The following is a 57671-nucleotide window of genomic DNA, read 5'->3' on the forward strand; positions in this document are numbered from 1 at the left end:
TCTAGGCTGCTGTTAATAGCAACCGTTTTTGGCGTTCTCATTGGACACTCCTCCCTACGTAGCCCGCCGGCTTAATTGTTATTTGAGAGGGGGCAAGATGCCCCCACATGTGTCACTTAAACAACAGAACACCGACTATTACGCAACTGACGAGGGCGCCAGCAATCATGATGATTAGGGTGGCAAGCTCGATCTTTTTCATCGTATCCCTCCGTTTATGATATACTTGAGTCGGACGACCGGGTCACTACCCGCCCCGAAGGGCGAGTAGCTTTCTTAGTCATTTATCCCTGATAAGGATGAATACTAAGGTGATGATGGCGGCTAGGAGTTGGACAAGGGCTGTCGTGAGCACAACCAACTCCTTAGTCGATACCCGGTCGTCTTTTTGCTGTGGTTCTGGCTGCGGCGACCTATGGTTTTTCTTTTTGGCCATGTTGTTCACCTCCTTTCTATACTCTAATTATATACTATGCATAGTATATGGTCAACACTTTTTTGTACTGTGCACAGTATAATTTTTGTGGTATCATGTATCATAAGATGGGGTGATCAGAATGGAAGAGAAGAAAAGAAACGCCGCTACTCGCGCAAAACAGAAGTACAACAACGCAAATTACGATCAAGTAAGGGTTTGGGTTCGTAAGGGAGAAAAAGGCCGGATCGATGCTGCCGCAGCCAAGCTCGGCAAGAGTCGTAACGCCTTTGTGGTGGAAGCGATCGACGAAAAAATTGAGCGCGAAGGGTTGGAAAGCCCGTCTGAAAATGATGAGCAAGACAAAGAGCCCCAGGAGTAGTCCTGGGGCTCTTTTACTTGTTATTTAAATTTAAAGGGAATTACTTTTGCCGATTCATTTTGAATCAAGTATCCATTATCAAGATTGGCGAACGCTTCGATTTCTTCTCTAGGTAGTGCGATCTCAGTGACAATGTCTTGCCTTATAATTATTTTATTCTCCACTAGCGCTTCAAATGCTTGCTTTAAAAGCACGGGGTCTTCAAAAGTTAACTCATCGTCCAATGGTTCTTTTGTTAGCCAATTATTCTTGGCCATCTTCTTTCTCATATAAATATATTGGTCGTCCGTTAAGATCCCCAGGCTTTTTGCTCTATACGACATTGCAGCGATAGAGACTTTCCAACGCTTCTTGAGAGCAATGAAATGTTCTATTGAAGAAGAAACAATTTCCGAACAAAAGCTAGGAGATGGCAGAAGAAAAGAACCAGCGAAACGATGAGCCTCTTTCTCTATCCGTGAATAATTTTCTCTTTTGTTAAATTCATTAGGCTTGATTTTTGAATGTAAAACCAAATGTGCAAGTTCATGTGCAATATCAAATCTTGAACGGGATGCTGTTTTATCGCTACTCAATAAAATGTAAGGTCTCTCCATATTATGCCAACTGGAGCAAGCGTCTATTGAGTAATTAGAAAAAGAAGCCCTCGCAATAATAGCTCCCATTTTTTCAAGCAATAAAGTTACATTGCTTATAGGGCCATTCCCTAATCCCCATTGTTTTCTAACTTCAATCGCCATTTCATCAATTAATGAGAAATCAGTTGGAAAATAATTTTCTCGTGTGATCAAACGAGGTATGTTCAAACTTGGATATTCTATGAACTGCTCTGTATACTTATGAATTTCTTTTACACGGTTTAGTTTATTTGCATGTACTTTCTTTGACCTAACTGTTGAATTTGACTTACTTCTAAAATAGATAACAGAGTCACTTGGTGCTTCCATGGGCTTATAAAAATAATTTACTGGTACTGACAAAATTGAAGAAATCTTCTCCAAGATTTCGAAACTTGGTGTAGCTTTTCCTTTTTCGTATTTAGATATCGCTTGGTGTGAAACATCTAGAAGTTCTGCTAAATCCGTTAATGTGTATCCTGTAACTTCTCGTGCCTCGATAAGTCGCTCAGGAACAAACTTGGAAAAGCGACTATTTGCCTCCAAGGCCCTCCACCTCTTTTGTAAAATTTCTAAAATCAATTAGAGTCCCTGATGTAATGGTCTCCTCAGGTTCTTTGTCGTCAATCTTCTCTTGATGAATAACATGTAGATCATGTAGAAGATTGATGCGTTCTCTCCACTGATGAGGGAATCCAATGTTAACAAATTCGGGAGTACTCCCACCACTACTATAGGTTAAAAGTAAATAGTAATTTTCATTATGAAGAAAATTCCCGACATCTATATCAGGGAAATAAAGCATCCCCTGGTTGGCCAATTGTAACTTGTCCCTAAAATAAGCAGGACGTGCAATATTATATGTAGTCTTAACTTGGCTGAATGTCATAACTACTTGATTGTATGAGAGTACAAGGTACTTATGACTACGGTTACGATTGTATTCATAAGAATATGATAATGGAAGTTCCTTTAAATCAATTTGCTTTTGAAAGAGATAACCGATAGCAAGGTTTCTTAAATATCCCTCATGGAGCTTACCCAGTTCCCAGTTAAGAATAGAAGTGTGCTTAATCGATTCCCTTGTTAATGTATATGCTTGTTCTACTACGGAGAGTATTTTTCCCCTAATATTTATCGGAAATTCCGATTTGATTATTTCTTTTGTGTCTGTATGTAATATTGCTGGCTGCATTTTCATCATCACCCCTTGACAAATCCTTGTTGCAACTATCGTACCAAAAACAACGTTTTTTTGCAACCAAATCTGAATAAGGTCTTTGATATGTTAGATAAGCTTTGCACAGCATTAAAATGAAAACTGGACGATATCATTGAGTACGTAGATGACAAAGAGCCCCAGGAGTAGTCCTGGGGTTCTTGTTGTGTAGAGACTAAAAGAGTTGAGAAAGAATCCGACGACTCTATTGAATGGGTGCAGTAAAAAACAGTATGAGAAATAAAGCTTTTGTTTCCAAAAGTTAGGACATGATGTATACTGGAGATAAGAATAAGCTTAGAAGTGTGAAATTATTGGGACTAATTTCCTAGACTAAATTAAGAATTTAATATTTTCAATTACTTTTTAGGAGAAAGAGTAATGTTACATGTATCCTATATTTTTGTTGCAGAAGAAGCATATTTCAGTGATGGGAAAATAAGCGCAGTAAATATTTTCGATGAAATGCCGGTGAAAGTTATCCCTTCGTTATTGGAGAAAAACATCCATTTTATTATTGGCATCACCGCCGAAGAAGCGGATGATGAACAAGAATTTAACATTAGGATAAGGGGAAAAGGGTTTAAGGTTGATTCACAACCATTAAAAGTTCAATTTACAGAGTATGATAAAATTTGTGTTTACAACTTGTTTATCGACAAATTCCCTATTTTATCTGAGGGGACTGTATACTTTGAGGCTGTCTATAAAGACAAAGTGATAGGTAAATACCCTGTAAAGATTTTTGGGGAGGAGGATTAACATGGCATACGTACAATCGCTATCCCTACACCTTGATATTCAATCTAAAAAAAACACGATATTTTTTACGGGTTGTTCAGTAGGCTACACGGAAACTGAAAAGATTATCGCAAGCAATCTTTCGCAAATGGTGCATGACGAAGAATTCTACCGGAAACATAATCTAATTAAAGTAAACTTTGATGTGAAAGTGAAAAGGAGGAATAAAATTGAGATTAGAAGCATCTATTTAATAAAGGATACTGGTCACGTAATCAAGCGTCCACTTGAGGCCGTAATCTTATTAGACGGTGAAGATGATACTGCAACCCAAAAAAGGGATGGTGTTGTTAGTATGCCTGCTAATGACCGTACATATAACGTTATTTTTAAGAGTTCGTTGTCGATATTCATACTGTCTTTTATCTTTTTTGCAATTAGTGTTGTAACAAAAATAATTCCTTTGGAAGTATCAATTACAGGAACAGTAATGTCGCTAACTATTTCATTGGCGACTGTGGGACTCGACTTCCTTTTCAGGAGGAATTTTGAATGACCACATCAGCAGGTGACTTTGTTTTACCTGGTTTCAAAGAACTGGCATTGAAAGTTTGGACACCAATCATGTCCTTTGTATTATTTTTGTTTTCCATGATTGCGGTTGTAATCTTTAAGGCGAAAGATGTCTCGGAAACGTTTAGTTTTGATTTTGCTATTTGGGTATGGATTTTTTTTGCAATAGCTTTTACTCCTCTATGTGGATATATTATGTGGCATCAAACTGTCAAAATAATGACTGGCCAGGCAAAACCTAAAAAAATAAAGACTAAAAAAAAGAAAGAAATAGAAGCGACAGAAGTATCATAAAGCCCATAGGGTCTGTAAATAATTTTGTACATTGCGGCTGGGCAAGATTCTGGAGCCAGCTAATGCCCCATACTGAAAAACACAAGCCCCGGATCGCTCCGGAGCCATGGTAACTTATGCTCATCACGCATAAATAAGATAAACCACGAAGAGCCTCGGGAGTAGTCCCGGGGCTCTTGCTAATCCACTCGTGACCATATTTTGACCATATTCGCACCTGAAAGTATCCGAAATTATCCGAACTTAATTTCTCAAAAGGCTGATTACCCTAAGAAATCCTATATTATAGGAAGCGAAATTATACGGAGATGATCTTTCCACTGATAGAGGACGCGCTCCTGCGTGGCGGCCGGGCGCTGGTGGCGACGCCGCGGCGGGATGTGGTGTTGGAGTTGATGCCGCGGATAAAGGAGGCGTTCCCGAACGAACGGGTCGTGACGCTGTATGGCGGAAGCCCCGATCGTTGGGGAGAGGGCGGAATTACGCTGGCGACGACCCATCAATTGCTGCGGTTCGACCGGGCATTCGATCTCGTTATTATTGATGAACTGGATGCGTATCCTTATCATCATGATCCGGTGCTCCATCGCGCGGCAGAGCGTGTCTGTCGCCGAGGGGGCGTTTTTGTGTTCCTATCGGCTACGCCGCCGGAAGAGATGCAGCGCCAGGTTCGGCGCGGGACGCTGCGGTACGCGCGGGTGCCGGTACGATATCATCGGCATCCGCTGCCGGTTCCGGCACGGGTCGCGATGCCGGTCGTCGCTTCGTGTTTGACGCGCGGGTCGCTCCCTGGGGCACTGCTCCGCCGAATGGAGGAATCGGTTGGCAGGGGAGCGCAAGTATTTGTCTTCATCACCCGTATCCTACAGATAGAAGGTGTCGTAAGGCTGTTGCAGCGGCAATTTCCGCAGATTCGGGTGGAGGGGACCTCGGCAGCGGATGCGCAGCGCGTAGATCGGGTGCTCCGCTTCCGGGAGCGGGACATTCGGATGCTGGTTACGACGACGATATTGGAGCGAGGCGTAACGGTGCCGAAGAGCGACGTGTATATTCTCGATGCGGATGACAACCTATTCGATGAAGCGTCGCTCGTCCAGATGGCAGGCCGCGCTGGACGATCGAAGGATGATCCGGCAGGCAAGGTCATATTCGGTTCCCGGCAATGGAATCGGGCACAGCGTAGGGCGGTGCGGCAGATTCACGAGATGAACCGGCTGGCGCGGCGGCGTGGTTATCTGCTGCCCGCTTACAAGGGAAGGAGATGGCGTATTGGCTGAACCGGCAGCACAGGGGCATTGGATTGAACGGGGGCTGCAGCGGTTGCTGCGGCCACAGGCGGTTCCGTGTAATATATGCGGTCAGGCGCTGGGCGCATTGGCAGCCGCCTATTATAAGGAGATAAGAGAAGGATCATTAACGAATGAACTATGTGGCAGATGCTTGAGGGATATCCCTTGGATTGAATGGATCGGATGCAGGTCATGCGGCAGGGGCATTCGCTGTCCCGATTGTGCACGCGCTCCGTTAGCTTCGCACGGCTTGTCCGCCAATCGGAGCGTGGTTCAATATAATGAGACGATGAAGCAATGGTTGGCGGAATATAAGTTCCGGGGAAATATCCGGTACGAGTCGGTTATAGCCGCTATGATGCTGGCATCTTTTTCGATGCTATTCCATTCTGTCTATCCTGCAAAGGATGAAGAAGATAATCGGTCAGTGCCAAGGCTCAGGAAGTGGTTGTGGGGAACTCCATTGGTGGAGGTGCTGCCCGACCTCGTAACTTATGTGCCGTCGACGGCGCCCCGGCTGCAAGCGCGCGGGTTCAACCAGGCGGAACGGCTGGCCCAGATGTTGGGACAAGCTTGGAACCGTCCGGTCGTGGCGCTGCTTGACCGGAAGCGGGATGGGGAGAAGCAGAGCAAGCAAGAGCGCCGAGGACGGGAGCGGAGTGCAGCCGCAGCCTTTGCGTTGAACAGACATGCGCCGGCCGTTGCCGCCCGCGGCTTGTCTTCAGCTTTGGTCGGAACGATTAAGCGGCGGGGGCAAATCCGGATTCTCATCATTGATGACGTGTATACGACAGGCAGCACGCTCCGCGCCTGTGCCCGCCAGATTACGCGGCTGAACGACGCCTTTCACATCCCGGTAAATACAACCAGCTACACCTGGGCGAGAGCCTAAATGTTAGCGGTTGTACAAAGTCTGCTTCTAATCACGAAATGAGGCGCTGAACGGCCTCTTTTGAACGCGGAGATGTATTAAAAATCCTCTCGTTTTCTGTCGATGAATAAGTTATGATAAATTACAGCGGCATGAAAGGGGGCATGAAGATGGAGTTAAGCAATTGTCCGCGCTGCGGAAAACTGTTCGCAAAGGCATTCAGGGATATTTGCCCTGCATGTCTGAAGGAGATTGAGCAGGAGTATGAACGATGCGTGGCCTGTTTGCGCGAGAAGCGCCAAATCAGTATGGATGAGCTAAGTGAAGAGACGAAAGTCAACCGGTCCCAGATTACGCAGTTTATCCGGGAAGGACGTATTTCCATATACCAAGCTCCGAATTTGGCATATGATTGTGAAGTATGCGGCAACCCGATTCGGGAAGGACATATGTGCGAGTCATGCCGGACAAGGCTGGTTCGGCAAATACAGGAAGCAGGCAATGCGAAGGAACCGGAGAAAAAAAACACGGCCTCTGGAACGGGGGCGTACCGGGCTTTTGAATCGTCCCGTAACAAATAGGCCGTGGCATCCAACTTCTTTGGGTTAGAACTACATTTTCCATGACACGGAACCGATAATCATAGTAAAGGTTATCGGTTTTGTTTTATGTACAGATATGCCTATAATAGAATGCAACAAGTTGGAATGAGGGCGGGATGCGAGCCGGATGAACGGCCGTCTGCCGTGTGAAATGAGGTGGAACGATGAAGATTAATGAAAGCCAGCGCGCCGGAGCAATCCAATATTATCAGAAGCAGCAATCGGCCGAAAAGATCTCTCAGAAGTCAACCCGCAAGGATGAACTGACGATATCGACCGAAGCGAAGGAAATGCTGGATGCGCAAAACCGGGTGAGCAATCCGGCCCGCCAGGAGCACATTGCCGAACTGAAGCAGGCCGTTCAGACAGGGACGTATCATGTCGCTGCCGATAAGATTGCGGAGAAGCTGCTTCCCCTGTTGCGCAAAGAAACTGAATGAGCGGAGGAACAAATGTGAGCGCAGCGCCAATTGTGGAAGTATTGAGCCGCATGGAGGATATGTATTCAGAGCTCGTCCGTATCGGGGAAGCCAAGACCCAGGTGATTATTCAGAACGACATCGATAGCCTGGTCAAGCTGTCCCAGCAGGAATCGAAATGCTTGAAGCAGCTTGCTTCCCTGGAGCAGGAGCGGGGAGAGGCCGTACGGTCGTTCCTGCAATCGAAGGGGATTAAATCGCAGTTGAAGCTTACGGTAACCGAGATAACGAAGCTGATTTTCGACGCGAATGAGCGGCAGGAGATGCTGGCCGTGCAAGAACGTATCCGGGTGGTGCTGGAAAAGTTGAAGTTCATCAATGACCATAACCAGACGCTCATTCAGCAGTCCATTCATTTTGTCGAATATCAGCTTAATTTGCATATTGATTATTCCGATCAAGACATGCTGTACCGCCGTCCGGAGCAAGCTGCCCCTCAATTCAGCAGACCCGGCATGATGGATACACGTGCATAGACGGAGGAAAGAAGGGAAGGAATAAAGATGGTATCAACCTTTCACGGACTGGAGACAAGCAAGCGCTCCTTGTTCGTCCAGACGACCATGATGCAGACTTTGGGACATAACATTGCCAATGCTTCAACGGACGGTTATACGCGACAGCGAGTGGACGCCTCTGCGACCCGGCCGTTGGCGATGCCGGGCATGTATAACAGCGTAGCTCCGGGGCAACTGGGCACCGGTGTGCAGCACGACAGTATTACCCGGATCCGTGATAGCTTCCTCGATGTCCAATTTCGCAGAGAGAATCAGTCTCTCGGTTCATGGAGCATCATCGATAATACGATCCGCTCGATCGAGACTTTCTTCAACGAACCGTCGGATAATGGCTTGCAGAGCGTCATGGATAAGTTCTGGAACTCTTGGGAAGTCCTCAATCGCGACCCCTCCCTGCTCAGTGCGCGCGTTGAAGTGGTCGGCGCGGCAACCAACTTCACCGATATAATGAGGAAACTTGATGAGTCCTTGACCAAGCTGGAGAATGATATTCAATCCAGCATCAATAGCAAAGTGAACGAGGCGAACGGTTTGATCGCGAATATCGCGGCCTTGACGGGCGACATTAAGCGAGTTGAACCGGAGAACAATGCCAACGATCTCCGGGATCAGCGTGACTTGTTGATTGATAAGCTCTCTACCATTATTGACGTGCAAGTGACCGAAGGAGAGGCAGGCGATATCACCATCCTGTCCGGGGGAATTACGGTTGTTGGGAACGGAGAGGCGACGGAGATCGCTGCGGATGTAGAAGCTGCGTCAGGACAGCTTCATGGCTACTCGCAATCGCTTGCCGAAGTAGCTCAAGTGCGGAACCAGATGAATGCGATGGTCAGAACGATGGTAACCGGAACGGTGGATGTCGAGCTGGCGGCAGGCTATGTGGCAGCTTCGGATCTCGTTGCCAAGAGTGCCGTGGAGCTGGAGAACGGGACGACGATCCCGGCAGGCGGCACGATTCCAGCCGGTTCGCGCCTGAAAGGACCCGCCACGGTGGAAGTAAACGGATTTAACGGGCTGCATAGTCTTGGTTATACGTTGACAGACCCTGCCAAGTCCGGCATTCCGTTCTTCACGACGAAGGATGGCGGTGAATTCTCGATCAGCAACATCCAGGTCAATGTCGATATCGTGAATAACGTCAGCAATATTGCGGCTTCCGGCCGCTATGATACCGAGAACGGGCAGAACGTAACGGTCAAGGGAAACAGTGTCATCGCGCATGCGTTGGCCTCCCTTCGCGATAAATCATTCAACTACCCGGCTGATTTGACGTCGTTGTCTACGGGTTCCATAGACGATTATTACCGGGCGGTTATGGGAGATCTGGGAACGCGGGCGATGAACGCGAAGCGGTATGTCCTAGTGCAGAGCGATATGGTCGATTCCGTTAAGTACCGCCGAGAATCGGTGAGCGGCGTATCATTGGACGAAGAGACGGCAGACATGATTCGCTTCCAGCATGCTTATAATGCGGCGGCGCGAAATATGACGGCGGTGGATGAAATGCTGGATCGGATCATTAACCAGATGGGTGTTGTTGGTCGTTAATTTAAAATAGCTAGTAGCTAGCTAACGGGAATAGGAGGATGGAACATGCGTGTAACGAGTGCAATGCAGAACACCCAATTTCTTCGCAATTTGCGACATATTAACAGCAACACCCTTGACCTGAATAATAAGTTATCTTCCGGTCAACGCATTCATCGGCCGGGCGACGATCCAGTCGGCATCGGCTATCAGATGAGGTATGACAGCGAGCTGAACCGAAATGATGAATTTACTGCCAATGCAGAGATGGGTTCAGGCATGCTGCGTACAATGGATTCCTTGCTGCAGCAGGCAAGCGATGTGCTGAAGCGGGTGCGCACGCTGGTGCAGCAAGGAGCGACAGGTACAACGCCGGATGATGCGCGCGAGGCGAATGCGGCCGAGCTGAAGCAGCTCAAGGAGCAGCTTGTCATGATCGGGAACAGCTCCTACAACGGCCGCTATCTGTTCAACGGCCAGAAGACGGATATACCCCCTTATACGACGGAGGGGGCGGCGACGGAGAAGACAGACGAAGGCGTTTACAGACTGAATGTAAGTCCTGCGGTCACCGTTCCGGTAAGTATTACGGGCGAATTGATATTTGGCGAGGCCGTCGATACAACGCTACCGATCGATAAAGATAACGATAATATCTTTCAAATGATGAATGATATGATCAATGCGGCAGAGAATAATGACATCGACGGACTATTGAATGGATTGGAGCGAATTGACGCCGCCTCCGACCGGATTAATACGCAATGGGCAGAGATTGGGGCGCGTATGAACCGCTTCGAGCTGATGGAGAACCGCCTGGCAGATGATAAAGTCAACTTACAGGGGGAACGCGCCCAAGTCGCCGATGTCGATATGCCGGAAGCGATTATCGCCTTGAAGACACAGGAAAACGTGATGCAGGCAGCCTTGGCAACCGGAGCAAAGATTATGCAGGTATCGCTGATCGACTTTATTCGTTAGTCGGAGAAGGGTTGAATTCCAATGAAGATATCGGATACCCTTAGGCAGATTCAATCGCATTCCTTCCGGTATGAGCCGGCGGAGTTAACGATTCATCGGCGTCCCGCCGAGCTAGAGGCCGATTGGCAGCCGGTCTGGGACGAGCTGGGGCTGGAGCGTCCCTCGCTCTTTGCCCGTGAGCAGGCGAATTCTGCAATGCAGATTGCCATGAAGGGAACGGCGCAGAAAGCGCAAGAGGGCGATCGACTTGGCAATATTGCCAAGTCGAAGACGACATTCGGTCAGATCGCATTCGAACGTTATATGCAAAAAGGCGAAAAGGAAGTGCGGCTCTACGCGCTGCCTTCCCAAAGCGTAGCCATCGATATACGGGTTTATCCGCCGGAAATTGAAGTGCAAACGAAAGGTGTTGTTCGGGAATGACAGTAACCAATGGTACAGTCGCATCACATGTTACGATCCATAGTTCCAATTATGGGGCTCTCCATCCTGAACCTCATCAGATCTACGAGTTTGTCAAAGGCATGATCGGATTTCAATCCATTGCCCGATACGCCTTATTGCCATATGATGACTCCGTCTTCTACATTCTCCATGCGGTGGATGAGGAACGAAGCTTTATCTTAATTCCGGCGGAATATGTTCAGAACTACAGCTTTCCTATTGACCGGAATACCGTGGAAGCGTTAGAGGTTGAAGCGCCTGAGGACGTCGTCACCATGCTTGTCGTTAATATTATTAACGATGGGATGAGCGTGAACTTGCGAGCTCCCGTCCTCTTCTCGCCGACAACACAGAAGGGCTGTCAGTATATCATCATGGACTCCAATCTTCCCGTCCGACATTTTATCCAAGGAAGGGAAGAATAGGATGCTGGTGCTGAAGCGAAAAAACGGCGAGACGGTGATGATCGGCGACGAGATTGAAGTGCATGTGCTTGGCGTAGAAGGCGATTATGTCAAGCTTGGCTTTGTTGCTCCGAAAAATGTGCAAATTATGCGGAAAGAATTGCATGAGAGCATTATGCAAGAAAATACTTTCGCCGTGGAGACCACGAAGGGAGCCAACGAAAACCAAGCTATCCATAGGATTGAAATGTTGAAGAAGTTTAAAAAATGAAAGATGTGCCCACAGGAAAGCCCGCATAAGGAAAATTGCCATGCAGTGAGGTGGATCTAGATGAGCGGCATTCATCGTACATACACCGCGAGTATAGACTTACAGCTTCATCGGTCAGCGATACAATCCTTGAAAAATATGTTTGGCAATAAATTACCGGGGGAAGCTACTTCTTCACAACCTGGATCTACCTTGGCTTACATCAATATGAGCATCGAAGACAAGCAGGATCTGCAAAAAAAGCTGGAGGAGTTGAATGAGTCGATTGCCGACGCCGGCAAAGAGTTACATTTTAAATACCACGATGACGCCGAAGAACTCTATGTCGAGGTTATCGATAAGAAGACGAGGGAAGTGATAGCCACCTTGCCTCCGGAATATTTAATAGATTTGTCGGTCAAGATGAAAGAGCTTATTGGCTTTTTTTTAGATAAAAAAGTGTAAAGAAAGGTGGTAGTAACCATGGCAATTACCGGGATTAGTAATAGCAGTTACTCGTCGATGATTGAACAATTAATGCAGTTGGAGAAAATCCCCTATACTAATCTTGAGCAAAAGAAACAAAGTCTTTCAGTATTTCAATCCTACTTTCGTAATTTGAATACAAAACTATCTACATTTCGCGATAAAGCCGCTGATTTAACGTTGAACGCCAACTTTAAGCTGACATCGACTCAAAGTTCGGATGAGCAGGTAGTAAAAGCTATCGGCTCTGATAAGGCTATAACCGGAAACTACCAGGTAACTGTAGAGCAGTTGGCAAAATCGCACGTCATTCAAGCGAATGAATTCAGTTCACAGGCTGATTCCTCATCTCTTGAAAACGAGACGATTACGTTCGGCCAGTCAGACGGGACGGAAGTAACCGTTACGCTGAAAGGAAAAACCTATGGAGAGATGCTTGAAAACCTCAAAAATGATATTAATAGTAATAGTAAAACCGTATCCGCCTCGTTGGTGGAGACATCCCCAGGAAATAAAACCCTAGTATTCACGTCGGTGAAAGCAGGTGAAGAAAATGGGTTCCATCAAGGGAACGGGAGTTCATCCGGAATCGGGATCACAGGAAGCGGCAGTGTTTTGAGTGACCTGGGGCTATTATCCGATGGTAGTTTACATGAGGTTCAAGCTGCACAGAATGCAAAACTGACGGTAAATGGGTTGAATGTTGAGAGTGCTTCTAACGAGGTTAAAGATGTCATTGATGGTGTAACCTTGCAGCTACAAAAAGAAGGATCTTCGGCTATGATCACCGTTGGACAAGACTCCGATAAGGTTCTCGAGAAGGTCAAAGAATTTGTTGATGCATTTAATGAAGTTCGCAAGCTGATTCGGGAAGGTTTGGCCAAGCCAGAAGAAACAACAGATAGTACATCCTACAAGAAAAAAACGCTTCAAGGTGATTCGACATTACGTCAATTGGATATGATGCTAGGAAGTTGGATGTCCGGCAATATTGCTGGCCTAGGCACGTTGGCCGACCTTGGGATTGAAATCGATAAAGATAAAAAAGGATCCGAGATGACAGGGGAGATCGTCTTTGATGAAACGAAGTTTAAAGAAGCCCTGGAACGTGATCCAGAAAAAGTGATAGCGATGTTTAATGCAGATGAAACCGACAGTTCGGGCAACCAACAGCAGGGAATTGCAACCCTCTTAAGTGAAGAACTTCGTACGTGGACAAGCAAGGCGAACGGACTTTTACAATCCCGCGTGAGTGGCTATGATGCTGAAATCTCTTTTGTTACGGAATCCATGAGTAAAATGGAAGTGCGTCTTCAATTGAAAGAAGAGCAATTAAAAAGACAATTTACAGCGTTGGAAGTGGCTCTAGCCAAAATGGATAACGATATGTCTTATTTGACCAGTCAAATCAATAGTTTGTCTAAGCAAAGCTAGCAGGTTAAGGGGATGAATAGATGTATAGAAATAGGACCGCCGGTTATCAAGCATACCAAAAAAATAAATATGAAACAGCATCCCCTCATAAATTGATCCTGATGCTGTATTACGGGGCGCTAAAGTATACGAATCAGGCGGAAACTGCGCTGGCAGAAGGAAATTCCTTGTTGGCTCACCAATATATTCTGAAGGTGCAGGATATCATCTATGAGTTGATTGCTAGCTTGAACGAACAAGAAGGCGGGGAAATTGCACAAAATCTCAAAAGTTTGTATCTGTATGTTATCGATCAATTAGTTCAAGCCAATGTCCAAAAATCAGCACAGCCGCTAGCGGAAGCCAAAGCCGTGATTCAATCCATCAAAGACGCCTGGGAAGCGATCGGAAAAGAAGTTACAGCAGGTCGAAATTATGCATAAGATCCGGACAAGAATGGATATCTACGATGAGATGATCGACATATGCGAACAATATCTTCTTGAGGTAAAGAATAGTGAATGGCAAGAATCAACTTTTTTTAATTTTTCAGTAAAGTGGGATCGGCTCAAGGAATTGATCCCGTCTAACGAGATAGGAGCACGGTCTGACAAGGAAAGAGAACAAGAAGTTATCCGCTGTCAAACCCTGATGAATCTCTACCAGTCTATTATGGATCAAATGGAAATACAATTAAGTCGATTGGGTTCCGAAATGAAAGGCGCCCGCCAAAGCAAGAGGATTATAAATGCTTATCAAGGCATGGGAAGAATCGATCAGATCGCTTTCTATTTTGATGAAAAGAAATAAACCGTTTTTATCAAGCAATATGAGAGCTTCTGCTTTGGGATTAGGTGGTTTGAAAATTTCTTCTCAAACAAATGTTTCGCCGCAAAGCTACAGAAACACATGGATAACATTTTACTCCTTACACTTCCATCCCATCAAGGTTGGAAGTGTTTTTTTTGCAAAAATATTTCGCATAAGGGAAAACTTATTTATATTGATGATGGTTCAATGAAATCTGGATTTCACATCCTCATCTTATAGGCCTTCGAAATTTTTAATTTAATTCAAGAAATTTTACATTTGGTATAAAAAAAGCATATCTACTGTTCGATAAATAGAATAGGCCGCAAGGAAGTGGCCATAATTACCATCACGGAGGATGATAAAGTATGTCAATGTTTATTAACACGAACGTGGGCGCAATCAATGCTCACCGCAACCTAGGTATGAACAACACAGCCATGGGCAAGACAATGGAAAAGTTGTCTTCCGGCTACCGCATTAACCGTGCGGCAGACGATGCGGCAGGTCTCGCTATCTCTGAAAAAATGCGTTTCCAAACGGGTGGCATGAAGCAAGCCATGCGCAATGCGCAAGACGGTATCTCCCTGCTTCAAACGGCTGAGGGTGCTTTGACGGAAGTACACTCCATGCTGCAACGCTTGAATACGTTGGCTAACCAAGCGGCTACGGGTACTTATGATGCGAAAGACCGTGTGAATACACAAAAAGAAGTGGATGCATTGCTCGCGGAAATTACCAGCATTGCGAAGTCCACTTCCTTCAATGGCACCAAATTGCTAAGTGCAGCCGGCAGCGTTACATTCCAAATCGGTGTTGATAAAACGAACAAGCTTACTACAAAATTTGCTGCAATGGGAAGTACCTCATTGGGACTGAATAATTTAAGAATCACTTCTCAAGCAGGTGCAGCTTCCGCGCTTGCTAAAATTGCCAGCGCAATTAATAAGGTGTCTACGCAACGCGCAGATTTTGGTGCGGTGCAAAACCGGTTGGAACATACCATCAACAACCTGGGTGTAACCGCAGAGAACCTGCATGCTTCCGAGACCCGGATTCGCGAAGCAGACATGGCGAAAGAAATGACCGATCTCACTCGCAACCAAATCCTGGTTCAAGCAAGCACAGCTATGCTGGCACAAGCAAACTCTGCGCCACAAAGCGTACTGAAACTTCTTGGATAATAATCAGCTTCATGACATTTCCGGCCCTGATGGGCTGGAAATGTCAGATTGAAGATAAACTCCCGCGAAATACTTGGTCAATGACTTTGGGGATACCCCCTTTGATACAAAGAACTTACCTAATACTGTAACCCGAGAGATGGACACGTTAAAAATGTCCTCTCTCGGGTTATTTCATTTTAAAAAAGCATATGTATTTTTTAAATTGCTATAAAAAAATCATATGTATGATTCGATATATATAATAGGCCGAAAGGAAGTGGCCGCATAAGAAATGAAATCATGGAGGATGATGAAGAATGTCAATGTTTATTAACACGAACGTGGGCGCAATCAATGCTCACCGCAACCTGGGTGCGAGCAACACAGCAATGGGCAAGACAATGGAAAAATTGTCTTCCGGCTTCCGCATTAACCGTGCGGCCGACGATGCGGCAGGTCTCGCTATCTCGGAAAAAATGCGTTTCCAAATTGGCGGCATGAATCAAGCTATGCGCAATGCGCAAGACGGTATCTCCCTGATTCAAACGGCTGAGGGTGCTTTGACGGAAGTCAACTCCATGTTGCAGCGGATGAATACGTTGGCTAACCAAGCGGCTACGGGTACTTACGATGATAAAGACCGTGAGAATACGCAAAAAGAGATGAATGCGCTGGTAGCGGAAATTAAAAACATTGCTGAGTCCACGAACTTCAATGGTATCGACCTGCTGAAAGCAACCGGCAAGGTTACATTCCAAATCGGTGTTGATAATACGAACACGCTTACTGCAAACCTAGCTAATATGGGAGCTACTGCTTTGGGATTGGCCGGGTTGTCAATTTCTTCTCAAGCAGGCGCAACTTCCGCGCTTGCTAAAATTGCCAGCGCAATTAATACGGTGTCTACGCAACGCGCAGATTTTGGTGCGGTGCAAAACCGTTTGGAACACACCATCAACAACCTGGGTGTAACGGCAGAGAATCTGTCTGCTTCCGAGTCCCGGATTCGCGAAGCGGATATGGCCAAAGAAATGACCGATTTCACACGGAACCAAATCCTGGTTCAAGCCGGCACATCGATGTTGGCACAAGCGAACTCTGCACCGCAAAACGTACTGAAGTTGTTAGGGTAAGTTCTTTGTATCAAAGGGGGTGTCCCAAATGTCATTGAAAATGACGGGGGACACCCCCTTTTCTATTAAAATAGAGCGAAGGAATGCATAGAGGCTCTGATGCTAGATTTTACATTGGACACAGAGAACCGAGAATGCGACAATAACAGCATAACTACGCAAGGAAAGCAAACGCCGCAAGGTCGCAAGAAAGTCCTATTTAAGAAATGACCGGGAATGGCCGATATAAAGCGTAGTAGTTATAAACACAAGGGTGTGATGTTTTGAAGATTAGTGTTGATGGAGCTTGGGAGGAGCAGGAGTTTCATTCTGCGCAAGAAGTCAATGATTTTTGGGAAACAAGAACGAAACCGATAGTAGAAGCGGATCGTCTCATTTATTATGTTCAAATTGATGGCCATCCGTATTATAGCGATTATGAATCGATCCTACTGGACAATTATTATCGTATTCATGAAATACATATCGTTACCCATACAAAACAAGAATGTTTTACGATTACACTGGAGGATTTGAAAACCTATTTGCCGAGAGTGGTTAATGAAATCCCCGGTATTGCGGAGAAATTATATGCAGAAGAAATAAATGATATAGGCGCGCTGATTACTCCGATCATCGATTCTTTACAATGGATGGTGAGCGCCTTGGAGTTTGCTTATGCAATCAGTGAAAAAGTAAAGGATACCAGCGGAATACGGCAATCTCTTGAGCATTTGTATAAAAATATTGAATCCTTTGTGGAGAAATTCCATGACCAATTGAGTTGGAATAATTACGTTGGTGTATCGGACCTTCTCCAATACGAGCTAGTTCCTATACTGGAAGATTGGATTCATGAAGTAGGTAAGGAGTGAGCGATATTGGATTTTTTATTATCAAATACAAAGGTCCTAAAGAAACACTTTCCGCAAGTCGCAGAATTGCTTGAAGCAAGCCCGGTAGATAGCAGCAGATATCGTACGATTACCTCTCGTGACGGCAGCCCCAATATGGAAATGCAAAAGGATGACAGGGTTGTCGCTGTACATAGCTTGTATCATCCGGAAAGGGAAGCCGCAGGCTGGCTCAAGTCTATCGAAGCGAGGCTGGAACATTGTAGTCACGTATTAGTTGTCGGACTAGGGCTAGGCTATCATGTACAGGTTCTGCTACATAAATATCCGATGAAGAAATATTATATTTATGAACCGGATATTCAAATACTGCATCAGGCATTAAAACTTCGCGATGTAACCGATATAGTATGCCATCCCAGTATGGTCACATTGGCAGTTGGAGAAGACGATTATGTACGGGCTCAACTTTTTAACGCTATTTCAAGTTCAGTGACAGATAAGTTTGAAGAAGTGACGATCCCCATTTATAAGCAATTATTTGGCGAGACGCTCGACAAACTTCATACGATGTCAAAGCAAATCTTGCTGCAATATCGAGCGAATTATGTAACGCAACATTGGTTTGAAAAAACATGGTTCCAAAATAGTATCTATAATATCGATAAAGTGTTGGCATCTAAGCCGATCGGTTCACTTGAAAAATGTTGCAGTGACATCCCTGCGATTATCATTGGTTCGGGCCCCTCATTGAGGGAGGATATTGAATATATCAAAATGCTGGGGAACAAGGCCCTGATAATCGCTGCGGGATCGAGTGTGCAAGCTTTAGTACATTATGGTATTGAACCACATCTCGTCATTTCGATGGATGGAGGAGAACCGAACCTAAAGGTATTTGAAAATGTAGATACGACGCATATTCCATTGTTATTTGCCACGATGATACATCATGGTATCGTTGAGCAGAATCATAGATGGAGATTATCTACAAGACTTAATCTTGATCAAGTAACTCCCTATCTATTCTCTAACAGCGAAAATATCGGGCCTTCCTTTATCTCCACGGGATCCGTTACAGGGACGTGCATTCAATTTGCGGCTTTTATCGGCTGCAAACAGATTTATTTGGCGGGTCAAGACCTTTCTTATCCTAATGATGAGTACTATTCGGATGGCGTGAACCATCTTGCAGCAGAAGCAAAGAAAAGTACCATTGAAGCAGCAAGTGAATGGATAGAAAACGTTCATGGCGGACAGAACCGCACGACAGAAAAAATGCTAGTGACATTAAAAGATATCGAAATCTTGCTATCGGCATTCACGGATATTGAATTTATTAATACGTCGAGCAAGGGGGCGGCCATTCAGCATACGGTTTTTAGACCGATGAAAGAGTGTGTGGAGGATGTATTGAGCCTTCCGGATCGGGAGAAGGATTGGTTTAAGCAACTTATTGATGATATGCCTGCTTATAGCGAACAACAAATTGGCACCGTTGCAGCAAAGCTGCAAAGCGAGCTGCAGTCACTGAAGCAATTAAATCATAAGATAAACAATATCATCGAACAGATCTCCGAACTTGAGCACTTGAATCCGGGTCAAAAAGAGAAACGGAGTAAATTATTACGGAAATTAAATAAACAATGGGGTCAAGTGACGGGCAGCGGCAGTTTTCAATCCTATATTTCATTTGCATTGGAAACTCCTTTGTCGCAATATATGCGTTATGTACCTGACATCGTTAATGAAGGCAATGAATTCAGAAAAGCGAAACTTATTGTCGAGCATCTCGGAAAATTGGCTGTACGTATTTTGGAATTCATTCCGTTTGCAGAGCAATGCATAAATGAAGCGGCAAAACGGGTAGACAAGCTAGTGAATGGAGCAGAGAGCGCGTATGCATAATTTTTTTTGCGGCAAAAAGATTTTGATTATCGGCGGAACAGGAACGATAGGCACAGGGCTTTTGGATCACTTGTTGGCATGCCGTCCGGCTGTCATTCGCGTGTTTAGCCGGGATGAATATAAACAGTTCAAATTACAACAACAATATAGAGAATATAGCAATATTCGTTATCTGATCGGAGATGTAAGGGATTATCAACGAATGGTCCGAGCGATGGAAGATGTCGACTATGTATTCCATGTCGCGGCGATGAAGCATGTTCCTGCTTGCGAGTACAACCCTTTTGAGGCCGTGCAGACCAATATTATGGGCACCCAACATGTCATTCAGGCATCCTTGGAGTGCGGAGTCCAGAAAACGATTTTTACGAGCACGGATAAAGCCATCGCTCCAACGAATACATATGGAGCATCAAAATTAATGGCAGAACGGCTCATTGCGGCTGCCCAATATCAAGCGGGCACCAAAAAAACAGTGTTCGCTGCGGTCCGTTTTGGCAATGTGATGGGTTCAAGAGGTTCTGTTATCCCTTTGTTCAGGCAACAAATTGCCGAGAATCGCAGGATAACGGTCACATGCAAAGAAATGACCCGCTTTATGATGACCCAACAGCAGGCAACCGAATTAACCTTAAAAGCAATGATGCTGGCGATTGGCGGTGAAGTGTTTGTCCTTAAAATGCCGGTTATTCGTCTTCAGGATCTTGCTGGCCAAATCATTGAACAAGAGGTGCGCAAAGGAATTTCTCCAGAGTCCGTTCATATCGAAGAAATCGGCTTGCGCCCCGGGGAAAAAATGTACGAGGAACTGATGACGATTGAGGAGTCCAAACATGCGCTTGAAACGGAAGACATGTTCATTATTCCGAACGCCTTCATAAAGTCACAGCCCTATGAAGGAGCTAGACCCGCCCAAGCAAGAAATTATAGTTCTGCAGATGTGGAGCCTGTGACTGCGACACAGCTTGAACAATTACTATTGCAGAGCGGCATGATCGAGGAGGGTGGCAAAGGTTTGTGAGACTGGTTACCATTATACAAGCAAGAATGGGATCGACGAGGCTCCCGGGGAAAGTAATGTTGCCATTGGGAGATACCATTGTTCTGGACTATGTTGTAAACCGATGCCGTCGGATCAAAGGGGTAGATGAGGTCGTCGTAGCCACTTCAACGGAGCGGGCTGACGACAAAATCGAGCAGTGGTGCAAGGAACATCATATTCCCTGCTCGCGCGGCCCGCAAGACGATGTTTTGGCAAGGTACTATCAATGCGCTCAAGAATGGGAAGCCGATACTATTTTTCGAGTGACATCCGACTGCCCATTTGTAGACTATAACATGGCGTCACATATTGTCGATGAGATGCAACGGTCGGCATATGATATCATCAAAGTGGAAGGTCAATTACCGAGAGGGTTGGTTGCAGAACTATTTTCGTTCCGGACCCTGGATTATATGAACAAGCATGGTGTGGAGGCGCGACATCGGGAGCATGTAACCTATTATGCGTATGAACATCCTGATCAATTTCATACGGGGTATTTTTTTGCTGATAAAAACCTTCAGCACCCGCAGCTTCGAATGACGTTAGATACTGCGGAAGACTACAAATTGTGCCAATGGATAGCTCAACATTTTACGTCTGACTTAGTAACACCTTCAAGTGAGGTCATCTCTTATTTGCTAGAACATCCAGAGATTGCTGCAATAAATGCACACGTTGAACAGAAGAGAGTCATCTGATTCATGACAGGAGGGCCACAATGAATATTTTATTAACTGGTGGAGCAGGTTTTATTGGCAGATGGGTCGCTAAAAAGCTTCTTGCAGATGGGCATCGCGTATGGGTGTTGGATGACTTATCGAATGGAAGCGAAGGCAATCTAGACGAATTCCGAAGCCATGAATATTTTATGGGCTTAATAAAAGGAACAATCTTGGATGAACAATTGTTGCGTTCCCTGTTTGAAGAGCATCAATTTCAACTATGCTATCATTTGGGTGCTTCGATTAACGTCCAGGATTCAATTGACGATCCAAGAACGACATTTAACAACGATACGGTAGGTACCTTTTATGTGCTGGAGCAGTGCCGAAAATATAATACGAAAGTGGTCTTCATGAGTACGTGCATGGTGTATGATGCCTGCACAGATCAGATTGGAATTACCGAATTGCATCCTACGAAGCCGGCATCTCCGTATGCGGGAGCCAAAATTTCGGCGGAGAACATGGTCCTTTCCTATTTCTATGCATACGGTTTGCCTGCTGTTGTTGTCAGACCGTTTAATACCTATGGGCCATTCCAGAAAACAGGCGGAGAGGGCGGAGTTGTCGCTATTTTCATCAAAAACAAACTGGATGGAAAACATTTGAGTATATACGGAGAAGGATCCCAAACGAGAGATTTATTATATGTAGAAGATTGTGCGCGGTTTGTCGTTGAAGCTGGGTATAGTGATAAAGTAAATGGTCATATTATGAATGCCGGGCTTGGAAGGGACATATCGATGAATGATTTGGCTTTATTAGTCGTTGGAGATCCTTCCCGGATTACACATGTGCCACATATCCATCCGCAGAGTGAAATACAGAAGCTGCTGTGCAATAACACTAAGGCCGAAAAATTGCTTGGTTGGAAGCCTTTCGTGACGCTTGAAGAGGGAATTGGGCGAACAGAGGAATGGATTAAACATTCAAGAATGATTTGATGTGCCGCAGGAGATGAAGAAAATCATGAACTCGCATAGATTTGGTGAGAACAATCCAGTCAGAAGGAATATGTTGCCATACGGTCGCCAGTGGTTAGATGAAGAAGACATCGAAGCAGTTATTGACGTGTTAAAGAGTGATTTTATAACGCAAGGCCCTAAAATCACAGAATTTGAACAGTCTATTGCATCTAAAGTAAGTGCAAAGTATGCCGTAGCCTTCTCGAACGGCACGGCGGCATTACATGGAGCGTGTTATGCTGCTGGCATTACGGAGGGTGACGAAGTTATAACATCACCAATTACATTTGCAGCAAGTAGCAACTGTGTACTTTATCAGCGAGGGACTCCAGTTTTCTCAGATATAGACTTAACCTCATATAACTTAGACCCTGATGGAGCAGAGAGCAGGATCACCAATCGAACAAAGGCCATTATTCCTGTGGATTTCGCAGGCCAACCTGCAGAAATGGACCGCTTTATAGAAATCGCTGAAAAACATAACCTGGTCCTAATACAAGATGCTGCACATTCCCTTGGAGCTGCATACAAAGGAAACAAAGTTGGTTCAATCGCGGATATGACCATGTTCAGCTTTCATCCTGTAAAAGCAATAACAACCGGTGAGGGGGGAGTTATTGTTACTGATTCCGAAGATTACTATCAAAAGCTGCTGTTATTCCGTAGTCACGGAATAACGAAAGATCCTAAACTTTTTGAGGATAACAAGGGTCCGTGGCATTATGAGATGCATGATCTTGGTTATAATTACAGAATGACAGATATACAAGCTGCGCTAGGGCTTTCTCAATTGCAACGGCTAGAGCACTTCTTAGCTAGAAGAAAAGACATAGCAGAAAAATACACAGATGCATTTGCTGATATGGAAGGAATTGTAACCCCATACCAGGTACCCTATGCAGATTCTGCATGGCATTTATATGTTACTCGGTGGTTACCTGAGTGTTTTCAAGCGGATAGGAGAACGTTGTTCGATGCATTGAGAAACGAAGGGATTGGTGTGCAGGTTCATTATCTCCCCGTCTATCAACATCCATACTATAAAAAATTGGGATACAGCTCATTATGCACAAAAGCCGAGACATTTTATAGCACTTCGATTTCACTGCCGATATATCCCAAAATGAGTGATGAAGATGTATCCGATGTCATTAAAGCTGTAAAAAAAGTCTACGATATTTTTGCTAAGAACATTAGATGAATAATATTATTAATGTTATCTTACGTCTCTAATTGAAGAGGGAGCAGAAATGAAGGTTCTTGCGATTGGCGCCGGGAAGGAGCAGGCTTAGGAAGCGTATGTTTGTTGCAACGTAAGGATGCCTAGTTTTGCAGCAATAGTTTATGCAGCAAAAGTAACTGGTTTTGTATGGAGAGATGGGCATGATAGGCTTACTGGCCACTGCGAAGCCACCTGTGGCTTCGCAGTGAATCATGCCCATAGAGGCTCCATGTCAAACCTCCAAGGTTATCTTTATAACCTGCGGTATAAGATCATTTTCTTGAAGGTGTTTTGATTAGTATCTCAAACGGGGGGCAGTCCTACATAGTTCCCATGGCTCTGATTCGACTTATTTTACTGTGTATTCATTTACTTCAAACGTTAAAATCTTGTCGTATATCACGTAGTCCTTACGGCTGCTGAACGGGCCCTTGTTATTGTTGTGCTTATCTATGGCATATAATGCGGTTCCTGTGCCGGCTTGTTTGTTTTCGTACCAAGCGATAAAGGTACTGACTTCATCCATGCTGAGATCAAATTCTTTTTCCAAGCCTGTGGTCATTGTTACGACAAGAATTGCTCTCTCGCCTTTAGGTTGTTCTGGTTGTTCAGGATTAGGGCTAGATTCAGGCTCTAGTTCCGGTTCTGGATTTGGAATATCTGGCCCAATTGGATTGAAAGGCCTTAACTCTTCAGTTCCGTCTAAGTCAATAGCCTTTAAGTGTAAATACTCCTTAGTATTATTGATAATCTCAATTGAATGTTCTTTGTCGTCTAAACCTGTTTTTTCATACATGATTTTCGGTAAATTATCAGCACTGCCATATAGACTAAACGGTTCTACCTCTAAACCATCTATTATGACCTTAATGCTATTTGAACTGGTGTCCCATGTGTTGGATATGTATCTTAATTTAGTTCCAGTAAAATTGAATTTTATTGCTGCTCCGCCAGTTTGCCATTTTGAGGTATAACAACTAGAATTGTAGCATTGATCCCATGGCTCTCCTTCATAAGTGAAATACTTATGATCATAGTTAAATCTTGTCCAGCCAGCTTCCGGTTCTGGTAGTGAATCACCTAATCCTACTGCAAAAGCCGAACTGATAGGGATCATTAAAAATAGAAATATTGAAGCTAAAACTGTTGATACAACTTGCTTCTTCATGAACCACACCTCACAAGAATTTGTATAATTCATATATACAGTGAAGCAAGATATTTGTCTAACCAATTAATTTTATAAAAAAGAAATTATGTAAATTAATTTCAATTTAATTTTTATTGCAGGTTATTCCCAAATGATAATCGAACGTTTATTTGCATATAGGTTGTGAAGGGAGTAAAAATATAATCTCAGAGCCAGCCTATCGATGGGTTTGCGTATGTCTTTTGAGCCGCAAGCCAGATTGAAAATTCCCCACCTAACAACCGATAAATGATTTATCTACGCAATGATAAAATCGAAAGGACTCCATGGACAAAGGCGATGATCCCGAATCGACTTCTATGGACACCGACAGCGATAGATCAGGGGTATACACTCGATGCAGGCAATAAGTAGGATACACAGTGCTGATTGAAGAGGAACGCAAAGAGAAGAGGGAGTAAGAATGAATTCTGATTCATCAGGAATATTGTTTGAAATGAATGATTATTTTTCATGTCAAATATCTGAATGGGACAGCAAGTATTTTGGTGTTGCGTGTGCTCGAGTTGAATTGTATCGTGATCTGGAACAAAACATACAGAATCAACTGCTGAAATGGATAAAACCCTTTGGCTTTGTTACGCTGTTGAATGGAAAAGGGAATGTTTGTAATACCCATTGGTTACATACTCAGACAACGGCGGTGTTAACCGATGTAAGAGTTCAACTGCACTTGGACTTAGCAAAACAGATATGTCCTGCCGGTAGTGAGATATACAACGTATGCAATAACGTTGAACATAATCATGATGTAGTCAATATTGCATCAAATGCCTTTATCTACTCCAGATTTATAAATGACAAGAATATTACAACAACACAGGCTAAGGGTGTTTATACAAATTGGGTCGAAAATGCATTCAATAAGCGAGATAAGTTTTTTTGTATCGCATATAATGAAGGAATTGCCGCTGGATTTATTTTGTTCTCAATAAAGAATCAACACGAGCTAATAATAGAACTAGTTGGTTTGGACACGACGATGCAAGGAATGGGCGTCGGCAGCAAGTTAATGCATTCCGTGCTACACTATGCCAAGGTACACCATATTGATTCGGTACAGGTAGCTACCCAAGTCGAAAATGTATCAGCCATTAACTATTATATGAAGAATGGATTTAAAGGTACGGATATAAAATATATTTATCATTTTTGGAATAAGTGATGAAGCGCTAAGGAGGACAAAGGATGAATGGATTTACTATATTGGACAGGGTCATAGGACAGAACGCACGTCCCTTTATTATCGCAGAAATGTCTGGCAACCATAATCAATCCTTGGAGCGAGCGTTGCAGATTGTCGATGCGGCTGCGGAAGCTGGAGTTGACGCGCTGAAGCTTCAAACCTATACAGCAGATACGATGACGCTGGACATCCATGAAAAAGAATTTTTTATTGATGATGCTAAAAATCTATGGCAAGGAAATTCTCTTTATCAATTATATCAACAAGCATATACGCCTTGGGAATGGCACAAGCCGATTTTTGATCGCTGCCAAGAGAAAGGACTGCTGGCGTTCAGCACGCCATTTGATGAAACGGCTGTTGATTTTTTGGAATCTCTACACGTCCCAGCTTATAAAATCGCATCTTTCGAAAATACGGATTTACCGCTGATCCGTAAAGTGGCTGCGACGGGAAAACCGATGATTATTTCAACCGGTATGGCCACTTTGGCGGAAATTGACGATATGGTGAGGACTGCACGTAATGCGGGTTGCGAACAGCTCGTTCTGCTGAAATGTACGAGCACCTACCCGGCAACGCCTGAACATACGAACCTGCGTACGTTGCCAAACCTGCGCTCGGCATTTGGTTGTGAAGTGGGCCTGTCGGATCATACGATGGGGGTTGGGGTTGCAGTAGCGAGCATTGCGTTTGGAGCTACCGTAATTGAAAAGCATTTTACACTTTCACGCGCTGACGGGGGAGTAGACTCTGCTTTCTCACTAGAGCCTCATGAAATGAATTCGCTGGTCATCGAATCGGAGCGGGCATGGCAAGCGTTGGGGAATGTTTCTTATGGACCCAAAGGCAGTGAAATCGATTCCGTTAAACTTCGGCGTTCGTTATATATTTCAACCGACGTTAAAGCAGGTGAAGTGCTTACGAAGGACAATGTACGTTCCATTCGTCCAGGATTGGGACTCTCGCCAAAGTATTATGACCAAGTGTTAGGAAGAACGGTTCGTGTAGATGTTCCGAAAGGAACTCCCGTGTCATGGGAATGGCTGTGATGCATATTGTTTTTCGCGCAGATGCATCTGTGTCCTTAGGGACAGGTCACGTCATGCGGTGCCTCGTCTTGGCCGATATGGTAAGCCATGAGAGCATCAGTATCCATTTTGTAAGCCGAAGCATGCCGAATCCATTGCAAGAACAGATGAAAAGCAAACATATATCCCTATATTTGACTGGAGAAACGGTAGAAGAAATTGATCTTGATTGGAAGAGCGATGCGGACTTATTTATAAACTATGTAGACAATAATATTCCCGGTAAGCCAATTTTGATTGTTGATCACTACGGCCTGGATTCCAAGTGGGAGAAGGCCGTGCGACCTTGGGTAAATAAAATTATCGTCATTGACGATCTCGCCAACAGAAGGCATGACTGTGACAGTTTGCTGGATCAAAATTATTATCGGAATGCACATAGCAGGTATGCGGAACTCGTCCCGCCTCACGCCAAGCTATGGTTGGGACCCGCCTATTCCTTAGTAAGGGAACAGTTTCGAGAAGAGTCTCCCTATGCTACTGTCCGCAATCGTGTGCAACGGGTTCTTGTTACGTACGGCGGTTCAGACCCTACCGGAGAAACGATAAAAGCGCTTCTTGCTGCGCAAAACGGTTCTTTTGCTCCTATTACGTTTGATATTGTTGTTGGCGGCTCCTATCCGGAGCCTGATAAAATACGAACAATTTGTGAAAACATGCATAATGTAAACTATCATTTTAATGTTAGCAATATGGCTAAGCTAATGGTACAAGCAGATGTTGCGCTCGGTGCGGGAGGAAGTACACAATGGGAAAGGTGTCGATTAGGGGTACCAACCATTTTGACGGTTGTTGCAGATAACCAAAGGGAATGTGCAGGGGAACTCCATGAGGCAGGGGTGGTCAATAACTTAGGGTGGCATGACAATGTAACTCCCGAAAAAATAAAGCTCGCATTATTGGAATTAATGAACAGCCCGGACTTATTACGCGGTATGAGTACATCGAGTTTCCATATTTCATATAGAAGCCGAGCGGATACGGTTCATCCATTCGTAACAGAGATTCATAAATTGAACAGAGAAGAATAAAAAACGCTACATAATTTTATTGACAACGCTTCCAGCCAGTGATATAGTCGGAATTGTGAAGGACAAATCTTCACGGCATTTGAAGATGAAGGGAATGTTATCGACATGCAAGGTAAAGTAAAATGGTTTAACGCTGAAAAGGGCTATGGCTTTATCGAGACGGTAGAAGGCAACGACGTGTTCGTTCACTTCTCCGCTATCCAATCGGAAGGCTTCAAGACCTTGGAAGAAGGTCAAGAAGTTGAGTTCGACATCGTGGAAGGCGCTCGCGGTCCACAAGCGGCTAACGTAATCAGACTGTAATCATACCGACGTGAGTCGAATTATATATGATTCCGATTAGCTCTACCCAAGGTAACCTGCTGAGTTTTTTACTCAGCAGGTTTTCTTGTTATTGACTAAGGATCAAGGTAGAATGGGGAAATATGAAAATGGGATGGAATTTTTATATAATTAATGATTTTCAAAAAATGATACGATAATTGTATTATGGAGCTAAAAAGCGTTGACTGTAGATACCTGTGATAAGGAGAACATGCAATGAATTACTTGGAAAGAAAAGAAGAAATACGAAGCTTATTAGTAGCAGGTAACTTACAACAAGTTGAAAATCGGCTCAAAGAATACGAGGATGTAATGCCATATGATGTAGACTTGTGTTCACTTAAGGCGAACTATTATTTTTTGCGGGGGCAATATGAAGATGCAGAACAGATTTTGACAAAGGCAATCGTGAAAAGGGCAGTAAACTTTGATCTTCATTACAATCTCGCCATGGTGTACCAAGCGCAACAAAAAAAGGCGCTGGCGTGGGAATATTTTACTATCGCAAATACGCTGACAGAAAGTGATTTTCAAAGAAATGCGGTGCAAGAAGCTATGGATGTTGTGATCCAACAAACAAAGGAGGAATGTGTTGAGATTGAAGAGTTGAAACGTCAACTTGAAGCATACAAAGAAATCAGCAACGCCATTGAACAAGAAGCAATGAATGCTTACACGAATTTCCCTGCTCGAGGGGAGAGTCTAATCATTGGCGAGGAATTAGCAGGATATTATATCGGATTGTATGACGGTATGAAAATAGAAAGAGACGGAATAAATTTGATCCCGCATCCGTCATTTACGAAAGTAGAGATGGTAAAAATCGGGGGGGAGCAGGGCCAAAGTGCTACAGCAGAATATATTCTGCCTGTTGCGACCAAAGGCATACATGGTGAATTGCATGTAACACATGGGGATAGCAAAAATATTTTTGATCTGAAGTTTCCGAAGCGATGGTATTATTTTCGGCTCACCCCTATGATGGAAATTGGTAAAGATGAAAACTTGGTTTTAGGAGAACCTATCCGTTTGGAAAAAGACAATCGCAAGGAAGATCTAGTGCTAACCCTATTTGTGGACGGATTATCCCAAACGGTCTTGGAGCAATATGGATTGGAACATCTCATGCCGAATACACACCGATTTTTTCAAGATGGAATGTGGTGCAAAAATGTATACGTATCGGGTGAATGGACGTATGTGAACATGGCGAGTTTTTATTCTGGAAACTATACGGCTAACCATAATATGTTCCATCCCCACAAAAATGCGACCTTACCTAAAGGCAACAAAATATTATCAGAGCATTTTAAAGATGCAGGCTACACGACGGCCAAGATCGATGGTGATTGGCGCAGCACGCCGATGTATGGATACTACAGAGGATTTGACCGCATTGTTTATCAACCCTCCCTCAGAGGGATGGATGCACCTGATGCAATTTATGAAGTGATAGAACATCTGGAAGCGTTCAAAGGAACGAACCAATTTGTATGGACTTGTTTGCCTGATTTACATGATGTTGCTGACGGATATCAGGGTGCGATGTCGATGCAAGTCAAGGAAACGATGGAAGAGAAACCTCATAATCAACGGCATTTACAAGGTAAGACCAGTGTTAGACAAGACTATAGCACGGTGAAAACCACCCGCTATACGAAGCAAATTCAAAGAATCGACCGTTATTTGGGAATGCTGTATAGCTATTTGGAACAAAATTTTGATATGGATCGGGTTACGGTCGCTCTTATTTCTGATCACGGGCAAGGCTATCTCGTGCCTACCGGAGAACATATGCTATGTGGAGAGAGAGTTAAGGTTCCTTTTCTGTTTAGAGGGCGCAATGTAAAGGCTGGAGTAACGGATGAACTTATACAAGGCTTGGATTTAATGCGTATACTGTGCAAGCTGGCTAATGTTGAAGCTGATGCTACGGATACCGATATGAATCTGCCAACATGCTTTGGCGGACAACAAGAGAGAGACTTTACATACAGTGAATCTATTTTCCCGGGAGACGCTTATAAAGCCAGCATTCATACGAAAGATACGGTTTTCTATTATGAGACCGAGGCAAAGGTATTGGAAGACGGCAGTGTCAATATGGAAAAATTCACTATAAAACTTGTTGACAAGCATACCCGACAACGGATTACAGATCATGCCCTTGAAGAAAAATGTATCGAGATCATCCATAAACATATGAAGTACCGAAGGATCTATGTATAGAACGGCCAGGGTGAAACATGGGGAAACAAATAAGGAAATGGATTCTAGGATGCATGATCATACTCTGCATAGCAGGATTAGCTGGTATAGGCAAAGTGAACGATGGGGTAGTCATCTATTCTTCCCTTGAAGAGTATCGAAATGAAAAACTAAGGGAAATGTTGGAGGAATACTTACCCGACATCAATGTAACCATTCAATATATTTCAACGAATAAGGGTGCCGCCAAAATTAAGTTGGAAAAGAGCGGAACTGACGCAGATATTTTATTAGCTTTTGACGTACAGAGTATGGAATTAATCAAGGATGAACTACATGATCTGACGAGATACGAGACACGCCACTATTTGGACGGTTTGAATCCAGAGCATAATAAATATAGAGTGTGGGAGAGATTTGCAGGCGCTATCATTGTGAATAAAACACGGTTGGATACCATGAATTTGCCGATTCCCGAGCGTTATGAAGATTTAATCAATCCTTTATACAGAGACATGATAGCGATGCCGGATCCTAAATCGTCTGGAGCAGGTTACTTTTTTCTCAAGCATATCGTTAATGAATGGGGCGAGGAGAAAGCCTTTGACTATTTTGATAAGTTATATCCTAATATTAAGCAATTTACAACGTCTGGTTCGGGCCCGATTAAATTATTGTTGCATAACGAGATCGCGATTGGCTTGGGGATGACATTTCAAGCTGTAGGGGAAGCCAATAAAGGCGCCGATTTGCATATCATTTATCCGCCAGAAGGTTCTCCCTATTCTCTTTCGGGCATCGCCATGATCCAAGGCCGGGCAGATAGACCTGAAGTAGCGCGGGTATTTGAGTTTTTATATCGTCATTTTACGTTCTACGATAAAGAGAACTATTCTCCAGAACTTGTGTTTAAGACACAATCGATTACGATACCGAACTATCCAAAACATATTAAGTATGGGAATATGAAGGGATTAACATCGGCTGCGATAAAGCAGGACTTACTAAGGAAGTGGAAATATTGAGCGCATTGCCTAAATTAGCCGTTCATCAATTAAATAAAGATATTGATGGAAAACGGATATTAAAGGATCTTGATTTTACAATTCAAGAAGGGGAATTTTTGAGCATATTGGGGGACTCCGGGAGCGGAAAGTCGACATTGCTTAAAATTCTAATCGGCATTGAGGAGCTAAGCAGCGGTGAAATCAGGAAAGACGGCAACAAAATAGACAAACTGCCGCCTCATGAACGAGGGATCGGAATGGTGTTTCAGAACTATGCCTTGTTCCCGCATATGAGTGCAATGGAGAACATCATGTATCCCTTGATTGCAAACAAAAAAAAAGAAAAAGAGGCGAAACGAACCGCTTTCGACTTATTGGCTAAGATGGGCATGATCGAGCATAAGGAGAAGCTGCCCAGCCAGCTTTCCGGTGGCCAGAAGCAGCGAGTAGCGATTGCGCGTACATTGGCGCTCGAACCGGACATCCTATTGTTTGACGAAGCGTTGGCTGCATTAGATGCAAGCAATCGAATGAAGCTTAGCGCAGAGTTCAAAGAGATTCAAAAAGCATTCCAGGTAACGATACTGTATGTGACTCACGATCAAGAAGAAGCGCTCGGCATGTCAGACCGGGTGTTGATCTTGAACCAAGGGAAAATGGAACAGTTGGATACACCGTTTAATATATGCAAGAAGCCTAAAAGCAAATATGTAGAAGAGTTCGTTACTGTAAATTTGTACAAACGATTTCATAGCATGAAGCAACTGGTTGGAGATGATGGTGAAAAAAAATAGGCCCTTGCTGTTCAGTTCCCACGTTATCGTTCTTATTGTAAGTTTTTTTTTCATTAGCGTCCTCTTGCCGGTAGGGTATACGTTCCTCTGTGTCGATTGGACTACCGTAATCGAGGTATTCAGCGCGCCCTTATTTCTGGAGAGTCTGTTGAATTCGATGATTGCAGCCGCATGCGCTACGGTGATCAGTGTGATTTTAGCTTTTGGGTTAGCCTATATCATTACTAGAAGCCATATCAAAGGCAAAGAAGTTTGGCGGACTCTATTTATTGTTCCGATGCTTGTGCCTTCCATAGCGCATGGATTTGGCCTCATCAATTTATTTGGAGATAATGGGTTTATTACGCTGGCGTGTGGCATTAACATTCAATTGTATGGCATGAAAGGGATCGTTTTCGGAAGCGTTATTTATGCAATGCCGATTGCCTTCTTCATGTTTTCGGATATTTTAAGGTACGTGGATGCGGGAGTGTATGATGCTTGCAGGACATTGGGAATTCCGAAGGCACATGTTTTTTTTGATATCACCTTGGGAGTGATGAAAAAACAGTGCTTGATCGTTTCTTCAACCATTTTTACGATGGTATTCACCGATTATGGCGTTGCTTTGGCTATAGGCGGGAAAGTGAGTACGTTGCCTGTACTTTTATACCGCGAAGTCATCGGACTGTTGGACTTTTCCAAGGGTGGATTTATAGCGATTTTGCTCTTCATACCCGCAATCCTAACTTTTATGCTGGGCCGCAAGACAAACCAGGTAGAATTAGATCAAGTGAATGGACCCGGATATACGGCAACAACAAATAAAGCAAGAGATATATTGTATACCATTCTCTGTGCAGTAACCGCTTTTATTATGCTAATGCCCGTGATCTCATATACCATTATGGGAATTGTTGAACAATATCCTAATAATATGACGTTCACATGGAAACATATACAAGCCGTCATCACTGGCGGGGCAGGAAAGACAATCTACAATTCGCTTGTCATCTCGTTAGCAACAGCCCTACTAGGCACTACAGCAGCATATTTGATCGCATATGTCAGTATTCGATTGCCCAATCGGTCTATGGCGAGGATAATCCATTCATTGGCCGTGTTTCCACTAGTTATTCCAGGAATCGTGCTTGGGTTGGGTTATATTCAATTTTTTAGCTTCACCCCGATATATGGAACAGCATTCATCCTTATATTGGTGAATATGGTGCATTTCTTTTCGGCCCCCTACTTATTGGCTTACAATAGCCAGATTAAGATTCCCAAGGAGTTGGAACAGGCAGCTAGTTCAATGGGAATCAAGCAAATGGCGTATATCAGAGATATCCTGGTGCCTGCTACCGGTGTTACCATCCTAGAGATGTTTAGCTTTTTCTTTATTCATTCCATGGTTACGATATCGGCGGTCGCATTTTTAAGCAACACAAAAAATATGACGATCGCCTTACTCATTAACCAGTACGAGGCACAAATGTTGTTTAAAGAAGCAGCCGTCGTTGTTCTGCTCCTACTATGCATTCATTTGGCCTTTACATTGCTCGTTTCGCAGTTGAAAAAGTATTTATTTTAACTTCATCTAACAAGAAAAGAGAGATACCATGCTGACGAAAGAACAATTCGATATCCTGGTACAGTTGGAACAACATCGAGATGCGGGACTTGCTACACACAAAATTGCCCATAGACTGTTCAATCAACTTGCTTCTGAAGAATGGGTAAGCATGGAGGGCAACGACCACATTTTGATTACGGACAAAGGCTTGAATGCATTGGAAATCTATAAAGTGAAGCGTGCTGTATTTATTGTTGCTGGAATGGGAACAAGACTTTATCCATTTACAAAAGATAGACCTAAATCCTTAGTGGAAGTCAATGGGAAAAGCATGATAGAAGGCATATTAGAGACGATTCACAATATTGGTATTCGGGAAATCGTGGTCGTCAGGGGATACCTCAAGGAGAAATTCGACTTCCTGCTGGAGAAGTATCCTGATCTCATTTTTATCGATAATGACAAGTATGAACAATATAACAATATTTATTCCGCTTATCTGGCGAAAGATTATTTGCAAAATGCCTATATTTTAGAGGGAGACCTATTAGTAACAAATAAAAATATTATTCAAAAATACCAATATCAGTGCAATTATGTTGGTGTTTATCAAAATGAAACGACGGATTGGTGTTTAGAAATAGAAAACGGAAGAGTTGCCGCCATGAAATTGGGCGGGCAACATTGTTACTTGATGTATGGCATCTCCTATTGGGACGAGCAAGCCGGCAAGCAATTGAAAGAGGATATTAGCAAGGAGATTCAATTAGAGGGTGCCAAACAGCGATATTGGGATGAAGTCCCTACGAACCTATGTAACAAAAACTATCATATTCATGTAAGACCGTTTGCAGAAGGAGACATTATTGAGATTGATTCAGCAGATGATTTGCATGCTGCGGAAGAATGGTTGAAGCGGAGAGATTTGGATTCGTGTTTGAAGGCATAGAAGGCCTCGCTACCTAACCAGACAAGCACAGCGCCGCTAAAGGGTGTTGGGCTTGTTTTTTGTTAATAAAAAATTTCCAACCGGGAATACTCCAATTACAGTATCCCTTGGAAGGAGGCTGGACATGAGTGGGAAGGATGAACGTTCGGAGTACTCCGCGCTGGATAACGAACCGTTAGCTGCGACCTTGGAGAAGAATATACAACAGGTGAAAGAGACGTTGGGCAGCAGCACGGATCTCGTTGTCAGAGAAGTATGGGTGGGGGGGAGATCCGATCTTAAAGCAGCTATTCTGTACATCGATGGATTGGCCGATACGACGGTAGTGCAAGATTTTATCGTAAGGGCGGTTACGAGCAGCGAGATCATTTCGGAGGAGCATGCGCCTACGGCAGATCCCGATTGGTTCACCATATTCAAAGAATATGCTGTGTCGGTATCCCAACTTGAAGAAGTGGCCGATTATCACAAGCTGTTCAGCCACCTGATGAGCGGGGATACGATGGTTTTGCTCGAACGATGTGCTCGCGGGCTGGCTGCCGCAACGGCAGGCTGGGAGGATCGGGGGGTGCAGACACCCGAAGATCAGACGGTCGTAAGAGGTCCGCGCGATGCATTCACCGAAAATTTGAGGACGAACACGGCGCTCGTTCGCCGGAAAATCAAAAACCCGAAGCTATGGCTTCAGACCAAAACGATCGGGACGCTATCGCAAACGAGTGTAGCCGTCATGTACATGAAGGGAGCGGCAGACGAGCAGGTGGTGGAGGAAGTTCATCGAAGATTGGACATGCTGGAGTTGGCAGGCATATTGGAAAGCGGCATGATCGAGGAGCTCATAGAGGATCGAACGTATACCCCTTTTCCAACAATGTATAATACGGAAAGACCTGACGTGGTAGCTTCAGGGCTGATGGAAGGGCGTGTAGCGATATTGGTCGACGGAACGCCCTTCGTGTTGTTGGTGCCTGCGCTGTTTATTCAATATTTCCAGGCTGCCGAAGATTACTATCAGCGCTCCGATTTCGGGTTGATTCGAATGTTGAGAATGTTAGCCTTCTTTATTGCGCTACTGGGCCCGTCACTTTATATCGCCATTACGACGTTCCACGAAGAGATGCTCCCCACTGCATTAATGATCAGTATCGCCGCCGGGCGGGAAGGCATTCCCTTCCCTGCTTTTGTGGAAGCCTTGATTATGGAGACGATATTTGAAATTTTAAGGGAAGCGGGCGTTCGAATGCCGCGGGCGATCGGGCAGGCTGTATCCATTGTCGGCGCCCTTGTCATTGGCCAGGCGGCGGTAGAGGCCGGACTGGTATCGCCAGGGATGGTCATTGTCGTTGCATTAACCGCAATCTCCAACTTCTCGATTCCTGCCTATAGCATGGGGATTGCCGTTAGAATTTTAAGGTATCCGCTAATGGGGTTGGCGGCAATGGCGGGGTTGTATGGCATTTTTATCGGGATCGGGATGATTATGGTGCACTTGTGCAGCCTGAGATCGTTCGGCGTGCCGTACATGGCCCCGTTCTCCCCGTTCAATCTGCATGAGCAGGAAGACAGTCTCCTCCGACTGCCGAAGGTGAGCCTTGCCCAACGCATACACCCCATCAATACGAAGAAGAAGCGATGATGGGAGAGATAATCGTGGTACATGCGGCATATATAATGCGCATCGTGGCAATCTGGCTTATGGTGGCCCTGGCCTTGGCCGGGTGTTGGGACAGGAGAGAAGTCAATGATTTGGTTATCGCCGTAGCGATGGGGGTGGATCGATCCGAAGAGGGGTATACCGTCAGTGTTCAGGTCGTCGACCCGGCAGAAATCGCTTCGAAGAAGGGGAGCGGGCGTGCTTCGGTTACGGTCTATAAGGAGCAGGGGAAGACGGTATTCGAGGCCGTCAGGAGGATGACGACAACGTCTGCACGAAAAATTTACTTTTCCCATCTGAGAATGTTCCTGATTAGCGAAGAAGTAGCCGGAAAGGGGATCGGCCACGCGATCGAATTCATTTCCCGTGATCATGAATTTCGAACCGACTTTTATATCGCTATCGCCAGGGGGAGCAGGGCAGAGGAGATTTTGAAGGCCTACCCGGCTATCGAAAAAATTCCTGCAGAAAAAATGTTCTCCTCGCTGGAAATGTCAAGCAAATCGTGGGCGGCGACCGGGACGGTGAAGCTGGATGAACTGATCTCCGATATGATGACGGCCGGAAAGACGCCGGCCATTACCGGCATTCGGTACCTTGGCGATATCAAGGAAGGGGAAACAAAAAAAAACGTAGAGGCGACGGAAACGCCGGCAAAATTGAAATATGAAGGCATGGCGGTATTCCGGAAAGACAGGCTGGCAGGTTGGCTTAATGAAGAGGAGAGCAAAGGCTACAACTACATAAAGGGGAGCGTAAGGAGCACCGTGGGCGTGATCTCTTGTCCCGACGAAGCAGGACAGCTTACGATAGAAAGTATAAGAACAAACAGCCGAATTCATGTAAATAGAGGCAGCCGTACGCCGAAAATCGATATCCATATCAAGGCGACCGCCAATATCGGAGAAACGCAGTGCAAGGATAATCTGGCGGATACGACGGTCATTCAGGAGTTGGAGAAAATTACTAATAGGAAGCTGGCATTGATTTTAGAGAAGACGCTGAAAAAAGCGCATGACATGAAGCTTGACTTTATTGGCCTGGGGGCGGCCATTCATCGTTCCGCTCCCGGGGCATGGGCACGACTGAAATCGAATTGGCCAGAACGTATGGATTCGGTGCCCGTACATTTTCATGTCGATGTGAAGCTAAGAACTTCCGGTAAAACGAAAGGGACATTTCTTGAAAAATTGAAAGAATGAGCGGTTGTACCAAATGGGGGCGAATTCTCAGTGAAGCCTATGAAAATCAATCTGCGTCAATTTAAAATATTGGTCATTCTCTTCACTGTCGGGACGACAATTCTGGTTACACCCGCCGGATTAGCCGCAGAAATCGGACAAGATGCCTGGATGGCTCCCATCGCGGCAATAGTGCCAGGGTTGTTACTCGTTCTACTCTATATTGGGGTGAACCGTGCCGCTCCCGGAATGACCATCGCTGAAATAAGCGAGTCGCTGTTCGGTACATGGATTGGCAAGGGATTGGCGCTGCTGTTTATCCTGTTCGCCTTCTTGGGAGCCTCATTGGTGTTGTTCGATATTGGCAAATTCACGACTACGGTGCTGCTCCCGGAAACACCGCTGTTGTTTGTCAATGCGTTGCCTGCTCTTGTTCTCCTGTATGCGCTTGAGAGCGGCTTCAATACATTGGCCAGAATGGCGGAATTACTGTTCCCGTGGTTTGCGCTGCTGTTTCTATTTATGGTGGCGCTGCTGATTCCGCAAATTGATGTTCGGAATGTCCAGCCGTTCCTGGAAGCAGGACCGAAGGAACTGGCCCATTCGGTGCTGATGGTGTTGAGCCTGTCCTACATGCCTCTCGTCGTCTTCCTGATGGTTCAGCCCGTCGAACGGACAGAAGGCAACATAGGCCCTCAAGCTTTCATCGGGGCTGCATTGCTTGGCGGGGGGCTATTTTGTGTCGTCGCGGCGTTAACCATCCTTGTGCTTGGCGCGAACGTCACTTCTTTGCAAGAATATCCGGTCTATTCCTTAGCGCAGAGAATAAGCATCGGCAGATTTCTGGAACGGGTTGAAGCGATTGCGGCAGGTCTGTGGTTAATAACGACGTTTGTGAAAATGTCCCTTTACTTCTACGCAACGGTATCAGGGCTTGTTCGCCTTGCCCGCCTTCCGAGCTATCGAACCATATTGCTGCCAATGGTCGTGCTGTTAGTCGTTGTCTCGGTATTGATTTTTCCGAATTCGGCTGCAGCGCATCAATTCCTCTCTACAATCTGGATCACCATCGTATTTACGATGGGAGTGGTTATTCCCCTTCTCTTTTTCATAGGGTTGCTGTTCAAGCGGCGGATTCATAGGGGAGGGCAATAACCTCACAGCGTTCCCGACATCATCCTGTCACTCTCGATGTGCGTGCAATCATGAGCTGTTCGAAGGGACCGTGTTATGCTGAAAGCAAATATGAGAACTATTCTGGCGCATGATGACGATTCCACGAGGAGCCAAGGCCAGAGGAATGAATATAGAATACATTATTGCTGCATTCGAACGTGAAGGTTATCACGTCATCGGCAAGGAGGGAACATGCAATGAGTGAGATGATTCGCAATCACGGGCAACAGAATCAGAATACCAGTCGGGAGAGAAGCGAATGTATTCCGGATTATCATAGGTTCATGGGTGTGGCCGTTTCCCAGCATCAGCAGGGGCGGCCCTTCAAGCGAGCTTCGACCGGGCAATTGCTCATACCTATTGTTAATGGATTGTAATCGTTTTACGTGGCTCCCGCTAGGCAGTTATGGTATAATGTGAACAATAAAGGAGGAGTGTCTATGAATTACAAAGTTCGAGGTCAACACATTGAAGTGACAGACGCGCTGCTCGATTATGTCGAGAAGAAATTAGGGCGGCTGGAACGCTATTTCGAAGCTCCCCCTACGTCAGATGTCAACGTGACGCTGAGCGTAATACGTGATCTGCATATCGTTGAAGTAACGATTCCTTTGCCGGGCTTGCTGTTGAGGGCGGAAGATCGGAGCAAAGATATGTACGCTTCGATCGATTCCGTTACGGACAAGCTGGAGCGGCAAATCCGCAAGCATAAGACAAAGGTCAACCGGAAGTTCCGTCAGACGGGCACCGAAGCGCATCTGTTCAGTGATGTGGCTGCGCCGGTACCGGTGGATGAGGAAGACCAGCTCGAAGTCGTACGGATGAAGCGGTTCACGCTGAAGCCGATGGACGTCGAGGAAGCGATTCTGCAGATGAATATGATTGGACATAGCTTCTTCGTATTCTCGAACGCAGAGACGAAGGAAGTGAACGTAGTCTACCGCCGCGATGACGGGCGCTACGGCTTGATTGAACAAGGCTGATCGTGGCTTGGCCGGCTCTGTTGCATTGCGGTGTCAGAGTCTGCACCCAATACTCAAATTTGGACTAAGCCTATTCCCACAACGGAATGGGCTCTTTTCGCGCCTATACTACAGGATAGATGTTGCGTACACATCTTATGACCTGAATTGGCGGAAATGCGCGAATTCCTGCCCTGCCAAGGTTGCGGGCGCCTTTTGAAACTGTTACAATTTATTGCAAAACGAGTCAACGCCGCCATTCCCGAATCCACCCGCTCCGCGGGGGTGGGATGGACGAAGAAATCACGAAGGGATTTGCGTGAAAGGGGTTTAGCATGCTAGGACTTGTGAAAAAGATATTCGGTGATGCCAACGAACGCGAAGTGAAACGGTTGATGAAGACCGTAGACCTGATCAATGGCATGGAGCCGGAATTCGTGAAATTAACGGATGACCAGTTGCGTGGGAAGACAGAGGAATTCCGCGCCCGTCTCGAGAAGGGCGATGCGTTGGATCAATTGCTGCCTGAAGCGTTCGCTACCGTCCGCGAAGCGGGCAAGCGCGTGCTTAACAAGCGCCACTATGACGTGCAACTGCTAGGCGGTATGGTGCTTCATGAAGGCAAAATTGCTGAAATGAAAACCGGGGAAGGGAAGACGCTGGTCGGAACTTTGCCCGTCTACCTGAATGCCCTCGCCGGCAAAGGCGTGCATGTTATCACGGTCAATGACTATTTGGCAACGCGTGACAGCGAAGAGATGGGGCAAATCTACCAGTTCCTCGGCATGACGGTCGGCTTGAATCTGGCCGGTATGGATCCGCTCATGAAGAAGGAAGCCTATGCCTGCGATATTACGTATGGGACCAACAATGAGTATGGTTTCGATTACTTGCGCGATAATATGGTGCTCTACAAGGAACAGATGGTTCAGCGTCCGCTGAGCTTTGCCATTATTGATGAAGTGGATTCGATTCTGATCGACGAAGCGCGGACGCCGCTGATTATTTCCGGACAAGCTGCCAAGTCGACGGAGTTCTACCATATTGCGGATACGTTCGTTAAGACGCTGAAGCCGGAAGAGGACTACACGATCGACGTCAAGACCCGTCAAGTGGCTCTTGCGGAACCCGGAGTATCCAAGGCGGAGAAGATGCTCGGCGTCGACAACCTGTTCGATGTGAAGAACGTGACGTTAAACCACCACGTCCTGCAGGCGCTCAAGGCGAATGTGATTATGCGCCGCGACGTCGATTATGTGGTGAATGATGGCGAGATCGTCATCGTCGATGAGTTCACGGGCCGCATGATGGCGGGCCGCCGGTACAGCGACGGCCTCCATCAGGCGATTGAAGCGAAGGAAAAGCTGGAAGTGCAGAACGAGAGCATGACGCTCGCGACGATTACGTTCCAGAACTACTTCCGGATGTACCGCAAGCTGGCCGGCATGACCGGTACGGCGAAGACGGAGGAAGAAGAATTCAAGAGCATCTACGGCCTCGAGGTCGTCCAGATTCCGACGAACAAGCCGAACCAGCGGAAGGACGGGCCGGATGTCGTCTACAAGACGGAGAACGCGAAGTACAACTCGGTCGTTGAAGAGATTGTGGAGCGGCATCAGATGCAGCAGCCGGTGCTTGTCGGCACGGTATCGATCGAGAACTCGGAGCTGCTATCGGATAAGCTGCGCAAGAAGGGCATTAAGCATCAGGTCTTGAATGCGAAGTTCCATAGGGAGGAAGCCGAGATTATTTCGCGCGCGGGGCAGCCGGGTCAAGTTACCATCGCGACCAATATGGCTGGGCGCGGTACGGATATTATTCTCGGTGAAGGCGTGGCGGCGCTCGGCGGTCTGCATATTATCGGGACGGAACGCCATGAGAGCCGCCGGATCGACAACCAGTTGCGCGGCCGTGCCGGACGCCAGGGCGACCCGGGCTCGACGCAGTTCTATCTGTCGCTCGGGGACGAGTTAATGCGCCGCTTCGGCGCGGACAACGTGCTCGGCATGATGGAGCGCCTCGGCTTCGAGGAAGATCAGCCGATCGAGTCGAAGTTGATTACGCGCGCGGTAGAATCGGCGCAGAAGCGGGTCGAAGGCAATAACTTCGACTTGCGCAAAGTCGTCCTTCAATATGACGACGTGATGAACCAGCAGCGCGAGATTATTTACCGTCAGCGCCGCGAGGTGCTGGAGGCAGAAAATATCCGCCAGATCGTGATGGATATGATCAAGCCTTGTATCGAGCGCACCGTCGACGCGCACTGCAATGAGGACGATATTCCGGAGAACTGGGAGTTGCAGGAGATCGTCGATTATATGCACCGGACGATGCTTGATGAAGATACGATGACGAAGGATGATCTGTGGGGCAAGGAGAAGGACGAAATCGTCGAGTCTCTGTTCAACAAGGTCGTAGAAAAGTATACCGAGCGGGAAGAGCGTCTCGGATCGGAACTCGTGCGCGAGTTCGAGAAGGTTGTCGTGCTTCGCGCGGTCGACTCCAAATGGATGGATCATATCGATGCGATGGATCACCTTCGCCAGGGCATTCATTTGCGCGCTTACGGCGGTACCGATCCGCTGCGTGAATATCAGTTCGAGGGCTACGAAATGTTCAACAACATGGTCGCTTCCATCCAGGAAGAAGTAGCCCAATATATTATGAAGGCTCGTGTAGAACAAAACGTGGAACGCCAAGCCGTGGTCGACGAGAGCAACATGTCGACCAATGCCGAGCCGGCGGTCAAGCATCCGGTTGCCAAGGGCGAGACGATCAGCCGGAATGAGCCTTGCCCTTGCGGCAGCGGCAAGAAATACAAGCAGTGTCACGGTAAGCAAGAATAAATAGGGGCGCTGCCTGCCAGGCCAGTCCCCGCTGCCAGTGATCAATAAACCACCGCAGGAGGCACTGTCGAAGTGGTGGGGCATTAAGCCGATGAGAAGGACGGGCGGCATAAGAGTGAGCCGCCCGTTATTCGGATCGCAGGGAATGGAACGACTTCCCTTCCCATACAATAGGTTCGAGGTGACAGCAGATGATAGATGCAAGTGTACGCCATCAATTGCGGGATATCGCAGCCAAATTGACCAACCTTAGGGGGTCTCTTTGACTTCGATCTGAAGCAAGAGATGATAGCGAACTACGAAGAGAAGATGTCGGCGCCGGACTTCTGGGACGATAACGAACGGGCGCAAGGCATGATTAGCGAGTTGAACGCCATCAAGGGCATTGTGGAGGAGTACAGCAGCCTGCAGCAGGACTATGAGGACACACAGATGATGCTGGAGTTGGCCGACGAGGAACATGACGAAGGCCTCGCCCAGGAACTGGGGGAGGGCGTGAAGCAGCTATATGGGCGGGTCGAGCAGTTCGAGCTTCAACTGCTGCTCAGCGAGCCATACGACAAGATGAATGCCATCCTGGAGCTTCATCCGGGCGCCGGCGGCACCGAGTCCCAGGACTGGGGTCAGATGCTGCTGCGCATGTATACGCGCTGGGCGGAGCAGCGGGGATTCAAGGTCGAAGTGCTGGATTACCTTCCGGGGGATGAAGCCGGCATCAAGAGCGTTACGCTGCTGATCAAAGGATACAACGCATACGGTTACCTGAAGGCGGAAAAAGGCGTTCACCGGCTGGTGCGCATCTCTCCATTCGATTCTTCCGGCAGACGCCATACGTCCTTCGTGTCCTGCGATGTCGTTCCCGAGATTACGGATGATGTCGATATCGAGGTGCGGAACGAGGATTTGAAGATTGATACGTACCGGGCCAGCGGCGCCGGCGGCCAGCATATCAATACGACGGATTCGGCCGTGCGGATTACGCATATTCCGACCGGCATCGTCGTGACATGCCAGACGGAGCGCTCCCAGATCAAAAACCGCGAACGGGCGATGACCCTCCTGCGATCCAAATTGTACGAACGCAAGATAGAAGAACAGCAGAAGCAGCTTGCCGAAATCCGCGGTGATCAAATGGATATCGCGTGGGGCAGCCAGATCCGTTCGTACGTGTTTCACCCGTACAGCATGGTCAAGGACCATCGCACCCAGGTGGAGACGGGCAACGTCGGCGCCGTCATGGACGGTGACATCGACGAATTCATTGAAGCGTATTTGCGCACATTAATTCAACCCGCTTCCGAATCTTAATAGAGGCTGTTCAAAAAGCCGGGACTTTTTGAACAGCCCTACGATAGACCGACTCGCCACCTGCGCCGATGTTCACATCGGGGCAGTTTTTTTCTGCACGGCAACGCTTCACTTTGCTAGAGCGGCACCTGCAATACGATGATGGACGCGGTCCATGCTCTGCAATTATGGTGACGAAGGAGAGACGCAATCGTTATGCCAACTCAATCCCAATCTCAAGCGCTAGCCTCATCGGCAGCTTCGCACAAGCCGCGGCGCCGCGAGTCCCGGCTGCCCTATCATCATCCGCTTCGGATCGTTCTTGATTACAGCTTGATTTTACTCGGGGCGTTCATTATAGCGCTGACGTTCAACAGTCTGATGCTGCCGAATCGCATTGCCTCCGGCGGCATCTCCGGTCTGTCCATTCTGCTTGAAAAGCAATTCGGCTGGAACCCGGCCTACACCCAATATGCTTTCAATATTCCGATATTCATTATCGGCGTTCTGTTGCTCGGCAAGCAGTTCGGCGTACGGGCATTCGTCGGTTCGCTGGTGCTGCCGACCTTTATATTTCTGACGAGCCATATCGAGTCCGCGACAGATAACCCACTGCTGGCGTCCATATTCGGCGGCCTCGGCATCGGTCTAGGCCTCGGCATCGTCTTCCGCGGGCGCGGATCGACGGGGGGCAACGCCATCTCGGCGCAGTTGCTGCACCGGTACGGACGCATCAGCCTCTCGCTGTCCATCGCGATCTGCGACGGCATCATCATCGCGTTGGCGGGCTTCATGCTTTCGTTCGAGGGCGCCATGTACGCGCTCATTGCGCTATTCATTACGAGCAAGACGGTCGACATCGTCCAGGTCGGCCTCGGCTCCACGAAGGTCGCCTTCATTATCAGCGAGGAGGCGGAGCGGATGTCGGAGGTGATCCTGCATGATCTCGATCGCGGCTTGACGAAGCTGCGCGGGGAAGGCGGATTCACGGGGGAAGGAAGAACCGTATTGATGGTCGTCGTCGGCCAGACGGAGATGATTAGGCTGAAGGAGCTGGTCCGCTCTGTCGATCGGCAAGCTTTTATCATTGTTAGCGATACGAATGAAGTGCTGGGAGAAGGGTTTAAGCTGTCTCCCGACAAGCCGTAAACGGAGTCATAACCACAATATATTCATTGCCAGGGAGAGTCTGGACATTCGTCGAATGTTCAGACTCTTTTCTGCATGATGGATGTTGGATGCGATGAGAGTTGATGAGGGGAGGCGTCAGAGCGAGTGTATCGATTGTTCGGCAAGCCGCGTCAGTGGCCGAAGCCCAAGCTGAAGCAGCCGAAGGAGATGTAATTCGTTCTCCATATCAATCGGATCGGACTGCGGAAGCGCCATGAGAATACTGGACAGGGAACAGCCTTGGCCCCATACGGCCAAGGCTGTAAGTATGCTGTTCATACGTTCGCAAGAGAGCTAGGCGGCATTTCCCGCGGCACAGGCTCCGATGATGTATTCGGCTTGAAATCAGGCCCGTTGATTCCATCCTCCACAATCGGCTCCTTCTCCGGCAGCGGCTTCGCCGGAATGATCCCGCCGCCATTGTTCACGGCAACCAACGACGGTTGGGGCTGGTAGGTATCTATCGCAATGCGCTCACGCTCCACCTCTTTGCCGTCTACCACCTTAATTCGGTATGACTCAACGACATAACCTTTCTTGCCCTGCTGCAGCACCTGCTCCGTGCCGGCGGGCAGATTCGGGTTTTTGACATACTTTATTTGCGGATCCAGCACCTTTACCGTTTTCGTCTCTATTTTATAGGAAATGCTTTTATCCATCGTGCCGAAAAATTTGATCGTAAAGCGCCCATTTTCGGTCTCGGCCCGGATAAGGAGGTGCTTGCCGGTACAGTTTTTGAACTTGAAGTTGATATACCCCTGGGAAAAGGTCGCGTCGAGCCCCAGAGGCAGGTACGAGACCGGCAAGGAATGATTGCGGCGTTCGACGATCTCCAGTCCTGACCGGAGCACCGCATTGTAGAGCGTGCTCGATACTTGGCAGATGCCGCCGCCAATACCGGGCACCAATTTGCCGTTATAAATGACAGGGGCTTCCTTGAAGCCGTACCTCTTCTCTGTCTCCGCAATCACTTTGTCGTAATCGAAAATGTCACCGGGCTTCAATATCATGTCGTTGATCGTTTTGGCGGTAGATACGACATTATGCGTGCGCCCGTCCTCGGATTTGGCGAAGGCGGTCGAGAATTCGACAATTTTCCGCTCAATCCCTTCCGCCTTCAGGAAGGCGACCGTTACCGGCGGATCGGTCAGCACGAGGGAGGCTTCGATGTGGATGGCTCCTCCCTCATACCAGGCCGGAGGAATGGCTGCCCGAATCAACTGCTCCAGTTGCCCCCGATCGACGCGGTATACTTGTCGCTCCGGCGTGTAGACGACCTCATCATCCTTCGTAATCTCGCGCGAGGCATTAACCGGCTTCCCGAAGCTTGCCGCCTCCCAGCCTGGCGTAAATCGCTCCTTCCATACACTCGCTTTCCAATGAAACTGTATCTCCCAGTCTTTCTTGAAGCTTCTTCTTGCCGTTATTCGCTCCCATAGAGACCCTTCCTGCAAAGGCTTCAGCGCGGCCAACAACGGCTTCGCATTATAGGTTACCCCGAGCTCGGACAAGGTCGTCCTCACCGGAGCTGCTCCGTTGGATCCGAAGGTGATCTCCACCGGTGTCGCTTCGAATTGCCGAAGCCGCTGATCCAGTTCCTCGCCAAAGGCAGCAAAGCTCATCCCGCCCACTTCCCAGAAAGAGAGCCGGACCTCCGGCGGAAGGCGGTCTTGCGAAGCATAGCTGTGGGCCCATCCCCACAAGACGGTAACGGCCAGCAGCAGCGAAGCAGCTGCGATGAATAGCGCATGTATTTTTTTCAAACCGATTGCCTCCTGCGTGAAGAAAGTAAAAAATCTGTCTCTCTCACTATATGCGCGCAAAGGGGCAAACTTTACTTGGAAAGCGTAACGGTTGCCGGGTCATCAGCTATGCTTTTTCAAAAATTCAAATGTTCTCCCTAGTGTTTTTTCGGCATGGGGAGAAGTAAAGTCAAATTGATATTCATGGCCTAACTCCGAATGGGTGCCTTCAAATAATACGCTGTCCACTTCGACCCCGTTCCTGACGAGAACGTCGATAAGATCTAGGGAATGCGGCGCCAAAGAATCCGCGTCTCCCACGGTAAGAAAGACAGGCGGATAATCCGGTGTGACATGGTTAACCGTGGACATCTCATTCAAGCGCGTGAAGGTGGCGAAATCCTTGACTCCCGTATAGGACCACAACACCGACTTCACTCCAAGCCGCAGGATAAAAGAGGGCGAAGGCTGAGTCATTCTATCCATGTTGTACAGACCACAGTATAAGAGGGCACCTTTGAGCTGTTTTTTATCGATAGAGGGCTGTATTCCCATCGACTTGGCCAGGCTTTCATTCGTAATCACGGCCGCGGTTTGACTGGCGATTTGAGCCCCCGCCGAATCACCGCCAATAAATAATCGGCTCATATCACCGCCGTATTGCCCAATATGGTCCTGCAAATAGTTCAGTGCTTGATTGGCTTGCATGACGGGAGCCGGATATTTCTGCCCTGGAGCAAGGGCGTAGTTGATATTGGCTACGACATATCCCTCATTGGCGAGCGCCATTCCATACTCTTGCGTTTGCTCTTTATTGCCGGATACAAATCCCCCTCCATGTATCCACATAATGACGGGGAGATCCTTGCCGGCATTTTTCGGATAGTAGATATCGAGGAGGCTATTCTCCATGCCGTGCTCATCGTACACAACATCTTTTACGACATGAACTTGCTTGTTGATCATCTCGATGTTGGCGGGTGACGCAAAGGGCTTCCATTCGAAGAGATGCTTCATGATCAGGGCATGAAAAGAAGGAGTAAACTGACCGATGAGATATATGAGCAATACAGGAATAATAAAAATGCACACGATAACGGCACCAAGTATCCATCGTATGATTCGATGACGCGTGTTCTTTGTTTTCACTCGAATCAACCATTCCTTTCTCGTTGTTGCTGCTTGCTAAGTTAGTTCGTTGATCCCGCTACGGCAAGTATGTATATTGTAACATAAGAAGGATGGTTAGGAAAAATGACCTTTCCCCTTGCGGGCTAAATTAGGGTTCAGATCGACATTTTCCGCCTGTTGTACCCATGTCAAATCTCGGACGTACCGGAAAGATGTTGAAATTCGCTTATTATTAGAGGAATTGGCCTGCGGGTGTCGAATATGTAAAGGCTAATCTTTAATTACGTAGGGTGTGATGATTTGATAGAAATGCAGGATGTGTGGAAGACGTACCCGGACGGATCGCATGCGTTGCGCGGGGTATCTGTCCAGATTGATAAGGATGAGTTCGTCTATGTGGTTGGTCCTTCCGGAGCGGGGAAATCAACCTTTATGAAGCTGATATACAGAGAGGAAATCCCGACGAAAGGGCAGATTGTCGTCAGTGGATTCAATATCGGGAAGTTGAAGCAGCGCAAGATTCCGTTCGTGCGGCGCAATATTGGCGTCGTGTTTCAGGATTTCCGCCTGCTGCCCAAGCTAACTGTTTATGAAAATGTGGCCTTTGCGATGGAAGTGATCGAGGCTCCGCCGAAGGTCATTAAGCGTCGGGTGCCAGAGGTGCTCGAACTGGTTGGCTTGAAGCATAAGGCATCGAGCCTGCCTGCCCAATTGTCCGGCGGGGAGCAGCAGCGAATCGCGATCGCCCGGGCGATTGTGAACAATCCTTCCGTTATCGTCGCGGACGAGCCGACCGGCAACCTTGACCCCGAGAATTCCTGGGGCATTATGAAGCTGCTGGAGGAAATTAATTACCGCGGAACGACGATTGTCATGGCAACGCACAACAAGGATATCGTCAATGCGATGCGTCAGCGGGTTATCGCGATCGAGCACGGACATATCGTCCGGGATGAGGTTCGGGGGGAGTACGGATATGACTTTTAATACGTTGGCCCGCCATCTGAGAGAAGGCAGCAAAAGTCTGTTCCGCAACGGATGGATGTCATTCGCCTCCATAATTTCGATCGTGATCTCGCTGTTTATTCTCGGTGTATTCCTGGTATTGTCCATCAACGTCAATGCCATTACGAACAATATTGACAATCAAGTGCAGATTCGGGTTTTCCTTCAACTGAATGTGACACCGGAGCAGGCGAAGCTGCTGGAAACCGATATCGGCAATATGTCCGAGGTCAGCAAGGTCGCCTTCATCTCGAAGCAGGAAGGGATGAAGCTGCTGGAGCAGCAAATGGGCGAAGACGGCAAGGAACTGCTGGCCGGCTATAACGACGAGACCAATCCGCTGCCGGATTCCTTCACGATCGATGTCTACCAGCCGGATGATGTGCCGATGGTGGCCAAAAAAATTTCGATGCTGAACGAGACGAACAGCGCCAAGCCGATCTGGAAGGTGCAATACGGCAAAGGCACCGTCGAGACGCTCTTCCAAGTCACCTCGACCATTCGCAACTTCGGGATGATCATCGTTGCCGGGCTGGCCGTTACGGCCATGTTCCTTATTTCTAATACGATTAAAGTTACGATTATGGCGCGCCAGCGCGAGATCGGCATAATGAAGCTGGTCGGCGCGACGAACTCCTTTATACGCGGGCCGTTCTTCGTGGAAGGGGGCCTGCTCGGCATCATGGGTTCGGTGGTGACCATCGCCCTGCTATTCTACGGGTATCAGCAGCTAACCACGCATTTTGAGTTCGGACTGATGATGATTAAGCTGGTTCCCCTTACAGATATTTGGCTGCTCGTGGGCGGGACGCTGCTCGGCCTCGGGATCGTCATCGGCGTATGGGGAAGCACGATTTCGATACGAAAGTTCTTGAAGGTTTAATCGCTTTTTGCAAAATAGGACAATCCACGCAGATGTACCGGATAAGAGTAAGGAGGAATGGTATTGATTAAGCAAGGACGGAAGAAGAAATGGATTGCTCTGACAGCAGCGGGCGCTCTACTTGTATTGATACTCGTGCCGCCGACGGTTGGGGTAGCGTCGGAGCTGGATCAAGTAAACAAGCGGCTTCAAGAACTGCAGCGGCAGGTACAGGAAGCGGAGGACAAGCAGCAGGAGGCCGATGCGCAAAAAGCCAAGGCCGAAGAGATGATGAACAAAACGACCAAGGATCTGAATTACGTCGTTGGCGAGATCGAGAAGAAGACGAAGGAAATGCTCGACGTGACGCTCGAAGTCGACAAGACGGAGGCGAATCTGGAGGAGGCGGCCCAGGAGCTGGAGGATATCAAGCGACGGATTGCCAATCGGGAGAAGCTGCTCGATTCGCGCGTGCAGTTGATGTATACAAACGGCGCCGTCTCTTATATTGATGTCTTGTTCAACGCCACAAGCTTCTCCGACTTCGTCGATCGGCTCGACTCGATGCAGACGATCGCTTCGCGTGACAAGGAAATATTGACCGAGCATAAGCGTGACAAGGAGCTGGCCGTCGTCCAGAAGCAGGAGATCGAGACGGAGCTGAAGCGGGTCAAGCTGCTGTACGCGAAGCTGAATGAAGCGAAGAAAAGCTTGCAGCTCAAGGAAAACGAGAAAAAGGTCATGATTGCAAGCTATGAGCAGCAGGTGGAAGACAACCACGGTGTGAGCAAGGAGCAAGAACGTCTCCTGATGGAATTCGCCAAGGAGCGCGCTGAACTGATTCGCAAGAAGAATGAGCTGAATGCGCAGCACCAGGGCCAGACGTCACAGCAAGTATATACGTACACCGGCGGCAAGCTCGGCCTGCCGCTGCAGGCGGACTACTATATTTCTTCGCCATTCGGTTCCCGCGTCGATCCGATTACCGGCGTCAGCGGGGCGTTCCACAGCGGCATTGATATGGCGACCCCGGGCGGGACGCCGATCTATGCGGCCGAGGACGGAGCGGTTATCGTAGCCGAGTGGTATGGGGGATACGGCAATTGTGTGATCCTTGATCACGGCAACGGGCTCTGGACACTGTACGGCCATATTCGTTCGGGCGGCATCAAGGTCCAGAAGGGCGATACGGTCAAGCGTGGCGACAAGATTGCAGAAGTGGGCCAGACCGGCCGCGCGACAGGCAACCATCTTCATTTCGAAGTGCGGCTGAACGGCGAACAGGTGAATCCGAGCAATTATCTCAAATAAAATGGACGGCAATGGCATATACTAGGAAAGACCTGAGCATGCGTATATGGACAAGATAAAGGCGGTGATTCAATGTCGTTCAAAGGACGGACGGTCGCTTTGCTTGTAGGGGCGGCTATGCTGGCAAGCAGCGTGGTGACGTTGGCTGCGGTGGATTTGCCCAGTCTGGCCAGTCTGGCCAGTGGAGGACAAGCAGCGGCCACAGGCAAAGGCCTGTCCCCGCAGGAGACGCAGAAGATCAATTCCGTTCTCGGCATTATTGAAAATAAGTACGTGACCCCAGTAGAACGCGAGAAGATTGTGAATGGGGCCGTGCATGGCATGATCTCGGCGCTGGAGGATCCTTACTCCTCTTATATGGAGGCGGAGGAAGCGCAACAATTCAATAACAGCGTCGAAGGCGCCTTTACGGGCATCGGCGCGGTACTGGCGATGAAGAACGGCGAGATCACGGTCATTTCCCCGATTAAGGGCTCTCCGGCCGAGAAGGCGGGCGTGAAGCCGAAGGATGTGTTCCTCTCTGTCAACGGAGAGAGCCTGTCAGGCAAGACGTTGAATGAAGCCGTGGAAAAGATTCGCGGCGCGAAAGGCACCAAGGCGAAAATCGAGATCAAGCGTGCAGGGCAATCCGAGCCGATTGAGTTGACTGTCATCCGCGATGAGGTCGACTTGGAGACGGTCTATCCGAAGATGCTGGATGACAAGATCGGATATATCGAGGTGCGCCAGTTCTCGATGAACACGCTCGAACGGTTCAAGGAAGCACTTCAGAACCTGGAGAAGCAGGATATGAAGGGGCTTATCATCGACGTGCGCAACAACCCGGGCGGGGTGCTTGATATCGTGCAGAAGATGATGGAGCAGTTCGTTCCGAAGGGCAAGACGATCGTACAGGTGGAGAACCGCAATAAGGAGCGCGACAAGTACAACTCCCAAGGAACCTCCACCACCGTGAAGCCGTATCCGATCGCGGTGCTGACGAACAAGGGCAGCGCGAGCGCATCCGAGATTATGGCGAGCGCATTGAAGGAGTCCGCCGGAGCAAAGCTGGTCGGCGAGCAAACTTTCGGCAAAGGAACGGTGCAGATGGGTTATGATTCGGGTGACGGCGGGATGATCAAGATTACGATCGCGAAGTGGCTCACCCCGGACGGTCATTGGATTCATCAAAAAGGCATCGAGCCGGATATTGTCGTTCATCAGCCGGAATATTACAGCGTCGCTCCGCTTCCGCGGGACAAAACGCTGAAGTTCGCCATGAACGATGCGGACGTGAAAAATATGCAGCTTATGCTAGATGGTCTCGGTTATAAGCCGGGCGGTACGAACGGCTATTTCTCCAAGGAGACCGAAGCCGCACTGAAGTCGTTCCAGCGCGCCGTCGGATTGAGCGCGACCGGCCAGGTGGACGCGAAGACGGCGAAGAAGCTGGAAGCCGACATTTTGCAGGCGATGCGCGATCCGAAGAATGATGCGCAATTGAACAAAGCGGTTGAAACAGTGAAGCAGGAAATTCACTAAGCGCCGTCGAATAAAGAAAAGGAAGGTCGCAAGCTTGAACTTGACGGCCTTCCTTTTTTCAGTGTATCGCGTGATGATGATTACCACGCGGCTTAGATTCCCCGCAGCAGCGCCGTCTTCGCTACCCAAGAGAGGGGCAACGGCGTTTCTGCTTGTGATAGGGCAAGTCGCATATTTCGAAAGGGGCGAATGAAGTGGAACTCCTTATGGAAACTGGCGTTCATTTGACGGAAGCACTGCTTCAATGGTTGTTGTCGCCTTTGTATTGGATATCCATCCTATTGGTTGCACTCATCTGTCGCAGGCAGATGCTGCTCGAACGAAGGCTGTTCGCGGTGAAGATGCACAGTTGGATCGAGCAAACGTGGCATGCCTGGCTGGGCGGGCTGCTAGCGGGGCTCGCCGTCTCGGCTGCGGTGATCGGCCTAGGCATCTCCTTCACGGCGGAAGCGATAATCGCGCTCTGGGCGGTCGGGCTGCTGCTCCTGTTATTCCGCGTCCGGTTCTTTTGTATTGCGTACTCGGGGGGCATGCTCGCGCTGGCTCAGTTCGCGCTGAACGCGTTCGCGCCGGCCTGGGCGCCGGAAGGCTTCCTCGCGCCGTTCGTGGCCGCCATCCGGGAGATGGATGCGGCCGGGCTGCTCATCCTGGTGGCGCTGCTGCACGCGGCGGAAGCCTGGCTTATCCGCAAGCAGGCCGCACGCATGGCCGGCCCGTTGTTCATGGAGAGCAAGCGGGGCCGGATTGTCGGCGCCTATCAGATGCAGAGCCTGTGGCCGATTCCGCTGCTGCTGCTCTTTCCGACAATGACGACGGGAACGCCGCTCCCGTGGACGCCGCTTCTCGGTACGGGATGGGAACAAGGCTGGACGCTGATCGCGTTCCCGGTCGTCATCGGCTTTTCCGAGCTGACATTTACCCGCCTGCCGCAGGAGAAGGCGGCGGCAAGCGCCTCGCGCCTGTTCGCCTTTGCAGCGATTCTGCTCGCGCTCGGGCTGGCGGCTTCCTGGTGGCCGCCGCTGGTCCCGCTAGCGGCGATCGCGGCGCTTGGGCTGCATGAAGCGCTCATCTGGTTCAGCCGTCGCGAGGAGAACGAGCGCAGCCCGGTCTTCACGCATGATCCACTTGGGCTGCGTGTGCTGGCGGTGCTGCCGGGCGGTCCGGCGGAAGCGCTTGGCATTCGGACTGGCGAGGTCATCGCGAAGGCGAACGGCGTCCCGGTGCGCACGAAGGAGCAGTTGCATCAGGCGCTGCGTGCCAATGCCGCGTTCTGCAAGCTGGAGGTGTATAACCGGGGCGGCGAGGTGCGCTTCCTGCAGCGCGCGATCTATGCCGGCGAGCATCACCAGCTCGGCGTCTTGCTCGCGCCGGACGACCGCGTCGCCATCGTCGCCGTGACGCGTCAGCCGTCGCTGTTCGCGCTGCTGACGGTCCCTTGGACGAAGCGGAAGACAATGCGGGGCCATCCCGACCAGACCGTGGAAGCGGAGCAGCTTGGATTGGGCGCAGCGGACGGCCCAGAGACGAAGCCGGCCGATACTTCCGCGACATAAACATCTGCATTTTATTGTGGATATCCTGTGGATATTCGGGATAAACATCGCTGTTGACGGTTTAATTATGTGGACAACTTGTTTGTAAATTAAAAAAGGAGGGGATAACTCCCCTCTAGGATGTGTATAAATGGTGGGTATGGATGGTCTACTGCACCATGCTGCGCAGGACGATAATCTCCACCCGCCGGTTTTGTTGGCGGTGCGCTTCCGTATCATTATCCACAACCGGCCGTGTCTCACCGTAGCCCGCGATCTGGAACTGGTCGGGATCCAACTTCTTGTCATCAACAAAGAAGCGGAGGACAGACAGGGCCCGGGCTGCGGATAACTCCCAATTGTCCTTGTATCGTCCGCCGGAGGCGAACGGCAGATTGTCCGTATGCCCTTCGATGCTGACCATCGTGTCGAGCCGCGGCAGCAGGGTAGCCAGCTTGTCCAGGGTCGGCAAGGCCTTGTCCTTCAGCTCGGCGCGGCTCAAATCGAACAGCAGCCGGTCGCTGAGCCGAATCGAAATCCCTTTGGGGATATCCGCCACCTCAATCTGGCCGTCCAGACCGTTGTCGCTAATGTACTGCTGAATGACTCCCATGAAGTTCTTGAGCTGTTCTTCCTGCTTGCGGAATGCCAAGTCCTTGTCGGTCAACACGCCGATGGCGGCCGGCTTCTCTTCCTTGACTTCCCCGGAACCCCCGTCTTCGGCGGTCTTGAGCGCCCCTGTCTTGCCGGGCTTCGTATAGGCTCCATCCAGGATGCCCGCTCCTTGGTCCAACGGGGTGTCGCCGCTCTTGAACGATTGTTGGAGCGTCTCGGAGAGCGACTGGTATTTGCCGGCGTCTACCTGGCTCATCGCGTACATAATGACGAAGAAAATAAGAAGCAGCGTAATCAAATCGGCATAGGTGATAAGCCAGCGTTCATGATGGGCGGTCTCCTGGGCTTGTTGTCTACTTCTGCGTCTCATGGATCATCCCCCGCTTCATCAACGGATCCGTCTTGAGCGACTCAAACGCATCCTCGGCAAGAAGGAAGGAGCTCAGCTTTTTACGCACGATCTGCGGGTTCTCTCCCGCCTGAACGGCGAGAATGCCGTACTCAATCATTTCCATGATGCGGATATCGTCTGCGCTCCGCGCTTTGATCTTGCTCGCGACAGGCAGATAGATGACGTTCGCGGTCGCTACGCCGTACAGGGTCGCCGTGAAGGCGACGGCTATTGAGGGTCCGAGCATGGAAGGATCGGACAGGCTGCCCAGAACGTGAATCAATCCCATGACCGTACCGATAATCCCCATCGTCGGGGCATAGCCTCCGGCGGCTTCGAATATTTTGGCATAGCCTTCGTGCTTCTCGGTGATCGCGTCCATTTCAAGCTCAAGCATCTGCTTCACCAGATCCGGTTCCGTGCCGTCGATGACCATCATCATGCCACTGCGCAAATATTCATTCTCGTGCTGCTGCACCGAGTCTTCCAGGGACAGCATGCCTTCGCGGCGGGCTACCGTGCTCAGCGCGACGATATCGTCGATGAGCTTCTCCGGCTGCGTCGCGCGGTGCGCGAATGCCATCTTTAGCGCCTGCGGAATGCTGCGGAGCCGCTTCCCCGGGAAGCTGACGACGACCGCGGCGAGGGTGCCTCCGATAACGATGAGCGCCGCCGTTTTTTCCCATAAGCCGCCAATATGCCCGCCTTCCCACAAAAAACCGCCGATGAGCGCGGTTAATCCTGCAATAATCCCGATGACTGTCGTTTTATCCATCTTGTAATCCTCTCCCGTTTAACATTTCCCATTTGCATCCATACCGTGAAAAGAGTATAATCGAAAGGGAACAAACATTCTTATTTGTGACTGTTTATGACAACCGATTGACGACGTATGTGAGTTGAGTGCTCTTTCACGCATAGAAGTTCGCGGGGGCGAGAAGGCCGATTATGGGCGGAACGCCGCCTTCCCTTATTCTTGTCTGATCCTTTTATCGGGTCATTATCAAGGAAAGTTTAGGGAATAGCAACTTACACCGATTTTGGCCTGTTATTTGATTCGGGAGACCTACAGAACGGCTGAATTTAGGCCTGATTGGGAAGGTATCCGGTCTGAAGGCTTATCCCGACGGCGAAGCGGCAAGCAGCGGAACCGCCAGGCCATGACGGCAAGCCAGCCTCGTCTTGAGCATGAGTTGAGCATACCATATTGATCATGAATTGAGCATACCATATTCATTATTATTTTGGAAGAAAGTCGGTGAGGCTATGGCGGAATGGGAAGTGTTGACGAAGCCGTTTGAGCTGGTATCGGAATTTGATCCACAAGGGGATCAGCCGGAGGCGATCGACAAGCTGGTCGAAGGAATGCAGCAAGGCAAGCGCCATCAGACGCTGCTTGGCGCGACAGGCACGGGCAAGACATTCACGATTGCTCAGACGATAGCCAGAGTGAACAAGCCGACGCTGGTCATTGCCCATAACAAGACGTTGGCCGCCCAGTTATGCAGCGAGTTTCAGGAATTTTTCCCGAACAACGCCGTATCCTACTTCGTCAGCTATTACGATTACTATCAGCCGGAAGCGTACATTCCGTCTTCCGATACGTATATTGAGAAGGATTCGAGCATCAACGAAGAGATTGACAAACTCCGCCACTCGGCGACGAGCTCGCTATTCGAGCGGAGGGACGTTATTATTGTCGCCAGCGTATCATGCATCTACGGCTTGGGATCGCCGACGGAGTACGGGAATTTAGTCCTGTCGCTGCGGACGGGAATGGAGAAGCCGCGCAATGCAATTCTTGCCAAGCTGGTCGATATTCAGTATCAGCGCAATGATCTGAACTTCATCCGGGGAACGTTCCGGGTGCGGGGCGATGTCATTGAGATCTTCCCGGCCTCGAAGAGCGAGCATGCCATCCGCGTCGAACTGTTCGGGGATGAGATTGAGCGCATCGCCGAGATTGATGTGCTCACGGGCGAGATTATCGGCGAGCGCGATCATGTCGCTATCTTCCCGGCATCTCACTTCGTTACGGCGGAGGAGACGATGAAGCTCGCATTGAAGCATATCGAGCGCGAACTGGAGGATCGGTTGGAGGAGCTGCGGAGCCAGGGCAAGCTGTTGGAAGCGCAGCGGCTGGAGCAGCGCACCCGGTACGACATCGAGATGATGCAGGAGATGGGCTTCTGCTCCGGCATCGAGAACTATTCCGGACCGATGACGTTCCGGGAGCGCGGGGCGACGCCGTATACGCTGCTCGACTACTTCCCGGATGATTTCCTCGTCGTCGTCGACGAGTCGCACGTGACGTTGCCGCAGATTCGGGGCATGTACAACGGGGACCGGGCACGGAAGGGAGTGCTCGTGGAGCACGGGTTCCGGCTGCCTTCGGCGCTGGACAACCGGCCGCTTCGCTTCGAGGAATTCGAGTCGAAGGTGCCGCAGGCCATCTATGTCTCGGCGACACCGGGTCCTTATGAACTGGAGCATTGCCCGACCATGATCGAGCAGATTATCCGCCCGACCGGATTGCTTGATCCGGTGGTCGAGGTTCGGCCGACGAAGGGGCAAATCGACGATCTGCTTGAGGAGATCCGTCTGCGCCTGAAGAAGGACGA

At 48.1% G+C, this 57671-nt stretch carries 57 protein-coding genes and 1 pseudogene (1 of these 58 running past the window's edge); 49 read left to right on the top strand and 9 right to left on the bottom strand.

The features are described from left to right. Positions 1-280: 280 nt before the first annotated feature. Positions 281-436: a hypothetical protein gene (locus PPOP_RS23270; protein ID WP_006284616.1), complete on the bottom strand. Its 156-nt coding sequence runs from the start codon at positions 434-436 to the stop codon at positions 281-283. Positions 437-557: 121 nt separating this feature from the next. Here PPOP_RS23270 and PPOP_RS03230 point away from each other — a divergent pair, with 121 nt between their 5' ends. Continuing rightward, positions 558-797, top strand: coding sequence for a hypothetical protein (locus PPOP_RS03230; RefSeq protein WP_006284617.1), 240 nt, complete (start codon positions 558-560; stop codon positions 795-797). Between the two features lie 20 nt (positions 798-817). Here PPOP_RS03230 and PPOP_RS03235 read toward each other — a convergent pair whose 3' ends face one another. Together PPOP_RS03235 and PPOP_RS03240 are read right to left on the bottom strand one after the other, a co-directional pair. Then, positions 818-1960: a helix-turn-helix domain-containing protein gene (locus tag PPOP_RS03235; protein WP_006284618.1), complete on the bottom strand. Its 1143-nt coding sequence runs from the start codon at positions 1958-1960 to the stop codon at positions 818-820. Next, positions 1947-2621 (bottom strand): hypothetical protein, encoded by a 675-nt coding sequence (locus tag PPOP_RS03240; RefSeq protein ID WP_148277814.1) that lies wholly within the window; start codon positions 2619-2621, stop codon positions 1947-1949. The genes PPOP_RS03235 and PPOP_RS03240 overlap by 14 nt, the downstream gene beginning before the upstream one ends. Positions 2622-3014: 393 nt before the next feature. Here PPOP_RS03240 and PPOP_RS03245 point away from each other — a divergent pair, with 393 nt between their 5' ends. The 25 genes and pseudogenes from PPOP_RS03245 (at position 3015) to pseC (ending at position 23291) form a co-directional block, all read left to right on the top strand. Further along, entirely contained in the window at positions 3015-3395 is a 381-nt protein-coding gene (locus PPOP_RS03245) for a P-loop NTPase family protein (RefSeq protein WP_006284620.1), read from the top strand. A gap of 1 nt (position 3396) precedes the next feature. Continuing rightward, positions 3397-3930, top strand: a complete 534-nt coding sequence (locus PPOP_RS03250) for a hypothetical protein (RefSeq protein WP_006284621.1) — start codon at positions 3397-3399, stop codon at positions 3928-3930. Beyond that, entirely contained in the window at positions 3927-4241 is a 315-nt protein-coding gene (locus PPOP_RS03255) for a hypothetical protein (RefSeq protein WP_006284622.1), read from the top strand. Before PPOP_RS03250 ends, PPOP_RS03255 begins: the two co-directional genes overlap by 4 nt. A 302-nt stretch (positions 4242-4543) precedes the next feature. Next, positions 4544-5518 (top strand): annotated as a pseudogene (locus tag PPOP_RS03260) (helicase-related protein); the annotation flags it as partial. After that, positions 5511-6422 (top strand): ComF family protein, encoded by a 912-nt coding sequence (locus PPOP_RS03265; protein WP_052516572.1) that lies wholly within the window; start codon positions 5511-5513, stop codon positions 6420-6422. The pseudogene PPOP_RS03260 and the gene PPOP_RS03265, both read left to right, overlap by 8 nt. Positions 6423-6571: 149 nt before the next feature. Then, the gene (locus PPOP_RS03270; protein ID WP_006284625.1) at positions 6572-6982 is read left to right on the top strand and encodes a TIGR03826 family flagellar region protein; all 411 of its coding nucleotides are present in this window, start codon (positions 6572-6574) and stop codon (positions 6980-6982) included. Positions 6983-7167: 185 nt separating this feature from the next. Further along, entirely contained in the window at positions 7168-7443 is a 276-nt protein-coding gene (flgM, locus tag PPOP_RS03275; protein ID WP_006284626.1) for a flagellar biosynthesis anti-sigma factor FlgM, read from the top strand. Positions 7444-7457: 14 nt separating this feature from the next. Then, positions 7458-7958: a flagellar protein FlgN gene (locus PPOP_RS03280; protein WP_006284627.1), complete on the top strand. Its 501-nt coding sequence runs from the start codon at positions 7458-7460 to the stop codon at positions 7956-7958. A 27-nt stretch (positions 7959-7985) separates the two neighbouring features. After that, positions 7986-9551 (top strand): flagellar hook-associated protein FlgK, encoded by a 1566-nt coding sequence (flgK, locus tag PPOP_RS03285; RefSeq protein ID WP_006284628.1) that lies wholly within the window; start codon positions 7986-7988, stop codon positions 9549-9551. Between the two features lie 45 nt (positions 9552-9596). Beyond that, complete coding sequence (flgL, locus tag PPOP_RS03290) at positions 9597-10511, top strand: flagellar hook-associated protein FlgL (protein ID WP_006284629.1); 915 nt, start codon at positions 9597-9599, stop codon at positions 10509-10511. Between the two features lie 21 nt (positions 10512-10532). Continuing rightward, positions 10533-10934 carry a DUF6470 family protein gene (locus tag PPOP_RS03295; protein WP_006284630.1) on the top strand — a complete coding sequence of 134 codons (402 nt, stop codon included), beginning with the start codon at positions 10533-10535 and terminating at the stop codon, positions 10932-10934. Then, positions 10931-11380 carry a flagellar assembly protein FliW gene (gene fliW / locus PPOP_RS03300; RefSeq protein WP_006284631.1) on the top strand — a complete coding sequence of 150 codons (450 nt, stop codon included), beginning with the start codon at positions 10931-10933 and terminating at the stop codon, positions 11378-11380. Before PPOP_RS03295 ends, fliW begins: the two co-directional genes overlap by 4 nt. Position 11381: 1 nt before the next feature. After that, positions 11382-11630, top strand: a complete 249-nt coding sequence (gene csrA, locus PPOP_RS03305) for a carbon storage regulator CsrA (RefSeq protein WP_006284632.1) — start codon at positions 11382-11384, stop codon at positions 11628-11630. Positions 11631-11690: 60 nt separating this feature from the next. Further along, positions 11691-12074, top strand: a complete 384-nt coding sequence (locus PPOP_RS03310) for a flagellar protein FlaG (RefSeq protein WP_006284633.1) — start codon at positions 11691-11693, stop codon at positions 12072-12074. A gap of 18 nt (positions 12075-12092) precedes the next feature. Further along, entirely contained in the window at positions 12093-13529 is a 1437-nt protein-coding gene (gene fliD, locus PPOP_RS03315; protein ID WP_006284634.1) for a flagellar filament capping protein FliD, read from the top strand. A gap of 20 nt (positions 13530-13549) precedes the next feature. Continuing rightward, positions 13550-13951, top strand: a complete 402-nt coding sequence (gene fliS, locus PPOP_RS03320; RefSeq protein ID WP_006284635.1) for a flagellar export chaperone FliS — start codon at positions 13550-13552, stop codon at positions 13949-13951. Next, positions 13944-14318, top strand: a complete 375-nt coding sequence (locus PPOP_RS03325) for a flagellar protein FliT (protein ID WP_006284636.1) — start codon at positions 13944-13946, stop codon at positions 14316-14318. Before fliS ends, PPOP_RS03325 begins: the two co-directional genes overlap by 8 nt. 368 nt (positions 14319-14686) lie before the next feature. Further along, positions 14687-15502: a flagellin N-terminal helical domain-containing protein gene (locus PPOP_RS03330; RefSeq protein ID WP_006284637.1), complete on the top strand. Its 816-nt coding sequence runs from the start codon at positions 14687-14689 to the stop codon at positions 15500-15502. Between the two features lie 299 nt (positions 15503-15801). Then, on the top strand, positions 15802-16617 hold the full coding sequence (locus PPOP_RS03335; RefSeq protein ID WP_042227266.1) for a flagellin N-terminal helical domain-containing protein: 816 nt from the start codon (positions 15802-15804) through the stop codon (positions 16615-16617). A 263-nt stretch (positions 16618-16880) separates the two neighbouring features. Further along, positions 16881-17471: a hypothetical protein gene (locus PPOP_RS03340; RefSeq protein ID WP_006284639.1), complete on the top strand. Its 591-nt coding sequence runs from the start codon at positions 16881-16883 to the stop codon at positions 17469-17471. A gap of 6 nt (positions 17472-17477) precedes the next feature. Then, positions 17478-19358 carry a motility associated factor glycosyltransferase family protein gene (locus PPOP_RS03345; protein WP_006284640.1) on the top strand — a complete coding sequence of 627 codons (1881 nt, stop codon included), beginning with the start codon at positions 17478-17480 and terminating at the stop codon, positions 19356-19358. After that, positions 19351-20379, top strand: a complete 1029-nt coding sequence (locus PPOP_RS03350) for a polysaccharide biosynthesis protein (protein WP_006284641.1) — start codon at positions 19351-19353, stop codon at positions 20377-20379. Before PPOP_RS03345 ends, PPOP_RS03350 begins: the two co-directional genes overlap by 8 nt. Further along, a complete protein-coding gene (locus PPOP_RS03355) occupies positions 20376-21101 on the top strand; it encodes a cytidylyltransferase domain-containing protein (protein ID WP_006284642.1) in 726 nt (241 codons plus the stop codon). The genes PPOP_RS03350 and PPOP_RS03355 overlap by 4 nt, the downstream gene beginning before the upstream one ends. Positions 21102-21121: 20 nt before the next feature. Beyond that, positions 21122-22069, top strand: a complete 948-nt coding sequence (locus tag PPOP_RS03360) for a dTDP-glucose 4,6-dehydratase (RefSeq protein ID WP_006284643.1) — start codon at positions 21122-21124, stop codon at positions 22067-22069. 25 nt (positions 22070-22094) lie between these two features. Beyond that, entirely contained in the window at positions 22095-23291 is a 1197-nt protein-coding gene (gene pseC, locus PPOP_RS03365) for a UDP-4-amino-4,6-dideoxy-N-acetyl-beta-L-altrosamine transaminase (RefSeq protein ID WP_093470966.1), read from the top strand. 370 nt (positions 23292-23661) lie between these two features. Here the strand turns inward: pseC and PPOP_RS03370 are convergent, their stop codons facing one another. Then, positions 23662-24480: a hypothetical protein gene (locus PPOP_RS03370; RefSeq protein WP_006284645.1), complete on the bottom strand. Its 819-nt coding sequence runs from the start codon at positions 24478-24480 to the stop codon at positions 23662-23664. 445 nt (positions 24481-24925) lie between these two features. Between PPOP_RS03370 and PPOP_RS03375 the strand changes: the two genes are divergently transcribed. From PPOP_RS03375 to PPOP_RS03455, 17 genes are all read left to right on the top strand, one after another. Beyond that, a complete protein-coding gene (locus PPOP_RS03375) occupies positions 24926-25687 on the top strand; it encodes a GNAT family N-acetyltransferase (RefSeq protein ID WP_006284646.1) in 762 nt (253 codons plus the stop codon). Between the two features lie 23 nt (positions 25688-25710). After that, positions 25711-26760 carry a pseudaminic acid synthase gene (pseI, locus tag PPOP_RS03380; RefSeq protein ID WP_006284647.1) on the top strand — a complete coding sequence of 350 codons (1050 nt, stop codon included), beginning with the start codon at positions 25711-25713 and terminating at the stop codon, positions 26758-26760. Then, positions 26745-27830 (top strand): UDP-2,4-diacetamido-2,4,6-trideoxy-beta-L-altropyranose hydrolase, encoded by a 1086-nt coding sequence (gene pseG, locus PPOP_RS03385; RefSeq protein ID WP_006284648.1) that lies wholly within the window; start codon positions 26745-26747, stop codon positions 27828-27830. Before pseI ends, pseG begins: the two co-directional genes overlap by 16 nt. Positions 27831-27935: 105 nt before the next feature. Continuing rightward, entirely contained in the window at positions 27936-28133 is a 198-nt protein-coding gene (locus PPOP_RS03390) for a cold shock domain-containing protein (protein ID WP_006284649.1), read from the top strand. Between the two features lie 237 nt (positions 28134-28370). After that, positions 28371-30383: a sulfatase-like hydrolase/transferase gene (locus tag PPOP_RS03395; protein ID WP_006284650.1), complete on the top strand. Its 2013-nt coding sequence runs from the start codon at positions 28371-28373 to the stop codon at positions 30381-30383. Positions 30384-30400: 17 nt separating this feature from the next. Further along, a complete protein-coding gene (locus tag PPOP_RS03400; RefSeq protein WP_006284651.1) occupies positions 30401-31387 on the top strand; it encodes an extracellular solute-binding protein in 987 nt (328 codons plus the stop codon). Further along, positions 31375-32163, top strand: a complete 789-nt coding sequence (locus PPOP_RS03405) for an ABC transporter ATP-binding protein (RefSeq protein WP_006284652.1) — start codon at positions 31375-31377, stop codon at positions 32161-32163. The genes PPOP_RS03400 and PPOP_RS03405 overlap by 13 nt, the downstream gene beginning before the upstream one ends. A 157-nt stretch (positions 32164-32320) precedes the next feature. Continuing rightward, positions 32321-33733, top strand: a complete 1413-nt coding sequence (locus PPOP_RS03410; protein WP_006284653.1) for an ABC transporter permease — start codon at positions 32321-32323, stop codon at positions 33731-33733. 28 nt (positions 33734-33761) lie between these two features. Then, positions 33762-34664 carry a CTP--phosphocholine cytidylyltransferase gene (locus PPOP_RS03415; RefSeq protein WP_006284654.1) on the top strand — a complete coding sequence of 301 codons (903 nt, stop codon included), beginning with the start codon at positions 33762-33764 and terminating at the stop codon, positions 34662-34664. Positions 34665-34788: 124 nt separating this feature from the next. Further along, complete coding sequence (locus PPOP_RS03420) at positions 34789-36300, top strand: spore germination protein (protein WP_006284655.1); 1512 nt, start codon at positions 34789-34791, stop codon at positions 36298-36300. Between the two features lie 14 nt (positions 36301-36314). After that, entirely contained in the window at positions 36315-37520 is a 1206-nt protein-coding gene (locus tag PPOP_RS03425; protein ID WP_234399658.1) for a Ger(x)C family spore germination protein, read from the top strand. 39 nt (positions 37521-37559) lie between these two features. Then, positions 37560-38654 (top strand): GerAB/ArcD/ProY family transporter, encoded by a 1095-nt coding sequence (locus PPOP_RS03430; RefSeq protein ID WP_006284657.1) that lies wholly within the window; start codon positions 37560-37562, stop codon positions 38652-38654. A 218-nt stretch (positions 38655-38872) separates the two neighbouring features. Continuing rightward, on the top strand, positions 38873-39052 hold the full coding sequence (locus tag PPOP_RS03435; protein ID WP_042227272.1) for a hypothetical protein: 180 nt from the start codon (positions 38873-38875) through the stop codon (positions 39050-39052). Positions 39053-39115: 63 nt separating this feature from the next. Then, on the top strand, positions 39116-39658 hold the full coding sequence (gene hpf, locus PPOP_RS03440) for a ribosome hibernation-promoting factor, HPF/YfiA family (RefSeq protein ID WP_006284658.1): 543 nt from the start codon (positions 39116-39118) through the stop codon (positions 39656-39658). Between the two features lie 314 nt (positions 39659-39972). Further along, complete coding sequence (gene secA / locus PPOP_RS03445; protein WP_006284659.1) at positions 39973-42483, top strand: preprotein translocase subunit SecA; 2511 nt, start codon at positions 39973-39975, stop codon at positions 42481-42483. Between the two features lie 191 nt (positions 42484-42674). Further along, positions 42675-43791 (top strand): peptide chain release factor 2 gene (gene prfB, locus PPOP_RS03450; protein WP_148277815.1). Its coding sequence is split into 2 segments (ribosomal slippage): positions 42675-42746 and positions 42748-43791, totalling 1116 coding nucleotides; the frame shifts between segments, so codons are not numbered across the junction. 195 nt (positions 43792-43986) lie between these two features. Continuing rightward, the gene (locus tag PPOP_RS03455; protein WP_006284661.1) at positions 43987-44919 is read left to right on the top strand and encodes a YitT family protein; all 933 of its coding nucleotides are present in this window, start codon (positions 43987-43989) and stop codon (positions 44917-44919) included. Positions 44920-45036: 117 nt separating this feature from the next. Here the strand turns inward: PPOP_RS03455 and PPOP_RS22510 are convergent, their stop codons facing one another. From PPOP_RS22510 to PPOP_RS03470, 3 genes are all read right to left on the bottom strand, one after another. Continuing rightward, complete coding sequence (locus PPOP_RS22510; RefSeq protein ID WP_042227274.1) at positions 45037-45219, bottom strand: hypothetical protein; 183 nt, start codon at positions 45217-45219, stop codon at positions 45037-45039. After that, entirely contained in the window at positions 45216-46703 is a 1488-nt protein-coding gene (locus tag PPOP_RS03465; protein ID WP_006284662.1) for a VanW family protein, read from the bottom strand. The genes PPOP_RS22510 and PPOP_RS03465 overlap by 4 nt, the downstream gene beginning before the upstream one ends. Positions 46704-46805: 102 nt before the next feature. Next, positions 46806-47831, bottom strand: a complete 1026-nt coding sequence (locus PPOP_RS03470; RefSeq protein WP_234399659.1) for an alpha/beta hydrolase — start codon at positions 47829-47831, stop codon at positions 46806-46808. 282 nt (positions 47832-48113) lie between these two features. Here PPOP_RS03470 and ftsE point away from each other — a divergent pair, with 282 nt between their 5' ends. The 5 genes from ftsE (at position 48114) to PPOP_RS03495 (ending at position 54065) form a co-directional block, all read left to right on the top strand. Continuing rightward, positions 48114-48800, top strand: a complete 687-nt coding sequence (gene ftsE / locus PPOP_RS03475; RefSeq protein WP_042227276.1) for a cell division ATP-binding protein FtsE — start codon at positions 48114-48116, stop codon at positions 48798-48800. Beyond that, the gene (gene ftsX / locus PPOP_RS03480) at positions 48790-49701 is read left to right on the top strand and encodes a permease-like cell division protein FtsX (protein WP_006284665.1); all 912 of its coding nucleotides are present in this window, start codon (positions 48790-48792) and stop codon (positions 49699-49701) included. Before ftsE ends, ftsX begins: the two co-directional genes overlap by 11 nt. Before the next feature lie 57 nt (positions 49702-49758). Further along, positions 49759-50991, top strand: coding sequence for a murein hydrolase activator EnvC family protein (locus PPOP_RS03485; protein ID WP_042227278.1), 1233 nt, complete (start codon positions 49759-49761; stop codon positions 50989-50991). Positions 50992-51063: 72 nt separating this feature from the next. Continuing rightward, a complete protein-coding gene (locus tag PPOP_RS03490) occupies positions 51064-52512 on the top strand; it encodes a S41 family peptidase (protein ID WP_006284667.1) in 1449 nt (482 codons plus the stop codon). Positions 52513-52706: 194 nt separating this feature from the next. Beyond that, positions 52707-54065, top strand: coding sequence for a PDZ domain-containing protein (locus PPOP_RS03495; protein ID WP_042227280.1), 1359 nt, complete (start codon positions 52707-52709; stop codon positions 54063-54065). A gap of 148 nt (positions 54066-54213) precedes the next feature. Here PPOP_RS03495 and PPOP_RS03500 read toward each other — a convergent pair whose 3' ends face one another. Together PPOP_RS03500 and PPOP_RS03505 are read right to left on the bottom strand one after the other, a co-directional pair. Beyond that, on the bottom strand, positions 54214-55029 hold the full coding sequence (locus PPOP_RS03500; protein ID WP_006284669.1) for an OmpA/MotB family protein: 816 nt from the start codon (positions 55027-55029) through the stop codon (positions 54214-54216). After that, positions 55013-55825, bottom strand: a complete 813-nt coding sequence (locus tag PPOP_RS03505) for a flagellar motor protein (protein ID WP_006284670.1) — start codon at positions 55823-55825, stop codon at positions 55013-55015. The genes PPOP_RS03500 and PPOP_RS03505 overlap by 17 nt, the downstream gene beginning before the upstream one ends. A 491-nt stretch (positions 55826-56316) precedes the next feature. On the opposite strand from PPOP_RS03505, the gene uvrB reads away from it, so the two are divergent. Then, positions 56317-57671, top strand: partial view of an excinuclease ABC subunit UvrB gene (gene uvrB, locus PPOP_RS03510; RefSeq protein WP_006284671.1) — the 5' portion only. The gene runs 643 nt beyond the window's last position; the window shows 1355 of its 1998 coding nt (coding positions 1-1355); the start codon lies at positions 56317-56319; its stop codon lies off the right edge, out of view.

Origin of the sequence: Paenibacillus popilliae ATCC 14706 (genome assembly GCF_000315235.1) — a bacterium.
In the GTDB taxonomy this organism is placed as follows: Bacteria; Bacillota; Bacilli; order Paenibacillales; family Paenibacillaceae; genus Paenibacillus_B; species Paenibacillus_B popilliae.

Excerpts from the sequence above, each read along its gene's own strand:
- PPOP_RS23270 (WP_006284616.1), bottom strand. The coding sequence starts at position 436 with ATGGCCAAAAAGAAAAACCATAGGTCGCCGCAGCCAGAACCACAGCAA.
- PPOP_RS03230 (WP_006284617.1), top strand. The coding sequence starts at position 558 with ATGGAAGAGAAGAAAAGAAACGCCGCTACTCGCGCAAAACAGAAGTAC.
- PPOP_RS03245 (WP_006284620.1), top strand. The coding sequence starts at position 3,015 with ATGTTACATGTATCCTATATTTTTGTTGCAGAAGAAGCATATTTCAGT.
- PPOP_RS03250 (WP_006284621.1), top strand. The coding sequence starts at position 3,397 with ATGGCATACGTACAATCGCTATCCCTACACCTTGATATTCAATCTAAA.
- PPOP_RS03255 (WP_006284622.1), top strand. The coding sequence starts at position 3,927 with ATGACCACATCAGCAGGTGACTTTGTTTTACCTGGTTTCAAAGAACTG.
- PPOP_RS03270 (WP_006284625.1), top strand. The coding sequence starts at position 6,572 with ATGGAGTTAAGCAATTGTCCGCGCTGCGGAAAACTGTTCGCAAAGGCA.
- flgM (WP_006284626.1), top strand. The coding sequence starts at position 7,168 with ATGAAGATTAATGAAAGCCAGCGCGCCGGAGCAATCCAATATTATCAG.
- flgK (WP_006284628.1), top strand. The coding sequence starts at position 7,986 with ATGGTATCAACCTTTCACGGACTGGAGACAAGCAAGCGCTCCTTGTTC.
- flgL (WP_006284629.1), top strand. The coding sequence starts at position 9,597 with ATGCGTGTAACGAGTGCAATGCAGAACACCCAATTTCTTCGCAATTTG.
- PPOP_RS03295 (WP_006284630.1), top strand. The coding sequence starts at position 10,533 with ATGAAGATATCGGATACCCTTAGGCAGATTCAATCGCATTCCTTCCGG.
- fliW (WP_006284631.1), top strand. The coding sequence starts at position 10,931 with ATGACAGTAACCAATGGTACAGTCGCATCACATGTTACGATCCATAGT.
- csrA (WP_006284632.1), top strand. The coding sequence starts at position 11,382 with ATGCTGGTGCTGAAGCGAAAAAACGGCGAGACGGTGATGATCGGCGAC.
- PPOP_RS03310 (WP_006284633.1), top strand. The coding sequence starts at position 11,691 with ATGAGCGGCATTCATCGTACATACACCGCGAGTATAGACTTACAGCTT.
- fliD (WP_006284634.1), top strand. The coding sequence starts at position 12,093 with ATGGCAATTACCGGGATTAGTAATAGCAGTTACTCGTCGATGATTGAA.
- fliS (WP_006284635.1), top strand. The coding sequence starts at position 13,550 with ATGTATAGAAATAGGACCGCCGGTTATCAAGCATACCAAAAAAATAAA.
- PPOP_RS03325 (WP_006284636.1), top strand. The coding sequence starts at position 13,944 with ATGCATAAGATCCGGACAAGAATGGATATCTACGATGAGATGATCGAC.
- PPOP_RS03330 (WP_006284637.1), top strand. The coding sequence starts at position 14,687 with ATGTCAATGTTTATTAACACGAACGTGGGCGCAATCAATGCTCACCGC.
- PPOP_RS03335 (WP_042227266.1), top strand. The coding sequence starts at position 15,802 with ATGTCAATGTTTATTAACACGAACGTGGGCGCAATCAATGCTCACCGC.
- PPOP_RS03350 (WP_006284641.1), top strand. The coding sequence starts at position 19,351 with ATGCATAATTTTTTTTGCGGCAAAAAGATTTTGATTATCGGCGGAACA.
- PPOP_RS03360 (WP_006284643.1), top strand. The coding sequence starts at position 21,122 with ATGAATATTTTATTAACTGGTGGAGCAGGTTTTATTGGCAGATGGGTC.
- pseC (WP_093470966.1), top strand. The coding sequence starts at position 22,095 with ATGAACTCGCATAGATTTGGTGAGAACAATCCAGTCAGAAGGAATATG.
- PPOP_RS03370 (WP_006284645.1), bottom strand. The coding sequence starts at position 24,480 with ATGAAGAAGCAAGTTGTATCAACAGTTTTAGCTTCAATATTTCTATTT.
- PPOP_RS03375 (WP_006284646.1), top strand. The coding sequence starts at position 24,926 with ATGAATTCTGATTCATCAGGAATATTGTTTGAAATGAATGATTATTTT.
- pseI (WP_006284647.1), top strand. The coding sequence starts at position 25,711 with ATGAATGGATTTACTATATTGGACAGGGTCATAGGACAGAACGCACGT.
- pseG (WP_006284648.1), top strand. The coding sequence starts at position 26,745 with ATGGGAATGGCTGTGATGCATATTGTTTTTCGCGCAGATGCATCTGTG.
- PPOP_RS03390 (WP_006284649.1), top strand. The coding sequence starts at position 27,936 with ATGCAAGGTAAAGTAAAATGGTTTAACGCTGAAAAGGGCTATGGCTTT.
- PPOP_RS03395 (WP_006284650.1), top strand. The coding sequence starts at position 28,371 with ATGAATTACTTGGAAAGAAAAGAAGAAATACGAAGCTTATTAGTAGCA.
- PPOP_RS03400 (WP_006284651.1), top strand. The coding sequence starts at position 30,401 with ATGGGGAAACAAATAAGGAAATGGATTCTAGGATGCATGATCATACTC.
- PPOP_RS03410 (WP_006284653.1), top strand. The coding sequence starts at position 32,321 with ATGATTGCAGCCGCATGCGCTACGGTGATCAGTGTGATTTTAGCTTTT.
- PPOP_RS03415 (WP_006284654.1), top strand. The coding sequence starts at position 33,762 with ATGCTGACGAAAGAACAATTCGATATCCTGGTACAGTTGGAACAACAT.
- PPOP_RS03420 (WP_006284655.1), top strand. The coding sequence starts at position 34,789 with ATGAGTGGGAAGGATGAACGTTCGGAGTACTCCGCGCTGGATAACGAA.
- PPOP_RS03430 (WP_006284657.1), top strand. The coding sequence starts at position 37,560 with ATGAAAATCAATCTGCGTCAATTTAAAATATTGGTCATTCTCTTCACT.
- PPOP_RS03435 (WP_042227272.1), top strand. The coding sequence starts at position 38,873 with ATGAGTGAGATGATTCGCAATCACGGGCAACAGAATCAGAATACCAGT.
- hpf (WP_006284658.1), top strand. The coding sequence starts at position 39,116 with ATGAATTACAAAGTTCGAGGTCAACACATTGAAGTGACAGACGCGCTG.
- secA (WP_006284659.1), top strand. The coding sequence starts at position 39,973 with ATGCTAGGACTTGTGAAAAAGATATTCGGTGATGCCAACGAACGCGAA.
- PPOP_RS03455 (WP_006284661.1), top strand. The coding sequence starts at position 43,987 with ATGCCAACTCAATCCCAATCTCAAGCGCTAGCCTCATCGGCAGCTTCG.
- PPOP_RS22510 (WP_042227274.1), bottom strand. The coding sequence starts at position 45,219 with ATGAACAGCATACTTACAGCCTTGGCCGTATGGGGCCAAGGCTGTTCC.
- ftsX (WP_006284665.1), top strand. The coding sequence starts at position 48,790 with ATGACTTTTAATACGTTGGCCCGCCATCTGAGAGAAGGCAGCAAAAGT.
- PPOP_RS03485 (WP_042227278.1), top strand. The coding sequence starts at position 49,759 with ATGGTATTGATTAAGCAAGGACGGAAGAAGAAATGGATTGCTCTGACA.
- PPOP_RS03490 (WP_006284667.1), top strand. The coding sequence starts at position 51,064 with ATGTCGTTCAAAGGACGGACGGTCGCTTTGCTTGTAGGGGCGGCTATG.
- PPOP_RS03500 (WP_006284669.1), bottom strand. The coding sequence starts at position 55,029 with ATGAGACGCAGAAGTAGACAACAAGCCCAGGAGACCGCCCATCATGAA.
- PPOP_RS03505 (WP_006284670.1), bottom strand. The coding sequence starts at position 55,825 with ATGGATAAAACGACAGTCATCGGGATTATTGCAGGATTAACCGCGCTC.